The following is a 56,748-nucleotide window of genomic DNA, read 5'->3' as shown; positions in this document are numbered from 1 at the left end:
AGCTTGGCATCCAGGTCGTCCACGTCCACGGTGCCGTCCTCAGCGGTGGCGACCACGACCACCTGCAGCCCGGCCAGCACTGCGGAGGCTGCGTTGGTGCCGTGTGCGCTGGCGGGGATCAGGCAGATATCGCGTGCCGAATCACCGCGGGAGAGGTGGTACTGGCGGATGGCCAGAAGCCCGGCGTACTCGCCCTGTGAGCCGGCATTGGGCTGGATCGAGACCGCAGAATAGCCGGTGATCTCGGCCAGCCGGGCCTCCAGATCCTCAATCAGCTCCCGCCAACCCGCTGTCTGGTGCTCGGGGGCGAAGGGGTGGATCCCGGCCAGCTGTGGCCAGGAGATGGCCTCCATCTCCACGGCGGCATTGAGCTTCATCGTGCAGGAGCCCAGCGGAATCATCGTCCGGTCCAGTGCGAGGTCGCGGTCGGCCAACCGGCGCAGGTAACGCATCATCTGCGTCTCCGAGCGCACCGAATGGAAGATCGGGTGCGTCATGAACTCGCTGCTGCGCACCATAGGCGCCGCGAACGCATAGTCGTCGGCGCCCTGGTCGGCGAGGAGCCGCTCACCGGCGGCCACGTCGGCGCTGATTCCGAAGGCGGTCAGCACTGCTGCCAGCTGTGGGCTTGTGGTCGTCTCATCCACACTGATGCCCACCGTCGTCTCATCGACCCGGCGCAGGTTGATGCCGCTCTCCTCTGCGGAGCTGATCACGTGCTCGGCCTCGGCGGGAAGATCCAGCCGCACCTGCACCGTGTCGAAGAAGGAGTCACTGACCAGCCTGCGGCCGCCGGAGCGCAGCGCAGCAGCCAGGCTGCGAGCGTGGGCGTGGACCCGCTGGCCGATGCGCTTGAGCCCGTCGGGGCCGTGGTAGACCCCGTACATCGAAGCCACCACAGCCAGCAGCGCCTGCGCCGTGCAGATGTTCGAGGTCGCCCGCTCACGGCGGATGTGCTGCTCACGGGTCTGCAGCGCCAGCCGGTAGCCGACCCTGCCCTCAGCGTCCTGCGAGACCCCCACCAGTCGCCCGGGCAGTTGTCGCTGCAGTCCGGAGCGCACCGCCATGTAGGCGGCATGGGGTCCGCCGAAGAACAGCGGCACCCCGAAGCGCTGACTGTTGCCCACCGCAATGTCGGCACCCAGTTCACCCGGGGAGGTCAGCAGCGTCAGCGAGAGCAGGTCAGCCGCCACCGTCACCATGGCCCCGCGCTCCTTGGCCTCAGCGATAACCGCAGAGTGATCCACCACTGCCCCAGAGTCCCCCGGGGTCTGGACGACGACGCCGCAGATCTCCCCGGACGGCAGTCCCTGCCTCAGATCGGCGAACTCCACGGCAATGCCCACCGCCTCAGCCCGGCCGGCCACCACCTGGCGAGTCTGTGGGAACACGTCAGCATCGACCACGACCTTCGCATCGGCGAACTTCTTATTGGACCGGCGCATCAGCAGGATCGCCTCCGCCACGGCAGAAGACTCATCCAGCAGGGAGGCGTTGGCGATGTCCAAACCGGTCAGGTCGGACACCATAGTCTGGAAGTTCAGCAGCGCCTCCAGCCGACCCTGGCTGATCTCGGGCTGATACGGGGTGTAGGCGGTGTACCAGCCCGGGTTCTCCAACACGTTGCGCATGATCACCGAGGGGGTGTGTGTGCCGTAGAAGCCCTGACCGATCATCTGGGTCTTCAGCTCGTTCTTACCGGCGAACTCCCGCAGCGCATCCAGAGCCTGCGGCTCATCCAAGGCAGCCGGCAGGTTCAGCCGCTGCGGCTGGGCGATGCTGGCCGGCAGGGCCGCATCCACCAGCTGCTGCATAGATTCGAAACCCAGCGAGGAAAGCATCGTGTCCGCACTCTCATCGAGTGCGCCGATATGCCGGGCGGAGAACGGCAGCGGTGAGAAGTCGGTATCGGCTGTGGTGGCCATGGGGTCTCCTTCGGTGAGCGGATCAGGCTGAGGCTGAATCGCCGCAGCACCGTGATGCGCCGCAGCGACTGTGACTCCCCCGCTCTGTACTCCTCTGATACTGCAGAACAATGTTTCCGCAGAACACTAAGGACCTGAGAGATTCACCGCCGCGCCGAGGTTCAGCGCACCGGCTTGCACCTTGGGTGAGCAGGACGACGACGCCGCCCCTGCTGCTTTCCAGAGTTGCCACCCCTGGGCGCGGTACCGGGTGCCTGAGAGATTCGTGATGGGGAGAACCTTGCTCCTTCGGCGTCGGCCCATCCGCTTAACGCAGCATGAGCCGATCTCTCCCGCGCAGGGGACGTGGCCGATATTCAGTTGAAATGAGTGACGCAGACCCTATTCTGCCAGAGTTTCGGCGTGGGAACCCGAGAATCTAGTCGATCTGGGCAGACTGGGCGCGACGGTCCAGGCGCCAGTCGATGATGACCAGCACCGCGACGACGGCGAACCCGGCGGCGGCCAGCCCAGCAGCCGTGCCGAAGAGCTCGTCCGGGGCCAGCAGCACTCGGTCCTCGGTCTGCCAGGGCCAGAGCGCACGCAGGGCACCCAGCATCACGCCGGCCAGAACTGTCAGTGTAACCGTGTGGTGGTGGTCCAGCAGCCACTTCAGACCCTTAACGATGGTCACCAGGCCGACCGCCAGGCCGAGGGCGAACACGGCCAGGTATCCCACCTGAAAGTCACTGGCGGCCCGAATCGTCGGCTCGTAGAGCCCGAAGGTCAGCAGCAGAAAAGACCCGGAGAGTCCCGGCAGCAGCAGGGCACAGACAGCCACCGCCGCTGCGGGCAGGATGATCCACCAGTGCGGCTCCGCGTTGTTCGGCGGCAACGAAACCAGCCCGAAGGTGATCACGGCCGCTGCCAGGCCGGCAGTCACGTGCTGACCACGAATCCGGCCGGCCATGCGCAGCGGCACGGCAATGGAGGCCAGGACCATGCCGAAGAAGACTGCTCGGGTCAGCTCGGGGTGATCCTCGATCCAGCCCCCGATGAACTGAACGGCAGTGAACAGGCCGATCGGCATGCCGATGATCACCGGCAGGACCACGCGCCACTCCACATCCGCCAGGTGCTTCTTGGCCCCGGCGCTGCGATCAGGTCCGGTGATCAGGGTGCGCAGCGCCGAGACCACGGATGAGGCTGAGTGAATGAGTTGGCTGTAGATGCCCACCACCAGCGCCACTGTGCCGCCGGATACCCCGGGCACGCTTTCCACTACGCCGATGAGCCCGCCGCGGACCACATTGCCGGCCACTGAAGTTTTTCGACTCACCCGTAGCGACGCAGTGTCAGAATCCGGCTCAGAGGAAGGGGACGGGTGCTCGTTCATCGACCCAAGCATACGTGCTGAGAAGGGCCCCAACGGCCAGCCAATATCAGCCGTTCTTCATTATTTGTTCAGTTGGCACCCATCCTTGGTAATATAAGCGGTTGTATCCACACTGAGGAGACGTTCGGGTTTGAAAACCAATGAGAGCAGCGGTCCGCCCGCCGTCCGTGTTCAGAATGTCTATAAGGCATTCGGCAGGCGGCCGCAGAATATTGTCCAGAAGCTGAAGGACGGCGCCACACGAGACGAACTGAAGTCCCAGGGCACGGCGGCAGTCATCGATGCCAGCTTCGAGGTGCCTGCCGGTGAGATCTTTGTGGTGATGGGGCTCTCTGGTTCCGGAAAATCCACACTGATCCGGACTCTCAACGGGATTCAGCCTCCGACAGCCGGCTCAGTGGAGCTGTCGGGTGAAGACATCACCGCCGTCAGCCCGGCCCGGCTGCGTGCCATCCGGCGGGAACACACCTCCATGGTCTTCCAGCACTTCGCCCTTCTGCCCCACCGCACGGTGGGACAGAACGCCGCCTACGCCCTGGAAGTCCGGGGGGTGAGCCGCAGCGAGCGGGAGCGGCGGGCAGAGGAGGCTCTGAGCATGGTCGGCCTCTCCGGCTATGGCGGATTCCGCCCCGATGAGCTTTCCGGGGGGATGCGTCAGCGGGTGGGGCTTGCCCGTGCGCTAGCCGCCGAGACTGACCTGATGCTGATGGATGAGGCCTTCAGCGCCCTGGATCCGCTGATCCGCAAGGAGATGCAGGATCAGCTGCTGGAGCTGCAGCAGGAGCTGGGAAAGACCATCGTCTTCATCACCCATGATCTCAACGAAGCGATGCGGCTGGGCAACCGGATTGCCATGATGCGCGATGGTCGGATCGTCCAGATCGGCACCACCGAGGAGATCCTCAACGACCCGGCCAATGACTATGTCGCCCAGTTCGTCCAGGACGTTGACCGGACCCGGGTGCTCACCGCCGGAGATGTCATGGAGCCCCCCGTGGCGTTGCTGGGCGCCGAGCAGGGGCCACGTGCTGCCCACCGACTGATGCGTCAGCACCAGACCACCGCACTGTGTGTGGTCGATAAGGGCCGCAAGCTGCAGGGCGTGGTCTATGAGAGTGATGCCGCCGAAGGCGTCTCCAGCGGCAAGGACACCCTGGACGGACTGATCCGGCCGATGCCGGCCACCGCATCCACCACGGTCCTGGCAGAACTGATCAACGCTGCCTCAGAACACCCGGCCGGACTTGCGGTCATCGACCAGGCCGGCAGACTGGACGGCGTCATCCCACGAATCACCCTGCTCAACGCACTTGCCGACCCCACCGCCACCGGGTCAGTCCACGAGATTTCTCAGGAGGTCGGAGCATGATCCGCGCCCAAGAAGAGACCGACAGCGGAATAATCCCCCGGCTGGAGATCGGAAACTGGCTCGAAACGGGGTTCAACTGGATCAACGACACTTTTGGTGCCTTCTTCGACTTTGTCGAGTCCCTGCTGCTCACGCTCACCGATGACTGGTTGGGCGTCTTTCTGAACTGGCCGGATGCACTGTTGATGGCTGTGATATTCGCCCTGATCGGCTGGCTGGTCCGCGACTGGAAGCTCGGGGTGCTCTCCTTAGCGCTGATGGCCTTCGTCATCACCGTGGACATGTGGGAGAACGCCATGGACACCCTGGCCATGGTGCTGGTGGCCGCCTTCTTTGCGCTGGTGATCGCCATACCGGTCGGGATCCTTGCGGCCAAATCGCAGCGCGCCTCCCAGGTGGTCCGGCCGATCATGGACCTGATGCAGACCATGCCGGCCTTCGTCTGGCTTCCCCTGGTGCTGACGCTCTTCGGCCTCAACGTCACCGCCGGAGTGGTCGCCACATTCATCTTCTGCCTGCCTCCAGGGGCGCGCTTCACCGAGCTGGGCATCCGTCAGGTCGACTCCGAAGTGGTCGAAGCAGGCTACGCCTTCGGCAGCACCCCGAGGCAGATCCTGTTCCGGATTCAGCTGCCGCTGGCGGCCAGGACGATCATGGCCGGGGTCGGACAGGTCATCATGCTGGCACTGTCCATGGCCGTGATCGCCGGTTTCGTCGGTGCTGGCGGCCTGGGCGGCGAAGTGACCAGGGCGATCACCACCGTAGACATAGCACTGGGCTTCGAATCCGGACTTTCCGTGGTGATGCTGGCGGTCTTCCTGGACCGCGTCACCGCGGCCATCAGCGGCGGCGAGGGAATCCTGCCCAAGCTGCTTCGCCGTCGACGCAAGACAGCGCCGAAGGACGAGCAGACCGAAGGCGCCAAGGCCACTGCGGCCACGACTGCCTGATAACCGCCCCCAGAATAGAGACTTGCCCGCCTGCGCGACGGGCTGAACGAAGAAATATCGCACACCTGTGACAACCGTAAGGAACTAGGAGAATATGACTACCTCATCGAAATTCGTGAAGTCCACCGCCATCCTCTCGGTGCTCGGACTCGCTCTGACCGCCTGCGGCAACGGCGACGGTAACGGCGACGACACTGAAGAGACCGACGGCGCCGGCACCGAAGAGACCGACACTGCCGAGGGCAACGGCGACGGCGGCGACGCTGAAGCCGGCGGCGAAGGCGGCTCGATCACCCTGGGCATCATCCCCGGCTGGACCGACGGCGTCTCCATGGGCAACGTCTGGCAGCAGCTGCTGGAGAACCAGGGCTACGACGTGGAGCTCCAGGAGGTCGCCGACGCCGGTGCCCTCTACCTCGGCGTGGCCAACGGCGACGTCGACGTCTACCCCTCGGCCTGGCCCGAGGTGACCCACGCCAACTACATGGAGGAGCACGGCGACTCCCTGGAGACCCTCGGGGACTACTACGAGGGAGCGGTGCTGACCCTGGCCGTTCCGGAGTACACCGACATCAACTCCATTGACGAGCTCAACGACAACGCCGAGCAGTTCGACAACCGGGTGGTGGGCATCGAACCCGGTGCCGGTCACATGGACATCACCGCCAACGAGGTCTTCCCCACCTACAATCTGGGCGATAATTTTGAGCTCGTAGAGTCCTCCACTGCCTCGATGCTGACTGAGCTGGACAACGCCTACCAGGAGGAAGAGGACATTGTGGTGACCCTGTGGCGTCCGTTCTGGGCCTACGGCTCCTGGGACATGAAAGACCTGGAGGACCCGGAGGGTGCCCTGGGCGAGGAGGAGCCGCTGAGCTTCGTCGCCAACAGTGAGTTCTCCTCAGAGTTCCCTGACGCCGCGGAGTGGATGAGCAACTTCTCCCTCTCCGATGACGAGTACAACGCGCTCGAGGACATGATCGTCAACGAGTACGAGGGCAACGAGGCCGAAGGTGCCCAGACCTGGTTGGACGAGAATTCCGACATGATCGACGAGATCACCGGCTAGTAACCACAGCTCGGCTGAGGCCGACGTCGCCGAACTGTGCCCCCCGCAGCAGCACTGTTGCCGGGGGCACAGTTATGTCTGCAGCGGAGCGAGCGTCTCAGCGTCCACGGCCACGAACCGAACTTCAGCTTCCGGCGGCAGCTGGGCCGCCAGCCCCAGATCAGCTCGGACCACCACACCGATCACCGGATAGCCGCCGGTGACCGGATGGTCGGCCAACAGCACCACCGGTTCCCCGGAGGGCGGCACCTGCAGCGCCCCGTGGACCATCGGCTCTGAGCGCAGTTCGTCCTCGCGGCTGCGCACCAGGTTCTCCTCCGGGCTCTGTGCTTGGAACCGAATCCCCACCCGGTCGGCATCCTGGCTGACCCACCAGCGGGTCATCTGCAGCTGCTGCAGCCCCGAGGGCCGGCCCTTGGCTGCGGCGAACCAGTCGTGGCGCGGCCCGGGCACAAACCGCAGCACCGTGCTGACTCCGGGTTCGGGAAGTGCGGTGCGGGCAACGTCCGCGATCCCGACGAACCGTGAGGTCGCCCCAATCAGACTGAAGCTCTCCCCCGCTGCCGCCGGGACCGGCCCCAGCCCGGAGAGCGTGTCTGTAGCGGCGCTGCCCAGCACCTGCGGTGCTGCCAACCCCCCGGAGACCGCCACATAGGACCGGATTCCGCGGATGGGTGCGGCCAGTCGAAGCCGTTCTCCGGGGAAGAGCCAGAAGGGGGCGCGGGCGGCCACCTGGCGCGTCTCGTCCGAGACCTGCGGCGCACGCTCGACTCCGGTGCCGGTCACCGCCATATTAGAGGTCTGCTGCGCGGCCGGGCTGGTGACTTCCACGACGGTGTCCGCGCCGGTGACAGCCAGCACCAGGGTTTGATGGGCGGTCAGCTCCAACCCACCGTAGAGGACCTCGAAGACCGGGGCGGCGTCGTCGTTTCCCACCAGCTGATTGGCCTGCCGGGCGGCCGAGCGGTCGGCAGCCCCTGAACGGGTGACTCCCAGATCGCGCATCCCGATGCGACCGGTGTCCTGCACCAGCGTCTGCGCCCCGGGGTGATCGACGCTCAGAGCAGCGTCTGCCGCCGGCGGCCCTGCTCTGCTTGTTCGGCTGGGGCGGTCGGAGACTCTGATGGACTCGGCGGCGGCGACGTAGCGGACCCGGTCGCCGGGGCGGACCAGTGCGGGTTCGCTGCGCTGAGTGTTCCACATTTCAGCGTCGGTGGTGCCGATCAGCTGCCAGCCGCCGGGGCTGCTGCGTGGGTACACCGCGGAGAACTCGCCGGCGATGGCTACCGCACCTGCCGGGACCCGGGTGCGCGGGGCGTCCAAGCGCGGCACCGTTGGGGGGAGCTCGGACCGGCGGGGACGACGGCGACGGGTCAGCTCCGCAGGCACACAGTAGGTGAACCCTGGGGCGAATCCGCCGAAGGCCCCGACCCAGTCGGTGTTCGTGTGCCAGGCGATCAGCGCCTCTTCGCTCATGCCGATCAGCTCTGCGGCTCGAACCAGGTCCGCACCGTCATAGTGGACCGCGATCTCAAGCTGCCGGGCCTCACGGTCCATACCGGACTTGGGCTTGCGACGCCGGACCGTGCGCGATGCCGAAACGGCGTCGCGCCGGGTGCGGAAGCTCAGCAGCACCGTGCGGGCGGCGGGCACTGATTCACGCTGGCCGGTCAGCGGCTTATCGAGGATGTCGCGGTGGAAGGCCATCACCTCAGCCAACGACCCAAACTCCACCAGCAGGGCACGCTCGCCGGCCCAGAGCACGGCGTCGACCATCAGGCGAAGCTCCGAATATCCGCGCCGGCACGTTCCAGCGCCTGGCGCACCGCAGCAGCCATGGCCAGCGCATCCGCAGTATCGGCGTGCAGACAGATGCTCTGCGCCTGAAGCGGCAGGCGGCTGCCGTCAGTGGTGAGGACCACGCCTTCCTCCACGAACCGCTGCGCCGCCTCCACGGCCTCGGCCACGTCGGTGATCACCCCGGCGGGATCGCGGCGTGACACCAGTATGCCGTCGGGGTGGTAGCGACGGTCAGCGAAGACTTCCCAGACTGTTGGGATGCCGGCCTCGGCGGCGCGGCGGTGGCCGGCCTGTCGTTGTTCATCCTCGCTCGACTGCAGCATCAGGGGCACCTGCCGGGAGACCGATGCCGAAAACGCAGCGACCGCTTCGGCCACGGCTCGGGCATGGGGGTCGTAGGTGGCACATGCGTGATAGAGCGCCCCGTGCGGCTTCACATAGGAGACCTGAGTGCCGCAGACTTGGGCAATGCCCTCCAGCGCGGAGAGCTGGTAGAGCACATCGGCGCTCAGCTCCGCTTCAGAGGCGTCGAGGAATCGACGTCCGAATCCCACCAGGTCGTGGTAGGCCACATGGGCTCCGACGACGACGCCGGATGCTGCGGCGGCGGTGGTCGCCGCGCGAAGGGTCACCGGGTCTCCCGCATGAAAGCCGCAGGCGATGTTTGCGCTGGTGACCTGGTTGAGCATGGCCGCGTCGTCCTCCATGCGCGAGCCGCCGAAGCTCTCGCCGAGATCAGCGTTGAGGTCAATGCGAGGTCTCGCCGACACCACTTCTCCCTTACGGCTGCTGCTGGTCACACTCAACGTATCCTAGACTTCCGCGGTGCTCGTGAAACAATCACTGTGTGGATCAGGATACTTCCCCGACGGGTGCAGCGGCAGCAACCAGCTCAGAACGGCTCTTTACCCGGCATTTCATCTTCGCCACCTGCATCAACCTGATCATCACCATCGGCTTCTTCGCGCTGGTCACCGGTATGGCCGTCTACGCGGCCGAGGAGTTCGCCGCCGGGGAGACTGCGGCCGGCTTCGCCGCCAGCGCCTTCATGATCGGCGCAGTGTTCTCCCGCATCTTCGCGGGCAAGTGGGTCAACACCTTGGGACGCAAACCCATTCTGCTCATCTGCATGCTCCTCTATACGGTTGCCGGCCTGGCCTATCTGTGGGTGGACTCCTATCCGCTGCTGATCGGGCTGCGCCTGGTCCACGGCGTGCTGATGGGTTTTTCCCAGACAGCGCTGACGGCCGCAGTGTTCGACATCATCCCCAAGGCCCGCCGCGGCGAGGGCTCCGGCTACTATCTGATGGCCAATGCGTTGGCTCCGGCGGTGGGTCCGCTGGTGGCGATCCAGATTTCACAGCGCTACGGGTACGACGAAATGTTCATCGTCGTCGCCGTCATCTCCGCGCTGGGATTTCTGCTGGCCATTCCGCTGCGAATTCCGGAGGTCAAGCCGGCCAGGGCGACGTGGGCTCAACGGCTGGTGCTGCGCCCACGGGACATCATCGAACCGCGCGCCTTCTCCATCGCGGTGGTGGCCATGCTGATCAGCATCTGCTTCGCCTCGGTCATGGCCTTCCTCAACGGGTTCGCCCAAAGTGCCGGCTTCGTCGAAGCCGCCAGCATCTACTTCCTGGTCTATGCAGGGGTCATGCTGGTCACCCGCATGTTTATGGGACGGGTGCAGGACAGATTCGGCGACAACGCCTTGGTCTACCCCACACTCGCGGTGTTCTTCACCTCGATGGGGCTGCTGGCCTGGGCTCCGGACCAGTGGGCCATCATCGTCTCCGGCGCGCTGGCCGGCTTCGGGTTCGGCGCCATGATGCCGGCCATGCAAGCGATCATCGCCTCCAAGCTGCCCACCCACCGCATCAGCATTGGGCTGTCCACCTTCTTCATCATGATGGACTCCGGATTCGGACTCGCCCCGCTGCTGCTGGGACAGTTCGTCGAAGTGTGGGGATACCAGGTCATGTATGCCGCCTGCGCCGCCGTCATCCTGCTCACCCTCTGCCTCTACTGGGTGCTCCACGGCAAGTACAGCGTCAAACAGGGGATGGCTCGCAAGCGGGCGCACCGGTGGGTCAACGAAGCCACCGGGGTGATGCCCCAGGTGGACCCCAAGACGCCCCGCTGACAGACCCCGCTGACCTACTGGGAGTGCGCCTGCAGAAATCGATAGACCTCGGTGGTGTCCACACCGGGGAAGGCCCCCTGAGGCATAGCTGCCAGCAGGTGGGTGTTGGCCCGGGCCGCCGGCCATGCCTGGCCCTCCCAGACCGCTGACAGCTCTGCCGGGGGAACCCGGCAGCAGGTGGGGTCGTCCGGGCAGCGTGACACGGAGCGGGACGTCGTGTCTTTGCCGCGGAACCATTTGGCATGCTCGAAGGGCACTCCGATGGAGAGCGAGTAGCTGCCCGAGGAGTGGCCCTCCACCCGTGCGGTGCACCAGTAGGTGCCCCCGGGGGTGTCGGTGTACTGGTTGAAGGACCGGAACTTGTCCTCCACATCAAACACTTGGCGTGAGGTCCATTCCCGGCATATGGTCTGGCCTTCAATCGCTCCGGAGTGGTCAGCGGGAAAGTTGACCTCGTCATTCTCATAGGCCTTGTGGATGATCCCCGACTCGTGGACCTTCTGAAAGTGACAGGTGATGCCCAAGTGTTCGGTGGCCAGGTTGGTGAACCGGTGCGCGGCGGACTCGTAGGAGACGGCGAACGCGTCACGCAGGTCCTCGATGGCCAGCTCTTTGCGCTGCTTGGCCTCGGCGAGGAAGTTCACCGCCGTGCGCTGGGGCATCAGCAGCGCAGCGGCGAAGTAGTTGGTATAGACCCGCTGGCTCAGAAAGTCCGAATAGTCCTGGGGCTCGGTGTGGCCCAATACGTGGTGGCCTAAAGCCTGCAGCAGCACCGAGCGGGCGTCCCAGTCCCGTGAGCTGGACTGGGTGAGGTAGATGGTCTTGTTGAGCTGATCGGTCACCGAACGCGTGGAGTTGGGCAGATTGGGCACAAACCGCAGGCTGAAGCCCAGGTGCTCAGCAATGTCGCCGGCGATGTGGTGGCTCAGCGGCCCGGATTCGTGCCCGACGGCGGCGAGGATCTTCTCCGCCTCGGCTTCGATCTCCGGGTAGTAGTTGTTGCGCGCCTTCATCTCTTCGCGCAGCTCGGTGTTGGCCCGGCGGGCCTCCTCGGGGGTGGCCGCCTGCTCCTCCAGGCGCCGCTTGAGCTCACGCTGCAGCGCCACCAGAGATTCCAGCACATCCATCGGCAGCCGGTTGGAGATTCGCACAGAGGGCAGCCCCATGGCCGTGTAGAGCGGGCCGCGCTGGGTCTTCTCCAGTTCGATCTCCAGGGCGGCGCGCTTGGAGGGCGGCTCCGCGCCGAAGAGGTCATCGAGGGTGACTGCGAAGATCTTGGCCAGCTGCTGCAGCTGCGAGAGCCTGGGTTCGCGCTTTCCGTTCTCCAGCAGGGAGAGCTGGGAGGCGGAGGTGCCCAGCTCTGCGGCGAGATCATCCAGGGTCTGACCCTTCTTCTTGCGCAGGTGGCGCACGCGGCGTCCCAGCGCAATCAGGTCCAGGGCGCCGTCGTCGTCTGCGTCCTCCACTGCACGCAGGTGGCTGCGAGCCGTCATTCGTCGCTCCTTCCCGTACCGGGGCAGGCCTCCATGGTACTCCCGTGGGCCGCGGCAGAACTGCGCCCCAGGGAAACCTCGAATCCCCTGGGGCGCAGTCGTCTCATATGCTCTCTGCGGGCCTAAGCCGCTGCCCCGACGTGAGCCAGCGGCGGTGCCGCCGGTTCGGGTGCGGACGGGGTGCGGCTCATCAGCACCGCAGCGCTGCTTGCCTGACCGTCTTCGTCGTCGTCCATCACCGGCTCACCGGCCTGCATGTGGATCGCTCGGATGGAGCAGTCGGGAAGGTCCAGCAGCTGCTCCGAACGGACGAAGATGTCCTTCCACAGCTGCAGCTCCTCCTCACTCTCCATCCCCAGCAGCGACATGAACGGGGCCCGGCCCTCGCTGAGCAGTCTGCGCGCATTGCGGTGAATGTGCAGACCGAAGTCCACGATTCCTGCTGAGACCGCCGTGCCGTCGCAGAGGATCATGTGCTCCTCCACGGCCAGCCGACGCGGGCAGACGAAGGTGCTCGGCGGCTCGGCCAGGTTCTTCTCCACCAGAGCCCTCCAGCGATCGGCCGGATTGGCGGGCTGCCGGGTCACAGCCGCGTTCAGCTCTTCAATCCGGGGGCCGAACTCGCGGTGCAGCTCGGCCAGGAAAGCCAGCGCATCAGCGGTGAACAGTTCGTTCTGCCGCGGAACAGCTGGGCCCATCAGGGAGACTCCGTTGATGCTGCATTCAGGTCTGGTCATCATCTTTCTTCACTCCTTAGCCCGCGATCAGGCGGACCGACAGTTGATTCAGAATTGGCCCTCTTCGGTGGAACCCTTCAGGGCCACCGTGGAGGACTCGGGGTTCAGGGTGGTGGAGATCGCGTCGAAGTAGCCGGTGCCGACTTCGCGCTGGTGCTTGGTGGCGGTGTAGCCCTCAGCCTCAGCGGCGAACTCCTTCTCCTGCAGCTCCACGTAGGCCTTCATCTGAGAGTGCTTGTATCCCTTGGCCAGTTCGAACATCGAGTAGTTCAGGGCGTGGAACCCGGCCAGGGTGATGAACTGGAAGGTGAAGCCCATGGCTCCCAGCTCGCGCTGGAACTTCTCGATCGTGGCGTCGTCGAGGTGCTTCCTCCAGTTGAACGAGGGTGAGCAGTTGTAGGCCAGCATCTGGTCCGGGTGCTCGGCCTTGACCGCCTCGGCGAACTGCCTGGCCACCTCAAGGTCCGGGGTTCCGGTCTCCATCCAGATCAGATCGGAGTAGGGGGCGTAGGCCTTGGCCCGGGCAATGCACGGTTCAATGCCGTTGCGCACTTTGTAGAAGCCCTCAGCGGTACGCTCACCGGTGATGAACTCGGCGTCCCGCTCGTCGATGTCGGAGGTGATCAGAGTTGCCGCCTCCGCATCGGTGCGGGCGACGATGACGCTGGGGGTGCTGCTGACATCGGCTGCCAGGCGGGCGGCCTGCAGGGTGCGGATGTGCTGGCCGGTGGGGACCAGCACCTTGCCGCCTAAGTGTCCGCACTTCTTCTCGGAGGCCAACTGGTCCTCCCAGTGCACGCCGGCGGCGCCGGAGGAGATCATCTGCTTCATCAGCTCGTAGGCGTTCAGCGGGCCGCCGAAGCCTGCTTCAGCGTCTGCGACGATCGGGACCATCCAGTCCTCGACGGTGCGCTTGCCCTCCAGGTACTCGATCTGGTCGGCACGAAGCAGCGCATTGTTGATCCGGCGCACCACTGTGGGCACCGAGTTGACCGGGTAGAGGGACTGATCAGGGTAGGTCTGGCCGGAGATGTTGGCATCGCCTGCGACCTGCCAGCCGGAGAGGTAGATGGCGCGCAGCCCCGCCTTGACCTGCTGGACGGCCTGGTTTCCGGTCAGGGCGCCCAGCGAGTTGGTGTAGGTGCCCTGTGCGTACTCGCTGGTGAGCTGATTCCACAGCTTCTCGGAGCCGCGCTTGGCCAGCGTGTTCTCCTCCTGCACGGTCCCCTGCAGCCGCACTACCTCTTCGGCGGTGTAGTCGCGCTGAATGTGGGACCACCGCGGGTTGGTGTCCCATTCGTGCTGCAGCGCCTGGACCTTCTCTTCGAAGACGTCTCGACCTTCAGGCTGGAAGGCGCCGGCGGTGGTGCCGTTGGTGGTCTGTGCAGTGGCGGTTGTCTCCGTCATGGTGAATCCCCTTCGATCCAATGTCCGCTGTCTCGGGGTCCGCGGTTTTGCGAACAACTCCAGTTTCGAACACCGCACAACCCCATATCCAGCCAATTTCGACAAAAGATTTGCAGTTCTTTCGCAAATGCGAAGAAGTACCACAACTCGACTGACTTCTACATCGTGTAGAAATGGTCTGTAGACTGGACGTGCCCCTCCCCCGACAACGCATTGGAGCACCATGAGCACCGAAAGTCCGTCCAGCCCGATGCCGAAGCTGACCTTCACCACCGGCGGGGTCCTCGTGGTGGTGGGACTCATCGGCTACATCGGTACTGGCTTCGCCTCCGTGACTGCCATGATCCCCGCCTTCATCGGCGTGCTGCTGCTGATCAGCGGATGGATCGCGGTGAAGAAGCTCATGCTCGGCATCCACATCGCTCTGGTGGTCGCGCTGATCGGAGCGCTGGGGATGTTTATGCCTCTGCAGGATCTGGGGGCGCTCTTCGCCGGCGACGCCGACAACCCACCTGCAGTGATCGCGGCCCTGGTGTCGCTGATTGTGCTTCTCGTCTACCTGGTGCTGGGCGTGCGCAGCTTCGTCGCCGCCCGCCGCTGGAAGAACAGCTGAAGTCCTGAAGGCCACAGTGTTCAGCTCTCCACACGCGCTATTTCGCACCTTTGGGATCGCCGAGGTCATCTCCTGGACGCTGCTGATCGGCGGGCTGATCCTGCGCGCAGCAGCCGGATGGGACCTCGCGGTGACCATTGGCGGCGGCATCCACGGGTTTGTGTTCCTGGCCTACGGGACCACGGCCGTGCTGGTGGCCAAGAACCAGCGGTGGCGGCCCTACCCCACCACAGTGGCCATCGTCAGCGCCGTGGTCCCCTATGCCACCATCCCGGTCGACATCTGGCTCACCCGCTCCTCCCGACTGACCGGAGCCTGGCGGCTGAACGCCACGGAGGACCCCCGTGACCAGCTGTGGCACGATCGACTCATGCGGCTGGTCATCCGCCACCCGGCACAGAGCTTAGTCGTGGGTTTCCTCGCCGTCGCGGTAGTGTTCACAGTCCTGGTGGTGCTCGGCCCCCCGGTCTGATAGGCACACCGTTCTGATTCGACGACGATGAGGAGGCTCCATGCGCAACCCCATTCAGAATTACCTGGAGTCGCTGGCCGACCACGGCCACTACGCCGTCGGCAAAGTAGCCAGCTACATCCCCGAACTGGCGGCGGCCGACCCGGACCGCTTCGCGCTGTGCATCGCTACTGTGGACGGTCACCTCTACACCGTCGGTGATGGGCAGTTCCCCTACAGCATCCAGTCGATCTCCAAACCGTTCACCTATGCGCTGGCGCTGCAGGACCAGGGGCCGGCGGCGGTGGCGCAGAAGATCGACGTCGAACCCTCCGGGGACGCCTTCAACGAAATCAGCCTGGATCCGGGGACCAAGCGGCCCAGCAACCCGATGATCAACGCCGGTGCCATCACCGCAGCCTCACTGGTGGCCGGCAAGGACCGGCAGGAACGCTTCGAGAGGGTCCAGCAGTGGTTCTCCGACTTCGCCGGCCGCCAGCTGACCTTCGACCAACAGATGTATGAGTCCGAGCTCAGCGCCGCCCACCGCAACCGCGCCATCGCCCACATGCTGCGCGAGTTCGAAGTCTTAGAATCTGATCCGGAGGACTTCCTGGACCAGTACATCCGCCAGTGTGCGATGACGGTGACCACCCAGGACTTAGCCCGGATGGCCGCCACATTGGCCAACGGCGGAGTGCAGCCCTCCACCGGTGAGCGGGTGGCCGAACCCAGCGTCGTCGAACACGTGCTCAGTGTGATGACCTCCTGCGGGATGTATGACACTGCGGGCGACTGGATCACCTCGGTGGGGGTGCCCGCCAAGAGTGGGGTCAGCGGCGGAATCATCGGCGTGCTGCCCGGTCAGCTGGGCCTGGCGGTCTTTTCCCCACGGTTGGACGCCCACGGGCACAGCGCACGCGGAGTGGCGGTGTTCGAGCACATCTCTGAGGAGATGGAGCTGCACCTGATGCAGGTCACCCGCAGCTCCCGCACCGCAGTGCGCGACACCTACAGCCTGGCGGAGCGGCCCTCGCGGCGTCGTCGTCCCGAACCTCACCAGATCCTGCTGGACACCCTGGGTGAGCAGTGCCGCATCTACGAGCTGCAGGGCGACCTGAACTTCAGCGGCGTGGAATCAGTGGTGCGGCGGATGGTCGACGACTCCCCCGAGTTCGCCGTGCTGGACATGCGCAGAGTCAACGATGTGGCCGAAGTCGCCAGGATGACCCTGCTCTCCATCGGCGATCGGATCCAGGCCGCCGGCGGTGAGGCCGTCCTGGTGGACCCGGAGGACGCGCTGCCCATCCGCGACGAGGACCCCAACGGCATCCGCATCATGGATGACCTGGAAGCTGCGATGCGCTGGTGCGAAGATGAGCTGCTGCGCCGACACGGGGCCGACGACGAAGTGGACCACAAACAGGTGGAGGAGCACCCGCTGCTGCAGCAGATGTCAGCGGCGGCACGGCGCTACATGCGCACGCATTTCGACGTGCTGCACTTCGCCGCCGATGAGATCATCCTCGAAGCCGGTGAGCCCTTCTCCGGGATCCACATTGTCACCGCCGGCGAAGCTGTGGCGGAGTTCGACTACGCCCATACCGACGGCTCCACCCCGGTCACGATGTCGGTGGGAACGTCCTTCGGCGAACTCGCCCTGGCCAGGGATGACCTGCAGGAGGCGCGAGTCCGAGCAGCCACACCGGTGACGCTGCTGAAGTTCTCCGCTGAGGCGCTGGACCACGTCAGCCAGGTGCGTCCCTCGATCGCGGTGGACATTTGGAAAGCGATGACCCGCGACGCCTACCGGGTGGCTGACCGGGCGATGCACGAGGCCGCAGCCTACTGGTGATGTGCGCCGCCGGTCAGACGCCGGATCATCCGGTGGCGCAGTCCAACTCCTGGGAGAAGATGCCGACCTCTTCGGCCTCCGCCGCGTCCCACGCCGCCTCGATCTGTTCCAGGAAACGGCCGTTGGGCGCGTAGTACGCCGGTTCGCCCCACCCTTCGCGGGCCAGCCGCTCGTTGATGAAGACATCGTCGGCGAAGACCCCGGCCAGCAGCCGGTCGTAGCGATCGCGCCTCTGTTCGTCGAACTCCAGCACGACGACGTCGCCGGGCTCCACCAGCTCGCTGACCCGTTCACTGGCCTCAGGCCCGCCGCATTCGACCTCCTGGTTCGGGTGCACCGTCTCCGGGGTGTCGATGTTCAGCAGCCGCACCCGCTCCTCGACGCCTGCGAGCTCCACGACGAGGGTGTCTGCGTCCACCACCCTGACCAGGGTGGCGACCTCGGCGTCCGGCGAATGGCCCTCCGGCAACTGCGGTTCGCGGTTCTGCAGCCAGTTCAGGGCTGCGGCGGCGAGGACCGCCAGCAGCACCACCGCCGCCCACAGCAGCAGCTTCCCCCTGGTGGACATAGGTTCCAGGGTATCCGTGCCGGGCCTATCGGCCCTGCGGGGCGGGGCTGGCCTGTTGGGTGCGGCTCGTCTGCTGGGTGCGCTCGCGTGCGTTCTCCTGGGTGACCATCCACCCGGCCGATGCTCCGGCGGCAGCGCCCATCACTGCACGCGGGAAAGGCACCCGCATCCAGTGCAGAGCGCGCTCGATCTGCTCATCGGCCCAGAAGCTCACTGCTAACGTCACAGACGCGACGGCGCCTGCCGCGGCTCCGGCCGCGGCAACCTTCAGCACAGTGGGGGCATCAGCCTGCTGCGCCGTATCCCCCGCAGGCTCCTGATTCTTCGCGAGCAGGCCCAGGCCGACCGCCCCGGCGAAGGTCGGCGCCCAGATGATGCCCCGGCGCAGCCAGCCGGGATACTTCCGTGCCGGAATCAGCGCCAGTGCCCCGGTCAGCGCACCCTGGACCCACGGGTTACGAAGGAAACTGGTCAGCCCGGACGGGGACACTGCGGCGTCGTCGTTCTGAGTCATGTCCTTAAGCGTAGGTTCCCGGGGCCGGGCGCATCACGCACGCCGATTCACCCACTCCGATTCACCCACGGCGATTCTCCCGGCGCTCCTGGCGATAGTCGATGACCCCCACAACAGCCGAGATCAGGATGATCACCGCAATGGTGGTGAAAGCCGACACTGCGGCGACCGTCCAGCCGAAGACCCCCTGCATCCCGAACAGCAGGGCGGTGATCATGGCGATGCCCACTGCTGTGCCGATCCGCTGGCCGGTCTGCAGCACTCCGGCAGCGGAGCCGGCATAGCTCAGCGGCACCGCTCGCAGCGTCAGCGTCTGATTGGGGCTGACCACGTGGCCCTGCCCCATCCCCACGAATGCCAGGCTCAGCAGCAGCCACCAGATGCTGATGCCCGCGTAGTTGTGCAGCAGGATCACTGCCACGCTGGCTGCGAGGCCCAGCAGCAGCACGCCCATACCGGCCAGCACCAGCCGGCGGCCCACTCGGACCACCCGCCGGCCGGCGACCGCGGCAGAGGCGGCGGAGAAGATCGCCGAGGGCAGGCCCATCAGCCCGGCCTGCAGCGCGGTGTACCCCTGGCCCAGCTGCAGGTAGAGCGCAATGACCACCCACACGCTGGTCATGCCGGTGAAGTAGAGGCCGATCAGCAGCGAACCATTGGCGAAGCTGCGAATCCGGAACAGGGCCGTGTCGACCATGGGAGCGCGTCCGCGCGCCTTGTACCGGGACTCCCACCGCAGCCACAGCAGAACAACGAGCACGCCGGCGCCCACCAGCGTCCAGATCCACCATCCGGCCCCGGACTGCAGGAAGGGCAGCATGATGGCCAGTATCGCGGCACCCAGCAGGATGATTCCCACCGGGTCCAAGTCCGCTCGGGCGCGGCCGGAGCCCCCGTCCCGGGCCTGCGGCAGAGCGCGCCAGGCAGAGGCCGGCAGCCAGAGGACTGCGGTGATGATTGCGGCCGCCGCCGTGGGCACGTTGATCATAAATGAGGTGCGCCATCCCCAGTCGTCTCCCAGCAGCGCGATGAAGCTGCCGCCCAGTACAGGGCCCAGAGCGACTGAGACGCCGACCACGGAGCCGAACATGCCGAAGGCTCGGCCGCGCTGCTCGCCGTCGAAGTACTGCTGGATCAGGCCGATCGACTGCGGGTTCAGCAGTCCGGAGCCGAAGCCCATAAAGACGCGGGCAACGTTGAGCACCACCTCGTCGGGGGCCAGACTCGCCACCAGCGACGCCGTGCCGAACAGCCCGACGCCCAGGACGAAGAGCCGGCCGCGGCCGAAGAGGTCACCAGCGCGGCCTGCCGGGACCAGCAGAACGCCGAAGGCCAGCGCATAGCCGGAAAGCACCCACTGCAGCCCCGATGAGCTGGCGTCGATCCCCGTCTGAATCGCCGGCAGCACCACGTTGACGATCGAGACGCTGACCAGCGACATGAACAGCGGCACCAGCGCCACGACCAGTATCCGCCGCTGGGTCTGACTCAGCGCCCGGTCCTTCAGCAGTCTCCCCGTTCCTTCAGCAGAAGAGCCCCACGCGCACCTGCCAGAGCCCACTTACCCTTGCTACCTTCCGGTCCTGGGGGAGTTCAGCAGGATGACACCACGCGTGGGGCCAGACTCTAGGGTATCGCGCTGGCGCTGCAGTTGGCGAACCAGACTGTTCGCCGCCCGATTAGAATGGACCAATGCCCTCCGCCTCCTCCACACCGAACCACAGCGCCGCCCCGCACGACGTCGATGCGCGCACCCACCCGCTGGGGAACCTTCGTGATCTCGGCGGGATCGCCGTCTCCTCCGGAAAGGTGCGTCCAGGCATGCTGTGGCGGGCCGATGATCCCACGATCTCTCCGCGCAGCGAGCTGCAGACCCTCGCCGGTCAGGGACTGGCTGCCATGCTGGACCTGCGCTCCACACCGGAAGCCTCGGCGTCCCCGCACCGCACGGCCGGCGAACTGGGAATCGCCCACCACCATCTGCCGCTGGCCGAGTCTGCGGTGCACCCGCTGGCGCTGGTTCGAGCCGCACCCACTATGCAGTCACCGGCCGACGTCGGACGCTGGTATGCGGCCCTGGTGCGCAATCACCTGCAGGAAGTCGTCCACGCGCTGCGGATCATCGGCACCGCCGAGGGCGGCGTACTGTTCCACTGTGCCGCCGGCAAGGACCGCACCGGGATCCTCGCCGCCGTGGTCCTGGCACTGCTGGGTGCAGACCGAAATGTCATCGTGGAGGACTATGCGGCCACCGAGCAGAACATGATGGCAGTCATCGGCCGCCTGCGCGCGGCCGCCTATGCGCAGGCCGCCGGCGCCCCTGCAAACGAGACCGCCGAGGATGACAGCGCCCAAGCGGCGGCTGATTTCTTCGCCAGCAACCATCCGCTGCTCGGCGCCGTCTCGGACTCCATGGATTCTATGCTCACCGATTTGGGCGGAGAGCCGGGCCTGATGGATCTGATCTCCCACACCGCTGACCCCGATACGCTGGTGGGCAGACTGCACCAGAAGCTGGTGAACTGATTCGATGTGCATCCACGGGCACGAATCAGCTAAGCTGTAGTCTGCTCATTCCTCGGCATACGATGATCGAGCATCCAGGTGCGGTGTCCGAGCGGCCGAAGGTGCAACGCTGGAATCGTTGTGTAGGGCAACCCCCTACCGTGGGTTCAAATCCCACCCGCACCGCAGACGACGACGGGCTGGGGTCCGGGCATCAGCCCGGGCCTCAGCCCGTTTTCTGCAGCGCTACTAGTGCGAAGGGGCCGAGTTGATCGATCTGAGAGCTGATCGCGGCGTCGTCGTCCTCGGTGACAACACCCAGGTGCTCCCCCAGCTGCCCGACGAGTCCTTTCAACTGATCTACATCGACCCGCCGTTCAACACCGGCATCATTCAGCAGCGGCGCACCCTGCGGAAGAACCCTGACGGCACTGAGGCCCGTGCCGGTTTCCGCGGCACCAGCTACACCGCCCAGGAGACTCGCCGAGTGGGCTACGTGGACGCCTACGACGACTACCTGGGGTTCATCGCGCCCAAGCTGGAGGAGGCTCGCCGACTGCTGAAGCCCTCGGGCACGCTCTATTTTCACATCGACTACCGCGAGGCCCACTACTGCAAAGTCCTGCTGGATGACATCTTCGGCCGGGAGAACTTCCTCAACGAGGTCATTTGGGCCTACGACTACGGCGGCCGAGCCAAAGACCGCTGGCCGGCCAAGCACGAGACCATCCTGGTCTACACCAAGACCCCCAAGGGCCACTACTTCAATCAGGACGCCGTGGACCGGATCCCCTACATGGCCCCAGAACTGGTCAGCGCGCAGAAGGCGGCACGCGGCAAACTGCCCACCGACGTGTGGTGGCATACCATCGTCACCACCAACGGCAGGGAGAAGACCGGATATCCGCACCAGAAGCCTGAGGGCATCCTGCGCCGCATCGTTCAGGCCTCCTCCGCCCCAGACGATTGGGTGCTGGACTTCTTCGCCGGCAGCGGGACTGCCGGGGCGGTCGCGGCGCAGCTGGGCCGGCGGTTCATAATGGTCGATCACAGTCCTGAGGCCCTGGACACTATGCGCCGGCGCCTGGGCACCGACGGGATCCGCTATGTGGAGGCTGACGGAGCGCCCCCGGCACCGTGAGACCGTCCAGGTTCATGCGCCCCATGGCATGCGACCGTTGCCGTTGCCTTGACTGAATCGTTACGCGTTTCTGCGAATAGTTATTCAATGGGCATCAGAACCCCTTGAACGACACTGCTGCACTCCGTAACTTCACCAGCACATACCTATGACGACGGCTTCGGCATGATCGTCGGCACCACACACGGGGAACGATTCACCATGCAGCACCCAGCACGCACTCAGCATCGCACAACGTTCAGCTCTTCCGGCCGCTCAGCGACCGCCTTGGTCTTGGGCAGCTGTTTGGCCGTGGGCGTGCCCGCGGCAGCGGCGGCCAGCACACAGAGCCCCGGGCCCGACGACGCCCCAGCCGCGGAGGACTTCACCGACGAGACGTTCGGTGCCGCTCATCTGGGCGAAGGCGGGGGCACTATCCCCGCCGGTTTCGAGGACATGCGAATATACCTGGAGACTGAGGAGGACTTCACCGGCGAGCAGCTGGACATCTGGGTCTATCCCGCGCAGATGCCGGCAGATGTCGAAGGAACGTGGACCGGCAGCGCCAGCGCGGAGGACGGCCGGCTGGAAACGACCATCAGCCCCTCCGACGTCGCCCTGGATGAGATCAACACGCTGGCGGTCTCCACCGATGATGGCGAACTGGTGGGCTGGACCTACGGAAACGCCGTCGAATACGAGGCACCGGCTGATCCCATAGATCCGCTGGGGCCCACCGGTGATGACCTCACCAGCGAGACGCAGCATCAGATCAGCTTGGGCGAAGGCGGCACCGGCCCGCTGCCGGTGGAGACTGACCTGCTGGTCTACACCGCACTGGGCTCCTATGTTGGCGAGGGCACTTCCGCTGAGCTGTGGCTGGTCCCTGAGTCCGAGCCGAACAGCCCCGTCCACATCGGTGAGACCCAGGGCGTGGAGCACTGGTACGAAGACATCCACAGCTCCGAGCAGGACTACACCAGCCGGATTGTGCTGCCCATCCAGGTGCCGGGCAGCGTCGCCGACGGTTCCTACTCCCTGGCAGCCACCACGGCAGACGAGGTCTTCGGATGGATCGATGTGACTGTTGACAGCACGCTCGAGGTCCCTGGGCAGACCCCCAACACGCAGTTTCCGGGCGATTCGGAGCCGACTTCCTCGCCGACACCCAGCGAGACGGCAACCGGTGAGACTGAGACCAGCGAGACTGAGCCCAGCGAGATTGAGACCACTGAGACTGAGACGGCGGATGAGCAGCAGTCCAGCGACACTGCCTCCCCCGACGCTGCCTCCGCTGAGCAGACCGATGACAGCGAGCTGGCCCAGACGGGCCAGACGTGGACCTTCGTGGCCCTGGGTGCGGCGGCTCTGGGTCTCCTTGCGCTGATTCTCTACTTCGTCCTGCGCTCGCGCCGCGGCAAGGCCTGAGTGCCAGAGAGGTTCACGTCCCACTGTGACGGGAAAGCGCCTCCCCAGCGATGTGCTCAGCAATGGCCAGCGCGCTAGTGGCACCCGGTGAGGGCGCGTTGCGGACGTGGACCACCTTTGAGCCCCCGGAGATCACGAAATCATCAGCCAGGATCCCGTCGGCGTGCATGGCTTGCGCCCGAACGCCGCGGGGACCGGGTGTGACATCTTGGACCTCAATTCCTGGCAGATACTGCTTGGCCTCCTCCACGAACGCGCCTCTGCTCAGTGCAGTGCGAGTCTCACGGGCCATGGCTGGCACATTCTTGGCAGCGAACTTCCAGAACCCGGGGATGGTCGCCACATCCGCGAGGTCTCTGGGATTGAGTCTGCGGCGTCGGTAAATTTCGCGGCCCAACGAGAGGAACGCGTTGGGTCCCAGCATCACCTCACCGTCCCAGCGCGGGGTGATGTGCACCCCCAGGAACGGGTAGCGCGGGTCCGGGACTGGGTAGATCAGACCGTTGACCAGGGCAGCCTTCTCCGGGCTGAGCAGGAGGTAGTCCCCGTAGAACGGAACGACCTTGGGGAACCGTGACTGGCCGGAGGCGCGGGCGAGGCGGTCCGACTGCAGCCCCGCGCAGACCACCACCAGGTCGAATGCTTCCACCTGCTGCGCCTGGCTGGATCCGGCCCGGGTCTTCGATGAGACGTGGGCGACCCGTCCCCCAGTGCCGCCTGGTGCATCCTCACCGACGGCGGTCACTTCCGTGGAGAGCCGAACCTCCGCCCCGGCTGACACGAGGTCCTCCATCAGGGCCTCGGCGATGCCGCGAAAGTCCACGATGGCGGTCTGCGGCGAATGCAGGGCGGCCACACCCTGGGCGTGAGGTTCAATCTCTTCGATCTCTGCGCGACCGATCAGCTGGACGCCTGGCACTCCGTTGGCGGTGGCTTTGTCATAGATTCCGTGGAGGCGCTGGCGTTCACGCTCGTCCTTGGCGACCACGATCTTGCCGCACTCCTGGTAGGTGACGTGCTTCTCCTGCGCGAAGTCGCGCAGCAGTCCCACGCCCCGGCGGCACAGCTTCGCCTTGAGCCCGCCGGGTTCGTAGTAGAGCCCGGCATGCACCACCCCGGAATTGCGCCCGGTCTGGTGGGCCGCGACCCGGGCTTCCTTCTCGAATAGCACGACCTCGGCCCCCGTCCGGCGCTGCATCAGCTCCCGGGCAACCGCCAGGCCGATGATGCCTCCGCCGACCACACCTATTCTCAGTCCCATCAGATGGCGGAGTAGGAGAGGTTGTTGTTCTTTTTGGCCTTGCCCAGCTGGATGGCGAGGACGGCTAGGATGATCGCTGCCCCAAGGCCGACCCACGGGATCTCGAAGGTGTAGACCAGAAGCCCGGCACCGACCAGCAGGATCCTGAAGTACCAGGAGATGGGTTCCATGAAGTGACCCTCCAGGGAGGCTGATATCACCAGGATGGTCACCAGTGCGGCGGCCACGACGGTGACTGCCTCCACGAGTCCGACTCCGCGCAGCAGCAGGTCGGGGTTGTAGACGAAGAGGTAGGGGACCACGAACCCTGCTGCAGCGAGTCGGAAGGCAGCCACTCCGGTGGCCATCGGTTTGGCCCCGCTGACCCCGGCGGCTGCAAAGGCGGCCAGCGCCACCGGTGGGGTGATGTTGGCGAAGAGCCCGAAGTAGAAGACGAACAGGTGCGCCACCAGCGGTTCGACCCCCAGCATGGTCAGTGCCGGGGCGGCCATCGTGGCGGTGATGATGTAGGCCGGGATCGAGGGCAGGCCCATACCCAACACCAGGCAGGCCAGCATGGTCAGCACCAGGGTCCAGAACAGGATCCCGCCGGAGAGCTGGACAATGGCCGAGGCCAGGGTCACACCGAATCCGGAGATGGTCACCACACCGACGATGACGCCCACTGAGGCGCAGGCCACCGCGACGCCCAGGGTGGAGCGGGCCCCCTCTTCCAGGGCGTCGAGGATATCGCGGAAGCTCATTCTGGAGTTTTTGCGCAGCATCGCCACCACGATGGTCACCAGAATAGTCAGCAGAGCCGAGTACAGGATCGTGCGTCCGGAGAAGAACAGCATGTAGACCAAGAACACCAGCGGAAGCAGCAGGTGTCCGCGTTCTTTGATCACCTCCATCACTGCCGGGAGGTTCTCCCGGGAGATGCCCCGCAGCCCCAGTTTGGTCGCCCGCAGGTGGATCTGGACGATGAGGCTGATGTAGAAGAGCAGGGCCGGGACGATAGCTGCCAGGGCCACAGTGGTGTAGGGAACCCCGATGGTCTCGGCCATGATGAAGGCCGCAGCACCCATAATCGGCGGCAGAATCTGTCCGCCCACCGAGGCCGAAGATTCCACTGCCCCGGAGAAGGTGCGGGTGTAGCCGATCTTTTTCATCATCGGGATGGTGAACGCCCCGGTGGAGACCACATTGGCGATGGCTGAGCCGTTGATCGACCCCATGAAACCAGAGGCGATGGTGGCGACCTTCGCCGGGCCGCCGCGGCCCTGCCCGGCGATGGCCATGGCCAAGTCGTTGAACATCTGGCTCATCCCGGATTTGGCCAGGAAGGCGCCGAAGAGGATGAACAGGATGATGTAGCTGGCTGCCACCCCAACTGCGGTGCCGAAGATCCCTTCGGTGCCGGCATAGAACTGGTAGGCCAAGGTGTCCCAGTCGTATCCGCGGTGGCGAAGGAGCCCGGGCATATCGCGGCCGAAGAGCCCGAAGCCGATGAACAGGATCCCCAGGATCGGCAGCGCAATGCCGGTGACCCGCCGGGCCGCTTCCAGCACCAGGACCACCAGCAGTGAGGCGACCACGATGTCGGTGGAGGTGAACCGGCCAGCCTGGAGGACAAACTCCTCATAGTTGAGGGTCATGTAGATAGTCGGCACCAGGGACGCCACCGCCAGGGCACCGTCGGCGATCCGCCAGCCGTTGGACTGGGCACCGCGGGTCGGCGGGTAGACCATAAAGACCAGAAACAGGATCACGCTGACATGCAGCGAACGGTGTATCAGGGTCGGCGGAGTGCCGAAGTACGCCGTATACATGTGATAGAGGGCCAAGATGATGGCCACCGCACTGATCAGCAGACCCACCGGCCGCCAATGCGTCTCGCGCACCCGGGACTCGGAATCATACTTGGCTGCAGCCTCGGCGGCCTCGCGCTGCTGGGCAGCGCGCTCCTCCTCAGGGGCCTCGGAAGACGTCACCGTGTCCTCCCCGGTGGCCGGGGTCCGCTGCTCAATCACGGCGGCCCTGGCCTCGGCACGAGTCTGCGAAGACGGATCGACGTCGTCTCCGGTGTTCTTGTCCCTGGTCATTGTGGCCTCAGCTCTATCGGTTCTCGGTCGGGCAGCACACCGGCTGCGATGAGATCGTCATGGTTATCCAGCCCGATCTGGTAGTCCACCCGGTGGGAGTGGATCCAGCGGATCGCCTCAAAGTCTCGGTCGATGTTCTCAATGATGACCTTGCCGTCTTCCATGCGGACATCCCCCTCATCCAGAGGCATCCCCGCGCCGTACTCTTCGAACTCAGTGCTGGTCAGCGTCAGTGCCTCACCGTCGAACCGGTAGGTGTCGGTCCAACGGCTCAGCTCGATGGAATGGATCCATGAATGGGTGATGATCGAGCCTGTGACGATGTCGAACTCGCCATAGACCTCACCGCTGCGCTGATGCTGACACACCAGCTTGTGCCCACCGGTGCCGCAGCCGGTCAGCCCCAGGGTCCCGGCGGCAGCCGCTGCCCCGGCAAAAGCCAGCAGCTGCCGCCGAGTCATCCCGGGCGTCGGGCCCGGCCGGCTACGCGTTGTCGTCGGCCGTGTCCTCAGTCTCGCCACCGGCATCTTCACCGCCGCCCCCAGTGGGGAGGTCGTTCTCCTCGTAGTAGCGCTGCGCCCCGGGGTGCAGCGGAACCACCAGACCCTCAGTGGCAGTCTCGGCGGTGATGTTCTCTGCCTCAGTGTGCGAGCTGTGGATGCGGTCCAGGTTGTCGAAGATCGCCGAGGTGATGTCATAGACGGCATCCTCGCTCAACTCATCGTTGGCCATCAGGTGGTTGACCACGGCCACAGTTTCGGTGTCCTCATCCTCTTCGTAGGTGTCGGCCGGGATAGTGGCATCCTGGAAGAACTCATACTCATTGAGCAGTGTCTCCCGGCCGTCACCGTCAATAGGAACGGTCACGAAGTCGGTGTTGGTGCCCAGTTCCACCAGAGAAGGGTTCGGCAGCCCGGAGGTGGCGAACAGCGCATCAATGTGCCCGTTGGCCATCTGATCAGTGGCTTCACCGTAGGGGAGATAGTCGGCATTGATGTCGTCGTAGCTCATGTCGTAGGCACCCAGCACCATCTGGGCGTTGAGCTCGACGCCGGAGCCGACGTCACCGACCGCCACGTTGGCACCGGCCAGGTCTTCCACCGACTCGATGCCAGCATCGGCGCGGGCGATCAACTGGACGGTGTTGGGGTACATGGTCATGATCGCCATAAGACCGTCCCGGGCGTCGTCCTCGAAGGGTCCGGTCCCCTCAACGGCCTGGACGGTGGCATCGCCCATGGTGAAGGCAATTTCGGCGTTGTTGTCGGTGAGCAGGTTGATGTTCTCCGCTGAGGCGCCGGTGGACTGCACCGAAGTGTCCGAGTCCATCTCGTCGGCCAGAACATCGGCCAGGGTAGCTCCGATCTGATAGTACACACCGGAGGAACCGCCAGTGGCCACCGTCAGGAACTGGGCGTCCTGGTCGCCGACCTCTTCAGCGCCGCCGGAGGCAGCGTCGCCGCCGTCGTCTCCGCCGCAGGCCGTCAGCAACAGGGCTGATGCCGCCAGGACCGCACCGGAGGTGGTGAAGCGTCCGCGCTTTTCGAACATGGGGTTCCTCTTTTCGTTGGACTGCGAGCCTTCCTCACACTCAGCTGGGCAGCCATTGCCTATGGCTTACATGAGCTGAGCTGTATCGCGCTGGCCAGCATTTCGACACAGATTGAGTATGGTGCACGTCACATGTGTACAACAGTCATTGCCGTCAAGCTTGAGGAACTCTTGAGCTGACGCGAACACGAGCTGGTAGCACTCAACCCATGCCGCAGAGTTATGCTGTGCCGGTGGGCAGTACTGAGAGGATACGGTCACGCCGGAAGCTGACGACGGTTATCGTGCCGCTGCTGGCCCTGGTGCTGGCTGCAGCGGCTGTTCTTTGGGCGAGCACGTATCGATCGGCCCCTCAACAGGAACCGCTGACTTTGGCCACTGGCCTCAACGGCGGGGTGTATTACGAGTTGGGGCAGGCCTTGGAGGGACTGACCCAGGACTCCGAGGTCCCCTTGGCGGCCCAGGAGTCGGCAGCCTCGCAGGTCAATGTGGAGATGATTGTCTCGGGCGAGGTCGACGCCGGCTTCTCCACCTCCGATGTCGCTGCCTTGGCGGCCCGCGGCGAGCCGCCGTTCGACCGTCCGCTGCCGATCCGGGCGGTGGGTCGCATGTATGACCAGCCGCTGCATCTGGTGGTGCTGGCGGATTCCGAGTACCAGCGGCTGACTGATCTGGAGGACACGACCATCTCAGCCGGCGCGGACGGGTCCGGAACCCGAGTGGCGGCCGAGCGGGTGCTCGAGGTGGCCGGGCTGGAGCAGGGCTCGGACCTGGAGGATGTCTCCATGGACCTCGCCGAGTCGGTCGAGGCCCTGGAGGACGGTGACATTGCGGCGTTCTTCTGGTCGGGCGGGCTGCCATCCCAGGCCGTCACGGAGCTGGCCGAGCGCACCCCGATTCGCCTGATCGACCTCTCCGAGTGGGCCGGGCCGTTGGCTGAGCAGGGACAAAGCTTCTATGAAGATGTGCCGGTTCCGGTGGACACCTACCCCGGGGTGCCCGGTGTGCGCAGCATCGGGGTCTCCAGCCTGCTGATCGTCAGCACCGAGCTGCCCGACAGCACCGTGGAGTCGCTGACCGGGGATCTGTTCGGCTCTCGGGCCGATCTGGTGGAAGTCAGTCCGGTGATTCGGCAGCTGCACGAGCGTTCGGCGCTGAACACCCAGCCTGTCGAGCTGCACCCTGGGGCGCTGGAGTATTATCAGCGCGCTAAGCCTGCGCATCGGAGCGCGCAGCGGGGCCATAGAGGTTGATCACCGCACAGATTCCGTGCGGACTGCGTGGCTGCAGACTCAGGGTGCTGTTGTCCAGCTCCAGCAGTGACACCACCGCCGAGAGACCCAGACCGGTCCCATGGGCGGCTGTTGGGACCTCGTGCTCGGCGTCGGTGCGGCGCCAGAAGGGAATGACCGCTTCCTGCAGCATCTGGGCGGGCAGGCCGGGGCCGTCGTCTTCGACGACTATCCGGATGTGATCAGCGTTGCGCCGTTCTCCACGGATCCGCACGGTGACTCCTTCGCCGCCGAATTTCAGCGCATTGTCGATCAGCACGTCCAGGGTCTGCTCCAGCGTGTGCTCCAAGGTGCGCACTGTCAGCTCATCGGGGATCTCCAGGTCGATCCGGGCTCCCAACTGCTCTGCGATGGGAAGCCAGGCGTACTGCCGCCGCGCAGCAATGGCGGCTGCATCAACCTGAACCCGGTCCAGCTCAGCATCCTCAGAAAGGGCTAGGCTGAGCAGCCCCTGACATGTTCGATTCAGCCGGTCGAGCTCTTCGAGGACCGCCTCCTGCTGCGGCTCACCGTCGTGGCCCAGCGACTCCACGCGCAGGCGCACCGCGGCCAGCGGATTGCGGATCTGGTGGCCGGCATAGGCGACGAAGGAGCGCTGCCGGTGCAGGATCTGCCCGATGGTTTCGCTCATCTCGTTGAAGGCCGAGGCCAACTGCCTCAGCTCCCCGGGGCCCTGCACCGCAGAGACTCGGGCGCCCAGGTCCCCACCTCGTACCGCCTCGACCGTTTGGGCCAGCTGGGCCACCGGGCGCAGCACCCACCGGCTGATCGGACGAGCCGCCAGTGCGCCGAGGAGCAGCGTCGCCGCCACTGCCGCAGCGATGACGGCCCACTGGATCCACATCGAGCGTGTCACCGCCGTCGTCGGCGAGGAGGTGACGACCGCACCGATGGTCTCACCGCTGTCGTTGACGGGTTCGGTCACCAGCATCTGCTCGGTGCTCCAGGGCCAGATTCTGCCCTCGGGCTCCTGCCGGACCCCGGCCAAAGCAGCCAATACCTGTTCAGCGGGCTGCTGGGCTGATTCGCCGGAGGCAGCCTGCACCTCGGCCAGGGTCAGCCCCGGGCTGCTGGCTGCCACCACGTCGGCCTCGGCGTCCAGAACCACAGCGGAGATGCCGAAGATCTGGTCGTAGGTTTCAACCTCAGCGGTGATGCCCTGAACCTGGCCGGTGAGCACCGCGTTCTCAGCCAACGAGGACAGCCGAGCCGCATCGGCGGTGCGGTCTAAGAGCATCTGGTGGGATTCCCGGTCCACCACGGCATACGCCAGGGGCAACGCCAGCCCCAGGGTGGCCACCACCAACAGGGCCAGGACAACACCGACCAGCCGTCGATGCATCAGGGTCGCACCAGACGATAGCCGATGCCCCGGACAGTTGTGATGAGCCCGGGGTCCCCCAGTTTGGCCCGCAGCGAGCTGACGTGGACCTCCAGCGCCCGCTCATTGCTGGGCCAGGAGCTCCGCCAGACCTGCATCATCAGGTGATGGCGTGCCACAGTGCGCCCGGGCTGTTGGGCCAACGCCACCAGGAGGTCAAACTCCTTGGCCGTCAGCTCGATCAGCTCGTTGTCCAGGGTCACCTGCCGCGAGGCCAGATCGATGCCGATGGCACCCACACTGACAGCAGAGCTCGGCGGCTGGGAGGCACGCCGGGCCACTGCCTCGATCCGGGCAGTGAGTTCGGCCACGCTGACGGGTTTGACCACGTAATCGTCCGCGCCGGTGCGCAGCCCGGCGATCCGGTCCTTTGTCTGCCCGCGGGCGGTGAGCACTATGATGCCTGCACCGGCGAACTCGTAGCGGCCGCGCAGCTGTTTCAGAACGTCCAGACCGGCCATATCCGGCAGGCCCAGGTCCAGCAGCACGACGTCGGCTGGTTCGGCCGACACCGCGGCACGGCCAGTGGTGACATGCTTGACCGCGAACTGCATGCGCCCAGTGAGCACCTCCCGCAGCGCTGACGCCAGCCGCAGGTCATCTTCAACAAGCAGTACTCGAATCATAGGCGGGCACCCGGCCGGTCCAGCTAACCGTAATGGCGCTCTACAGCGGGGAGACGGTGGTGTCGACCCGTTGGAAGGACTTCAGATCCACGTAGCCGCAGGAGGCCATGGCGTGGCGCAGTCCGCCCATCAGGTTCGACGTCCCATCGGTGTGGTGGCCGGGGCCGATCAGCACCTCCTCCAGCGGTGCCACTGTCCCCACCTGGGTGCGGTGCCCGCGCGGGAAGTTGGGATGGACTGCTTCCAAGCCCCAGTGCCAGCCGGCGCCCGGCGCCTCCTCCGCCCGCGCCAGTGCCGCCCCCAGCATGACCGCGTCGGCACCCATAGCCAGGGTCTTCACGATGTCCCCGGAGGTTCCCAGGCCGCCGTCGGCGATCACGTGGACGTAGCGGCCGCCGGACTCGTCCAGATAGTCCCGCCGCGCAGCAGCGATGTCCGCGATCGCCGTGGCCATCGGCACCCGGATGCCCAACGCCCGATGCGTCGTGGTTGCCGAACCGCCGCCGAAACCGGCCAGCACTGCGGCGGCACCGGTGCGCATCAGGTGCAGCGCGGGAGTGTATCCGGCAGCACCGCCGACGATCACCGGCACATCGAGCTCATAGATGAACTCTTTGAGGTTCAGCGGGTCGATATGTTCGGACACGTGCTCCGCGGAGACTGTGGTGCCGCGGATGACGAACATATCAACTCCGGCGTCCACCACGGTCTGGTAGAACTCCTGGGTGTGCTGCGGAGTCAGCGACCCGGAGACGACGACGCCGGACTCCCGCACCTCCTCCAACCGTTGGGTGATGAGCTCAGCCTTGATGGGTTCGGAATACAGCTGCTGCAGCCGCCGGGTGTTGGACGGAGAGATCTCTCTGTTCTCCAGGTGCGCGATCTCCTCCAGCACCGGTTCAGGATTTTCATACCGAGTCCAGAGGCCCTCCAGGTTCAGAACCCCCAAGCCTCCCAGCCGGCCCAGAGCGATCGCCGTCTGCGGTGACATCACCGAGTCCATGGGCGCGCCGATCACTGGCATGGAGAACGTATAGGCGTCGATCCGCCAATCCAGGCTGACATCCTGCGGCGACCGTGTGCGACGGTTGGGGACAATGTTGATGTCGTCCAGCGCCCAGGCCCGGCGCCCGGTCTTGGCCATCCCGATAGAGATCTCGTTCACGTCTTCTGCTGCCTACTTTCCGCGGTAGTTCGGGGCTTCGACCGTCATCATCACATCGTGCGGGTGCGATTCCTTCAGGCCCGCCGAGGTGATTCGCACGAATTGGCCTTTGGACTTCAGCTCGGCGATGGTGTGGGCGCCGACGTAGAACATGGTCTGGCGAAGACCGCCGGTGAGCTGGTGCAGCACCGCCGTCAGGGGCCCGCGGTAGGGAACCTGGCCCTCGATGCCTTCAGGGATGAGCTTCTCATCATCAGGCACATCGGCTTGGAAGTATCGGTCCTTGGAGTAGCTGGTGTTCTTCCCCCGGGTCTGCATCGCTCCCAGCGAGCCCATCCCCCGGTAGGCCTTGAACTGTTTGCCCTGGTAGAAGACCAGGTCGCCGGGCGATTCAGCCGCACCGGCCAGCAGCGAGCCCAGCATCACCGAGTCAGCACCGGCCACCAGCGCTTTGCCGATGTCTCCGGGGTGCTGCAGTCCGCCGTCGGCGATCAGCGGAACCCCGGCAGGCATCGCTGCCTTGGAGGTTTCGTAGATCGCGGTGATCTGCGGGACGCCCACTCCGGCGACCACCCGGGTGGTGCAGATCGAACCGGGCCCGACGCCGACTTTGATCGCGTCCGCACCAGCATCGATCAGCGCCTGGGCGCCGACGGTGGTGGCAGCCTGTCCGCCGATGATGTCCACCCCGGAGGCAGCCGGCTCGGCCTTCAGCGTGGCGATCATGTCCAGCACGCCTCGGGTGTGGCCATTGGCGGTGTCGACCACCAGGGCGTCCACACCGGCATCAATCAGCGCCATGGCACGGTCGAAGCCCTCACCGAAGAACCCGACGGCGGCCCCGACGCGCAGCCGGCCTTCGTCGTCCTTGGTGGCCTGGGGGAACTTATCGGCCTTGTCGAAGTCCTTGATGGTGATCAGTCCGCTCAGCCTGCCGGCGTCGTCGACCAGCGGCAGCTTCTCCACCCGGTGCTCACTGAAGATCCGCAGTACCTCAGAGTTGGGGATGCCCATCTTGGCGGTCACCAGCGGCTGCCGGGTCATCTTCTCCTCCACCCGGGTGCTTCCGTACTCCTCAGTGGGGATGAAGCGGATGTCACGGTTGGTGATGATGCCCACCAGCGTGCCCTCCGAGTCGACCACCGGCAGCCCGGAGATGTGGTAGTGGGCGCAGATGTCATCGAGATAGGCCAGGCTGGCCTCGGGGGAGATGGTCACCGGGTCAGTGATCATCCCGGACTCGGAGCGCTTGACCCGGTCCACCTGTTTGGCCTGGTCCTCGACGGAGAGGTTGCGGTGGATGATGCCCATCCCGCCCAGCCGTGCCAGAGCGATGGCCATAGGCGCCTCAGTGACCGTGTCCATCGCCGCAGAGGCCACCGGTGAGTTGACCCATATGTTGCGGGTCAGCCGCGTGGCCGTATCGGCCTCGGAGGGGATGACGTCGGTCTCGCCGGGGAGCAGCAGAACATCGTCGTAGGTCAGTCCGAGCAGAGCAAAGGGATCGTGCCCCTCGGGGTGGGTGTGGCTCACAGGCGGCGCCTCTCGCAGATCGTTCACGGCAGTCAATGCACAGCGGCAACCAGTCTACGTCGCGCGCTGGTGCTCGGGACAACTGTTCCGCAGCTACAAGGCGCTCATCCCGAAGGCCTGCAGCACCAGCGGGAAACCGAGGAAGGCGACGGCGTCGAGCAGGAAGTGGGCGATCACCAGCGGCATCACCCGGCCGTACTTGAGGTAGATCCAGCCGAAGATGACGCCCATGATCGCGTTGCCCACGCCCGGCCCGAATCCCTGGTAGAGGTGATACACCCCCCGCAGCCCGGCGGATGCGGCGATGATCACCCAGAAGGTGCCGCCGCTGCCCAGCTGGGGCCAGATGCGCCGGGCGCGGTCGAAGAGGTAGGCGATCATAATCACCTCCTCCAGCAGCGAGTGGCGCAGAGCCGAAAGCAGCAGCACCGGTGCGCTCCACCAGTAATCGGTGACGTCGGCCGGGATGATCTGCGCTGTCACCCCCAGGCTGCGGCCGAGGAAGTAGATGCCCATAGTGCCCAGCCCGATGAGGACGAACAGCCCGGTCCCGAGCGCCCAGTCGGTGCCTCCACGCCTGAAGTCCAAACCCCAGCGTCGGAAGGGGTTGCCGCCGTGGAGGCAGACCAGGTAGATCACCAGGGCCACGGGGGCCAGGGCGAAGAGTGCGTCCAGGACCTGGAAGGTGACGTCGAAGAGCTCGCTGCGGGACTGGGAACGCTGCACGGTGGCGGTCTGGTCCGCCAGCGGGGCGATGCTCAGCGCCTCGGCCAGCTGCAGCACCGCATAGACTGCCGAACGCCCCAGCGAGAGCGCCAGCACGATGCCGACTTCCCATGCGTAGAAGCGCCGTGACTCAGTCACCGGAGGAATCCGCTGCGTGGGCCTCCAGCAGTTCCCGGTCCTCGTCACTGATCGGCACCGGTCTGCCGGTCTCGGGGTCAACCTCGACCATGACTGCTTCGATCAGTGCGCACCGGTGGCCCTGCTGCCACAGGTCATGGACCAGGGTGAAGGAGGTGCGTCCGATGCGAGCCACCCAGACCGAGGCGTAGAGCGAAGGCCCGTAGCGAATGGGCGCCTCGAAGTCTATTCGCTGGGTGCGCACCACGCGGGAACCGACCTTCGCCGCGTCGTCGAACCACGCCGTATCCGCCCGCACCCGTGCCTCTTCGGCCAAGGTGACGGTCCGGGCATTGTTGACGTGACCTAGCAGGTCCTGGTCGCTCCACCGCAGCTGCAGTTCGCAGCGGAACGCATACTGCGGGGCATCAGCACTGTAGTTCATCCTTCTCCTTCTGAGGTGGGGCGGCGGTTGGGGTCTGCGTCTCATCCTCGCATCCCACAATCCTCGCATCCCCACACTGGCCGCCCAGAAATGGCTGAGGCCCCGACTCGTAGGAGCCGGGGCCTCAGTGCGGGAACTGACTGATCAGGGTCAGTCGTCGTCCTCGTTTTCCTGCTTCTCCACCACCAGAGTTTCGGTGGTCAGGACAAGGGCGGCGATGGATGCCGCGTTCTGCAGAGCAGAGCGGGTCACCTTCACCGGGTCGACGACGCCGGCGGCGATCAGATCGCCGTACTCGCCGGTCTTGGCGTTGTAGCCGTGGTTCGGCTCCAGCTCCGCGACCTTGGCGGCGACGACGAAGCCGTCTTCGCCTGCGTTCTGTGCGATCCAGCGCAGCGGCTGAACCAGAGCACGCTTGACGATGCCGACCGCTGCCGCGGCGTCACCGCTGAGGCTGGTGATCTGCTCGTCCTGGTCCAGAGTGGACAGGGCGTTGATCAGGGCGGTGCCGCCTCCGGCGACGATGCCCTCCTCCAGCGCGGCGCGGGTGGAGGAGACGGCGTCCTCGATGCGGGCCTTGCGCTCCTTCAGCTCCACCTCGGTGGCTGCGCCGACCTTGATGACGCCGATGCCGCCGGCCAGTTTGGCCAGCCGCTCCTGGAGCTTCTCACGGTCCCACTCGGAGTCCGAAGCATCCGCCTGCGCCTTGATCTGTGCGGCGCGAGCCTCGACGTCGGCCTTGGTTCCTGCGCCGTCGACGATGGTGGTCTCGTCCTTGGTGACCGTCACCCGGCGGGCGGTTCCCAGATCTTCCATGCCGACCTGGTCCAGCTTCAGACCAAGGTCCTGGGTGATGACGGTGCCGCCGGTGAGGGTGGCGATGTCTTCCAGCATGGCCTTGCGGCGGTCGCCGAAGCCCGGGGCCTTGACCGCGGCCACCTGCAGAGTGCCGCGCAGCTTGTTCACCACCAGGGTGGACAGGGCCTCGCCCTCGACGTCCTCGGCGATGATGAACAGCGGCTTCTTGGCCTGCATGACCTTCTCCAGCACCGGGAGGAACTCCTGCATATTGGAGATCTTGCCCTGGTGGATCAGGATCAGCGGGTCCTCCAGCACAGCTTCCTGACGCTCGGCGTCAGTGACGAAGTGCGGCGAGAGGAAGCCCTTGTCGAACTGCATGCCCTCGGTGATGTCCAGCTCCGTGGATGTGGTGGAGCCTTCTTCAATAGTGATGACACCGTCGGTTCCGACGGCGTCGAAGGCGCTGGCCAGCAGCTCTCCGACCTCATCGTCCTGCGCGGAGATCGCACCGACATAGGCGACCTCCCGCTGACCGGAGATTTCGCGGGCGTTCTCACGCAGACGGCGGGTGACCGCGTCCACCACGACCTCGATGCCGTGCTTGATCTCGCCCGGGGCAGCCCCGGCGGCTACGTTGCGCAGGCCCTCTTTGACCAGAGCCTGCGCAAGCACAGTTGCGGTGGTGGTTCCGTCGCCGGCGACGTCGTTGGTCTTGGTGGCGACTTCCTTAGCCAGCTGGGCGCCGAGGTTCTCGTAGGGATCCTCGATCTCCACCTCGCGGGCGATGGTCACACCATCATTGGTGATGGTGGGCGCACCCCAGGACTTGTCGAGCACCACATTGCGGCCCTTGGGGCCCAGGGTGACCTTGACGGTGTCGGCGAGCTTGTTGATGCCGTCCTCAAGTGCTTTGCGGGCGGCGTCGTCGTACAGCAGCTCTTTTGCCATAGGTTGTACTCCTTAGAAAAGTCGAGTGGAAGAGGTTTACTTCTCGACCTTGGCGAGGACGTCGCGGGCGTTGAGCACCAGGTACTCTTCGCCGCCGACCTTGACCTCAGTGCCGCCGAACTTGGAGTAGATCACCACATCGCCTGTGGTCACATCAACAGGGATGCGGTTTCCGGAATCATCGAACTTGCCCGGGCCGACGGCGACAACTTCGCCCTCCTGGGGCTTTTCCTGGGCGGTGTCCGGGATAACCAGGCCGGAAGCGGTGGTCTGCTCGGCCTCCAGGGGGCGGACAACAATGCGATCCTCGAGGGGCTTGATGGAGACTGACACGTCAGTTCTCTCCTTTGCTTGGAGTCGAAATCTTTCCTTGACTGTTGCTCGCCTTGGGAGTGAACCAACCGTCGTCGCGGGTGCCGGTGGCGCGTCCTTCAGGCTTGATCTCCTACTGGGCTGACGACCCCGCAGGAGTTAGCACTCAGGTGTGCTGAGTGCTAATAGAAACTATATGACTGGATTAGCACTCAATCAAGCGGAGTGCTAGTTTCCCAGCTTCAGCGTACGGCTCAGCGCTTCGATCGGCTCGCGTATTTGGCGGAAAGACTCGTCGAAGACGCTCTCCGGAAGCATGTAGGGGTCAACGACCTCATCCTCCTCGCCGGGCTGGGTCTGCTCGCGGCGGGCCTGCGCCACCATCGGGACCAGTGCGGCGAGCCGGTCGATCACCGGGGTGCTCGGATCGGCGACCTCGGCCGCCTCATCGGCGCTGAGGTGCTGCAGCAGGCGTCCGAACTGAGGCAGCGTGAAGCTGCGCTCACCGGCGGCCGGGACCTCGGCGAGCATATCGTCCAGATGCACCTGGGTCGCTGCGAGTATCAGCTCGGAGCCTTCGATCATTTCGACAGTGGCCTGTTCGGCCACAAAGTCGTTCACATCGGATCCATAGTCGGCGATGCGCCGCTTCATCTGCGGCTGCATGTCCTCACCGACATGCGCATAGGTGCCGGCCGAGATGACAGTAACCTCGGGCTCGGCGCTGAAGGTCTGTGCCAGCAGCCGCTCCATGGCCGGTGAGCGGCAGATGTTGCCGGTGCACACTGCCATGATCGTAAATCTTCCTGGCACCTGTGCCTCACGTCCTTTCGATGGGGGTGAGCCGGCGGGACTGCGCTCGGCTCGATCGGACTTCTCTGCAGAAGAACGGAAACCTCCCCGTCGTCTCCGGGGTGATCAGCACGAAGTCGCGGCTGGGGTCCGGGCTGAATCCCTCGGAGCCGTACAGCCGGTGGGCGGCGGTCATGCTGGCCAGGCTGCACAGCGTCACTGCGCTGATCTCGGGACGGGCTTGCGCCGCGGCGATGACGTGCCGAACCAGATGGCGGGCCACGCCCGAGCCCTGCAGCTCTGGGGCGGTGGCCAGCATGCGGAACTCCATCTCCCCGGGGCGGGCGACCTCGGCATAGTCGCCGTCGTAGTCGGTGACGGTGACCGAGGCGGCCACCACGCCCTCGACCTCGGCCACCAGCAGCTGGGCACGCTCGGCTCGATCCGCTACCTGCCTCAGGTGCTGCAGGTAGCCGGCGCTGGGACTCATGTGACCGCCGTTCACATACGCGGCGACGGTGAGGTCGGCGATGCGCTGATAGTCCTGCGCTCGTGCCTCACGGACGTCGACGACGGCGGCTGGGCTCATGAATCGGTGGTGCCGCCTGAGACCCTGCGCCGACGACGACGCCGGGGCCGCCGCGAGGAGCCGCCTTCGCCCGGCTGGGCGGAACCGGCGCTGGCACTGTCCTTCGGCGCCTCTGACGCGGTGCTGCGACTTCGGTTTCGGGATCGCCCTGATCGTCCCGTCTTGGAGCCTGCACCTGATCCGCTGCGGCCGGAGCTGCGACTGTTCCGCGAATCCGGACCGCCGAGATCCTCGATCTCTTCGGCGGCGAGGCCCTCCTTGAAACGCTTGTGCCGGGGCAGGCGGCCTTTGGTGCCGGCCGGGATGTCCAGGTCCTCGAACAGGTGCGGCGACGAGGAGTAGGTCTCCACCGGCTCGGGCACGCCCAGACCGATCGCACTGTTGATCAGCTTCCAGCGGCCCATGTCTTCCCAGTCCACGAAGGTCACCGCAGTGCCCTTCTGACCGGCGCGGCCGGTGCGACCGATCCGGTGCAGGTACATGGAGTCATCTTCGGGGCAGACCAGGTTGATCACATGGGTGACATCGGTGACGTCGATGCCGCGGGCGGCCACATCGGTGGCCACCAGGACGTCGACCTTGTTGTTCCTGAAGGCCCGCAGCGCCTGCTCTCGAGCGCCCTGACCAAGATCGCCGTGGATCGCGCCGGCGGCGAACCCGCGGCTGATCAGCTCTTGGGCGAGCTTATCGGCCTGGCGCTTCGTGCGGGTGAAGATGATGGTGCGACCACGGCCATCCGCCTGCAGGATCCGGGCGATCATCTCGTCCTTGTCCAGCTGGTGGGCGCGGTAGACGACCTGGCGGATGTCTTTCTTCGTCACGCCTTCGTCGAACGGGTCGGCTGCGCTGATGTGGGTGGGCCGGGACATGAACCGCCGTGCCATCGAGACCACGGGTCCGGGCATTGTGGCGGAGAAGAGCATGGTCTGGCGCACAGTGGGCACGAAGGAGAGCAGCTTCTCCACATCGGGCAGGAACCCGAGGTCGAGCATCTCGTCAGCCTCGTCCAGCACCACGATGCGGATGTGCTTCAGGTTCAGGTGCTTCTGCCGGTGCAGGTCGATGAGCCGGCCCGGAGTGCCGACAACGATCTCCACCCCGCGGTCCAGCTCCTCGATCTGGGGCTCATAGGCGCGGCCGCCGTAGATGGTGGCCACCCGTACGCCCAGCTTCGAGCCGGCGTCCCGGATGTCCTGAGACACCTGGACGGCGAGTTCGCGGGTCGGGGCGACGATGAGCGCCTGCGGTGCCCCCGGGGTCTGGAGCTGCTCGTAGGCCTCATCGCCGGGTGCAGTGACCCGCTGCAGGGCCGGAATGCCGAACCCCAGCGTCTTTCCGGTGCCGGTCTTGGCCTGGCCGATGATGTCGTTGCCCGGCAGGGCGATGGGCAGCGTCTCTTCCTGCACAGGAAAGGGACTGGTGATGCCCTTCTCGGCGAGGCTGTCCACGATTTCGCTGCGGACGTTGAAGTCAGCGAAGGTCAGCGTCGGCTGGTGCGCAGACGGTTCATGGGCCTCACCCGAGGCGGTGGGTTGGTCATTGGGTGTTTCAGTCTCAGCAGTCATTCATACTTTCAGTCGGCGACGGCGGCAAAGCCGACCGTCTTTTTGATGTCGGAGCCGATCTCCACGTATCCGAGGGAGGCCACCGGCACCACGATCTTCTTCTCGCGGCGGTCGGTGAGGCTGAACAGCGGCTTGGCCTTCTCGATCGCCTCGGCGACAGTCTTTTCGACGTCCTCCGCGCTTGCGTCGGTCTCGACGACGATCTCGCGGGCAACGTTCTGGACTCCGATGCGTACTTCCATGCCACTCCTCAAAGTTGGGCCCCGGCCGTGAGGGTGCACGGCTCGGAGAAAATGTCAGATACTCCTGCTGCAAAAGTGTACCGGCCGCTACGCGGTGCTCTCTTTGGGGAAGCCGGATATTCCTCTCCAGGCCAAACGTGCGGTCAGCTGGGCGGAGGTGTCCAAATCGGGGCGTTCGGAGAGCCTGCTCCAGTGTCTGGCGGCCGAGGTGGCCATGCCGATCAGTCCGTGACCAAGCATAGTGGCCGCGGCCATGGGTTGGCCGGTGTCATCGGCGATCACCTCAGCAATCGCCGTGGCCATCGCATCGTGAAAGCGGTCCAGCCGGTCGGAGACTTCCTCATCATGGTCCATACCGGCGGCAAAGATGAGTCGGTAGGCCTTGTCCTCGCGTGCGATGAACTCGTAGAAAGCCCTCACCGTGCCGGCCACCCGGTCCTTGTTGGTGTCCGTGCTCGACAGCGCTGCGGTGAGCTCATCGCGCAGGTAGCCCAGATGGGTGTCCAACAGGTCTAAGAAGAGTTCGTGCTTGCCCGGAAAGTGCTGATAGAGCACCGGTTTCGAGACAGCGGCGGCCTCGGCGATATCGTCCATGGAGGCAGCGTGGAAGCCTTTGGCCACAAAGATCTGCAGGGCGCAGCTGAGCAGCTGCTGACGACGCTTCTCGCGGGGCAGGCGCTTGGTGCGCCCCTGGCCTGCGCTCTCAGAGGGAACCGGTGAACTCATCGTGTGCCATTGTATGCCCGCGCACCGGTGCCCAGCTCCAGGATGCGCTGAAGCTGCTGTCGGTCGGTGCAGTTCTCCCCCAGCCGGTTCGGTTTGCCGGATAACCCGTGGTAGTCGGAGGACCCGGTGACGATCAGATCATGCCGGGCAGCCAGATCCAGAAGAAGCTGTCTTCCCTCAGCGGTGTTGTCCCGATGGTGGACCTCCACTCCGCACATGCCGGCTTCGACCAGCTCCTCCAGCTCGGTCATGCTGAGCGTGCCGCCGCGGGTGGCGGCCATGGCATGGGCGATGACTGGCACCCCGCCGGCGGCACGGACGGTGCTGATCACTTCCACCGGATGCGGGCTGTCCTGGCCGACGTAGTACTTGCTGCCCTTGTGCAGGTATCTGTGGAAGGCCGTGCCACGATCAGGGACTGCTCCGACGGCCACCAGCGCATCAGCCAAATGGGGCCTGCCGATGGTCGCATCCTCGCCCACGTGCTCCAGCACTGAGTCCCAGGTGATGGGGAAGTCTTCGGCCAGGCGCTCACAGATCCGTTTGGCGCGCTCCACCCTGCCCCCACGTGCGGTGGCGTTGAGCTCCACCATCCCCACATCCTTCGGGTCGTGGAGATAGCTGAGCATATGCACGCTGGTGCCCTGAGACTTGGAGGTGATCTCACTGCCGGGGATGAACCGCAGGCCATGGCTCTCAGCGGCGGCTCGAGCCTCGTCCCACCCGGCGGTGGAGTCGTGGTCGGTCAGCGCCAGACCCGCAAGCCCCGCCCGGGCAGCCTCACTGACCACATGGGCCGGTGACTCAGTTCCGTCAGAGACCGTGGAATGGGTATGCAGGTCAAAGCTCATCTCAACATGACAGACTATCTGCTATGACTGAAACGCAGAGCGAGCAGGGTCGGCAGGACCTCCAGGACCGCGTCAACAACCGTTCCCAGCGCCCCACGTCCCGGGCATTCAAGGATTTTATGGCCTCCCACTGGGCCCCAGCCGCAGGCACTGAGCACACCCGCGACGCCGTGGCCGAGCACAGCCTCGGGCGTCGTCGTGCGGTCTCGGAGAAGTTCTCCGGGGAACGGCTGGTCATCCCGGCCGGAGCGCTGAAAGTCCGCTCCAACGACACTGACTACCGCTTCCGTCCGCACTCGGCGTTCGCGCACCTGAGCGGGCTGGGGGTGGACCATGAGCCCAATGCGGTTCTGGTCTTCGAACCGGTCGAACCCGGTGAGGGCGACGACGGCTCCGATCACGAGGTCACGCTGTACTTCAAGCCGATGGCCGGCCGCGACACCGAAGAGTTCTACGCCGACGCACGCTACGGCGAATTTTGGATCGGGCCGCGCCCGGACCTCAACGAGTTCCAGGTGCGTCTGGGCATTCGCACTAAAGACCTCGACGAGTTGGAGGTCGCAGTCACCAAGAACGCCGGGGCCGTGGAGGTCGGCGGCACACGCATCCGCCTGCTGCGTGAGGCTGACCTCAACGTCGACGCCCTGGTGGACACCTCGCGGGTGAACACCGGGGTAGATCTGGAGGCCTCCGACGCGTTGGACGCCGACCTGACCGAGGCGCTCTCCGAGCTGCGGCTGACCAAGGATGAGTGGGAGATCGCCCAGCTTCGCGACTCCGTGGCCTCGACCATCGCCGGGTTCGACGACGTGGTGCGGGCGCTTCCGCAGGCGGTGGGCCACCAGCGCGGCGAACGCGTGGTGGAGGGCGCCTTCTTCGCCCGGGCCCGGCTGGAGGGCAATGACCTGGGCTATGACACCATCGCCGCCTCCGGCAACAACGCCACCATTCTGCACTGGATCCGCAACCATGACCGGATCGAGCCGGGCGAGCTGCTGCTGCTGGACGCCGGGGTGGAGGCCGATTCGCTCTACACCGCAGACATCACCCGGACCATCCCCGTCTCCGGCACCTACTCTGGGGTCCAGCGGAAGGTGTATGAGGCCGTGCTGGCGGCCGCCGATGCGGCCTTCGAGATTGTCCGCCCCGGCATCAAATTCCGTGACATCCACCAGCGGGCGGTGACCGTGCTGGCCGAGCATCTCGACGCCTGGGGGCTGCTGCCGGTCTCGCTGGAGGAGTCGCTCTCGCCCCAGGGCCAGCATCACCGTCGCTGGATGCCCCACGGCACCAGCCACCATTTGGGCCTGGACGTCCACGACTGCGCTCAGGCGAAGCGGGACCTCTACCTGGACGGGGTGCTGGAGCCGGGCATGGTGTTCACCATCGAGCCCGGGCTGTACTTCAAGAACGAGGACCTAGCCGTACCTGAGGAGTACCGCGGCATCGGCGTGCGGATCGAAGATGACGTGCTGGTCACTGAGACCGGGGTGGAGAACCTGTCGGCGGCGCTGCCGCGCACCCCCGACGACGTCGAAGCCTGGATCGCACGCCTACAGTCCTGAGAGGGGCTGATGCAAATCGGGGTGACAGGTGGGGTTTGTTGTTCAGGCTGCTAGTCCCACGGCCTGGGACAGTAGGGTCTGTTCGAACGCGACTGGGGTCAGTCTGCCGAGTTCTTTCTGTTTCCTCCTTCGGTGGTAGGTGGCCTCGATCCAGGTCACGATTGCTTGTCGCAGCTGTTGGCGGGTGCGCCAGGGGCCAGTGTCGAGGACGTTGTTCTGCAGCAGCGAGAAGAAGCTCTCGATGGCTGCGTTATCGCCAGCGGCGCCCACGCGGCCCATGGACCCGACCAAGGCGGTGGTCCTGAAGGGCGCGGAGGAACTTCTTCGACCGGAATTGGCTACCGCGATCGCTATGTACCACGCACCCGGCCACCTCAGCGCCGGCGCGGTGTCGGTTGGCTACCGCGTTGGTCAGCGCCCGCACCGCCAAGGAGGCTTTCATCCGGGCATCGATGGCGTAGCCGACGATCCGGCGGGAGCAGGCGTCCTTGATCGCGCAGCAGTAGAGCTTGCCCTGGCTGGTGTGGTGCTCGGTGATGTCGGTGAACCACACGGTATTGACCTCGGTGACGCTGCTGAACTGGCGCTGGACCAGATCGTCATGGACCGGTGGGCCCGGGCGGGTTCCGTTGCCCTTTTTCCGTGTTGAGATCGAGGAGGACAACCCCTGGGTGCTGCACAGCCGCCAGGCGGTCCTGGTTGCCATCGGCACCCCGGCATCGGCGGCCTCATCGGCCAGGTAGCGGTACCCGAACTCCGGGTCATCGTGGTGGGCATCGATCAGCGCGTTGAGGCGGTAGGCCTCCACAAGTTCGGCCTCGGTGATGGGGTGGGCCAGCCATCGGTAGTAGGGCTGGCGTGCGATCTCTAAGACCCGGCACGTCACCGCCACAGGGATACCTGAAGCGGCCAGATCGCTGACGAGCGGGTATTTCATTTTGACGGGAGCTGGGCTTGGCCGAAGTAGGCAGCAGCCCGACGCATCACCTCCAGCTCTTGCTCCAGGGTGCGGTTACGGCGGCGCAGTTCACGCAGCTCAGACTTCTCATCAGTAGTGGGACCAGGTGCACGGCCGGTGGGATTACCAGCATCGAGATCTGCTTGGCGCAGCCATTTGCGCAGGGTGTCTTCGTGCAGACCGAAGTCCTTAGCGACTTGGCCCATAGTGGTGTGCTCATCCCGGTTCTGGGCCACACCGACGACGTCCTCGCGGAACTCTTTCGGATACGGCTTAGGCATAGTGACTATCCTTCCAGGCCCACAGTCAGCGGGCCAGATCAACTGTCACTCCCCATTGCATCAGCCCCACCCATCTGATTGACTCGATCGAAAGGCCCACCGCTCGCCTTCCGGTCAGCTGCGACGCCCAAGGAGGATCGATCCCTCCTCGCGCACCGCGGCTCAGAGGAGGCATCGTGCGGTGGACGGCCGGCCGTCGATCACGTTCCGGCACGGACACTCGCGGAGGTGAGACATGGGAAGGAACTGGGACCACATGGGTGGGTGGGGCATGGTCTGGGGCTGGTTCTTCCTGGCCCTGATGGTCGTGGGCCTCGTCGTGCTCGTCCTTGTCCTGGTCCGGCTGCTCAGCGGCCGCGGTCAGCGGCCCAACGGCGCGAGCCACCCGGGTCGTAGTCGGGCCCGGGAGGTGCTCGATGAGCGGTACGCCCGCGGGGAGATCGATGACACCGAGTACGACGAGCGTCGCCGGCGCCTGGACAACGGCGCAGGACCTGAGGCGTGATGCCCATCACCCGGCGTCAAGCGCTCCAGCTCGGAATGCTTGGCGGGCTCGGGGTCGTGGTCGGTGGGGTGGGGCTCTCGCAGACCGGCCTGCCCTGGCTCGCCCCGTCCACCAGTTCGGCTGGGGCCGGCGGCGAATCCCTGGTGGAACCGGAGGTCGTGCGCAGCCGGGACGGGGTGCTGCGGGTGGAACTGGTCGCCACCCGTCGGGAGACGACCATCGCTGGGCAGCGGGCACGGGTGCTGACCTACAACGGCACGGTGCCGGGTCAGACCTGGCGGGTACAGCCGGGAGACCGAATCGAGGTGCGGCTGCGTAACGAACTCGACACCCCGACCAACTTGCACACCCATGGGCTGGCCGTCTCCCCGCGGGATAACGGAGACAACCCGTTCGTGTCCATCGACCCTGGCCAGGTCTTCGACTACCGCTTTGATCTTCCCGAGGACCACCCGCCAGGGGTGTCCTGGTATCACCCCCACCGGCACGGCACGGTCGCCGATCAGTTGTTCGGCGGCTTGTACGGTGCCTTGATCGTCGAGGGCGATCGGGTGCCGGTCAGCCGGGAGCGGGTGCTGGTCGTCTCGGACATCTCGCTGACCGGCGACGGGCAGATCGTCCCCGTCGCCGCTCCGGAGGTGATGATGGGCCGAGAGGGAAACCTGGTTCTGGTCAACGGTCAACACCGGCCGCAATTATCTGCGCGTCCCGGGCAGCGGGAACGCTGGCGGGTGATCAATGCGTGCACCTCGCGGTACCTGCGCTTGGCGCTGCCCGGACAGCACTTGGAGCTGCTCGGTATCGACACCGGCCGCGAATTAACGCCTCGGGAGGTGCAGGAGGTGCTGCTGGCGCCGGGCAATCGCGCCGATCTGCTGGTGAGCATGCGCGCCGGTTCCAGCGAGTTGCGCACACTCGGTTACGACCGCGGTGGGATGGGGATGATGGGCGGTGGTGGCCTGTCCGGGCCAGGCACCTTGGCGACGTTGGCTGTCACCGGCGCCGAGGCCGCCGCCCCGGGCCCGGTGCCGGACCGTCTGGCGGTTCCGGATCTGCGGGAGAAGTCCGTCGCCGGGCGGCGGGAGATCGCGTTCACCATGACCATGGGATCGATGATGGGTCCCGGCCGGGGGATGATGGATCCCGGGTTCGATGGCCGCGCCTTCGACGCCGACCGGATCGATCAGCGGGTGAGCGTCGGCGGGGTGGAAGAGTGGCTGATCACCAACCCGACCCCGATGGACCATCCCTTCCACCTGCACGTGTGGCCCATGCAGCTCGTCGAGACTGGCGGACAACCGGTCCGCGAGGTGACCAGGCGCGACGTCGTCAATGTGCCCGCCCGGGGCCGGGTGCGGGTCCTGGTCGACTTCGCGCGCCACCCGGGGCGCAGCGTCTACCACTGCCACATTCTCGATCACGAGGATGCCGGGATGATGGCCAGCGTCGAGGTCGGCTGACCGCGCCCAACCCCCGACGAGGAGGAGAACCCCTTGAGTCTCGACCACGCCTCAGGTGGGCACGTCCCGGCCCACGGAGATCGCCGCGCACTGCGGATCTCCGGGGCATTGACCGGGGTGTATTTCGTCATCGAGTTGGTCGTGGGTCTGTGGTCCGGGTCGGTGGCCGTGCTCTCCGACGCGTTCCACACCTTCTCCGCTGTCGGTGGGGTCATGATCGCCCTGGTCGCCCAACGCCTCAGCCAGCGTCCGGCCACCGGCAGGGAGACCTTCGGATGGGGGCGCGCGGAGATCCTCGGAGCCCTGTTCAACGGGGTCTTCCTGGTCGTCATGGCCGGGTACGTCTTCTGGATGGGGGCGATGCGGCTGGCCGACCCGGTCGAGCTGCCCACTACGGTCATGCTCTGGGTCGCCGCCGGCGGCATCCTCACCGAAGTCATCGCTTTCTGGTTGCTCTACCAGCGGCAGAAGTCAAACCTCAACCTCAAGGGCGCGTTCTGGCACATTCTGCAGACCTTCGTCGGCAGCCTCATCATCATCGTCTCCGCGGTGGTGATCCGGCTGACCGAGTTTCTGGCGATCGACCCGCTGCTCGGTATGGCGTTCGGGCTGGTACTGCTGTGGGCATCGTGGACCATCCTGCGCTCGGCGATGCGTATCTTGCTCCAAGGCACCCCTGAGCATCTCGACGTGCGTGAGGCGACGGCACTGCTGCGGGGCATCGACGGAGTGGCCGACGTCCATCACATCCACGCATGGACCATCACCTCCGGACGCACCGTGTTCTCCGCCCATCTGCGCGTGTCCAATCTGCCCGAGGCTGGCGACCGTGTCCTGCACCAGGCCACCGACCTGCTCCAGGATCGCTTCGGCGTGTACTTCTCCACCCTCCAGCTCGAACAGACCTGCCCGGACGAAGAGCGCGCCGCAGACATCGACATCACCAGATAGCCCACCACCACGCCTGGTCGGTGAGAGTGGTGTCGGTGTCGCGCGACAACCACGGCGACATCGACTGAAAGCTCCCGCAAGACTCGGCCATCCCCGGCACCAAGAGTCCATCCCGCAACCTCACCGGGCCGGGAGGCGCCGTTTGGGAGAAGGGGCTGATGCAAATCGGGGTGACAGGTGGGGTTTGTTGTTCAGGCTGTTAGTCCCACGGCCTGGGACAGTAGGGTCTGTTCGAACGCGACTGGGGTCAGTCTGCCGAGTTCTTTCTGTTTCCTCCTTCGGTGGTAGGTGGCCTCGATCCAGGTCACGATTGCTTGTCGCAGCTGTTGGCGGGTGCGCCAGGGGCCAGTGTCGAGGACGTTGTTCTGCAGCAGCGAGAAGAAGCTCTCGATGGCTGCGTTATCGCCAGCGGCGCCCACGCGGCCCATGGACCCGACCAAGGCGGTGGTCCTGAAGGGCGCGGAGGAACTTCTTCGACCGGAATTGGCTACCGCGATCGCTATGTACCACGCACCCGGCCACCTCAGCGCCGGCGCGGTGTCGGTTGGCTACCGCGTTGGTCAGCGCCCGCACCGCCAAGGAGGCTTTCATCCGGGCATCGATGGCGTAGCCGACGATCCGGCGGGAGCAGGCGTCCTTGATCGCGCAGCAGTAGAGCTTGCCCTGGCTGGTGTGGTGCTCGGTGATGTCGGTGAACCACACGGTATTGACCTCGGTGACGCTGCTGAACTGGCGCTGGACCAGATCGTCATGGACCGGTGGGCCCGGGCGGGTTCCGTTGCCCTTTTTCCGTGTTGAGATCGAGGAGGACAACCCCTGGGTGCTGCACAGCCGCCAGGCGGTCCTGGTTGCCATCGGCACCCCGGCATCGGCGGCCTCATCGGCCAGGTAGCGGTACCCGAACTCCGGGTCATCGTGGTGGGCATCGATCAGCGCGTTGAGGCGGTAGGCCTCCACAAGTTCGGCCTCGGTGATGGGGTGGGCCAGCCATCGGTAGTAGGGCTGGCGTGCGATCTCTAAGACCCGGCACGTCACCGCCACAGGGATACCTGAAGCGGCCAGATCGCTGACGAGCGGGTATTTCATTTTGACGGGAGCTGGGCTTGGCCGAAGTAGGCAGCAGCCCGACGCATCACCTCCAGCTCTTGCTCCAGGGTGCGGTTACGGCGGCGCAGTTCACGCAGCTCAGACTTCTCATCAGTAGTGGGACCAGGTGCACGGCCGGTGGGATTACCAGCATCGAGATCTGCTTGGCGCAGCCATTTGCGCAGGGTGTCTTCGTGCAGACCGAAGTCCTTAGCGACTTGGCCCATAGTGGTGTGCTCATCCCGGTTCTGGGCCACACCGACGACGTCCTCGCGGAACTCTTTCGGATACGGCTTAGGCATAGTGACTATCCTTCCAGGCCCACAGTCAGCGGGCCAGATCAACTGTCACTCCCCATTGCATCAGCCCCAGACGACCCGCCGAATGCTTGTTCCCCGCGATATTCGCGCTTCCCAGCGGTATAACACGGGGAAGCGCGAATATCATGGGGATCTGAGGCTCGGCAGAAGGAAGGCGCTCACACAATGCAGCACATCGTGCTCCTGGGATTCGGAGCCATCGGCCGAGACATTGCCCAGCAGCTCGCACCCGAGATTGCCGCCGGCGAAATCACCCTGACAGCAGTGGTGCGCAGTCTGGCCGGACATGCCGGCCGCGATGACCTGGGCGCAGCGGTGCGAACCGCAGACGATGCGCAGTGGGACCAGCTGATCGGAACGGCCGACGTGGTGGTGGAGTGCGCGTCGGTGGCCGCCGCCGTCGACCTCGCTCCGGCGGTGATCAGCGCCGGAGCCGATCTGGTGCTGACCTCAGTGGGCGCTCTGGCCGATGATTCTGCCCGGGCTTCGCTGCTGGGTGGGCCGGGCCGGCTGTGGGTGACAAACGGGGCTATCGGTGGATTCGACGTCCTGGGTGCCGCAGCCGATGCGCACGGCTTGGATTCCATATCGATCCGGACCGCAAAGCTGGCCGGCTCACTGGTGCAGCCCTGGATGTCTGAGAGTCAGGCGAGGCGCCTGACCCAGCTGCGCCGTGGTGACGATCCCATCACGGTCTTCCAGGGTGATCCGATCAGCGCGATCAGAAAGTTCCCGGCCAACGTCAATGTGTCGGCCGCACTGGCCTGGGCCACCCGCGGTCTGCCGCAGTCGGGGGCCACCAGTGATCTGCAGCTGATGGCCTCCTCCCTGCAGCGGGTCCAGGTCTGCCTCCTCGCAGATCCGGACGCCGAACTCAGCCGCCACGAGGTCTTGGCCCACGGCCCGGCCGGACGCTTTGAGTTCACGTTCGAGTCCGCGCCGAGTCCGAACAACCCGAAAACCTCGGGGCTGACTGCCCTGTCGGTGGTGCGCAGTCTGCGCGCAGCACTGCAGGCGCCTCCCCTGCGGTGAGGAGCGTCTCAGGGTTCCTGGTTGGGCCGGACCCGCTGGTCCTGCGCATCATCGAAGGACGTGGAGTCCTCAGGTGGTGCCTCCGGCTGCTGCGGCGCGGAGGACGGCTCCTGCGGTGTGGAAGAACTGGCCGCCGAGTCTGGGGCGTCGCCGTCGGGCTTCTGCTTCTCCTCGATCCGCACCCCGTAGCGCGGGGTCCCGTCGGGCAGGTCAGTGTGCGCCGGCCGCTGCTCGGGACCAGCGGGTTCGGCGGGCTTCGCCGACGCCGCCGGAGGCGCCAGGCTGGAGGCTGAGCCGGTGGGATCGTTCCACGCGTTGAGGCTGATCACGCCGGACTGGCTGACCAGCTGCCGGGCTTTGCCGGCCACGCTGAAGTCACAGACCACGTCAAAGGTGGTGGCTACCAACTGCGAGGATGAGGAGAAGTCCCTCCTGCCGCGGCGAACGGCGTAGCTGATGACGCCGATCAGCATCCAGATGCACATACCCAGCACCACCGAGAGCAGCAGGTTGACCACCGGTGCTTCTGGGGCGAAGAGCCACATCAGCAGGCCGATGAAGAAGCCGAACATCGCACCCTGGGCCGCACCGGCCCCAGCCACCCGGGGGTAGGACAGCCGCGAGCGGATGTGCTCCACCGAACGCAGGTCATTGCCGACGATGGTGATGGTCTTGATGTCGAAGCCCTCGGCGGCGGCCAGGTGATCCACCACCCGCTGGGCGTCGTCGTAGGTGCGGTAGCGGCCCAGCAGCTCGCCTTTGGGGAGGCCGCCGGTGTTGAACTGCGCAGCATTGCTCATGGCTACCATTCTGCCAGCGTTGGAGCGGACCGGCCGCATCACCTCAGTGTTCAGGGTGGGCGCCTAGACTGGCCCCGTGTCTGAGCAGAGTTCCCCGCAATCTTCGGCCGTCGACCGCGTGCACCGCCGTTTGGACGAGGTGCTGGACCCGGAGCTGCGCGTGCCGATCACCCAGATCGGCATGGTCGGTGAGGTCAGCGTAGACAGCGACGGTGCCGCCGACATCACCATTAAGCTCACCACTGATGCCTGCCCCATGCGCAGCCGCATCGTCGACGACGTCACAGCGGCCTCAGTGCGTGCGGAGGGCGTGCGCACCGCTCAGGTGCGCCTGGATGTGATGTCCCCTGAAGAGCGCGCGGCGCTGAAGGAGCAGCTGCGCGGCGGCGACGGCGGCAAGGTCAACCCCTTCGCTCAGCCCGACTCGCTCACCAAGGTCTACGCCGTGGCCTCCGGCAAGGGCGGGGTGGGCAAGTCCACGGTCACGGTGAACTTGGCCTGCTCGCTGGCCGATCAGGGGCTGAAGGTCGGCATCATCGACGCCGATGTGCACGGCTTCTCCGTTCCGGACCTGATGGGGATCACCGATTCGCCCACGCGGCTGGATGAGATGATTCTGCCGCCGGTGACCCATGAGGTGAAGACCATCTCGATCGGCATGTTCGTCGAACCCGGCAAGGCGGTGGCCTGGCGCGGTCCCATGCTGCACCGGGCGGTGGAGCAGTTCCTCACCGATGTGCACTTCGGTGACCTCGATGTGCTGCTGCTGGATCTGCCCCCGGGCACCGGGGACATCGCCATCTCGGTGGCCCAGCTGCTGCCCGGCTCGGAGCTGCTGGTGGTCACCACCCCGCAGGCCGCGGCCGCCTCAGTCGCCGAGCGCGCCGGAGCACTGAGCGCCCAGACCAACCAGAAGGTGGCCGGGGTGGTGGAGAACATGGCACCGATGACCCTGCCCGACGGCACAGTCATGGATCTCTTCGGCTCCGGCGGGGGGCAGCTGGTCGCAGACCGGCTGAGCTCACAGCTCGACGTCGACGTGCCGCTGCTGGGGTCGGTGCCGCTGGACCACACGCTGCGCCAATCCGGCGACGACGGCGCACCCGCCGTGCTCTCCGCCCCGGACTCCCCCGCCGGCTCCGCGCTGCGCAGCATTGCGACCCAGCTGGCCCACCAGCCGCGCGGCATTTCGGGCAAGCGTCTGCCGGTGCACCCCGGCTGAGGCCCCGGTCGTTCGCGCAGCGGGCAGTGGGGGTGGCTTGTCCCCGCGATTGATGCGTGGGACTCATCTGCCGAGCACAGATTCGGTCTTACTGTGCGCCCTCGGCCGCGAGTGCCGACAAACTGGGGGTATGAATTCACATACCGAGGCAGTCGCCGCACAGTCCACCGGCCCGCTTGAGGGCGTCGTCGTCGTTGATCTCTCCCGGGTGCTCGCCGGCCCCTATGCCACGATGCTGCTTGCTGACCTGGGAGCGACGGTCATCAAAGTGGAGTCTCCCCAGGGCGATGAGACGCGGACCTGGAGACCGCCGGAGCGAGACGGTGAGTCGACCTACTTTCAGTCTGTGAACCGCAATAAGCGTTCCATCGCCTTAGATCTGGGGGATGCGGCGGACAGGGACGTGGTGGACAAGCTGCTGAGTCGCGCCGACGTCCTGGTGGAGAACTTCAAACCCGGTGGGCTGGCCCGCTTCGGATTGGACTACGAATCGGTCCATGCTCGTTTTCCACAGCTGGTGTACGCCTCACTGTCCGGGTTCGGCTTCGAGGGCCCCGGAGCTGCGCTGCCTGGCTACGACGTCCTGGTCCAGGGCGCCTCAGGCCTGATGCACGTCACCGGCGAAGCCGACGGCCGACCGATGAAGGCCGGGGTGGCAGTCGCTGATGTGATCGCTGGACTCCACCTGCAGTCAGCCATTCTGGCCGCCCTGCACGAACGCAGCCGGTCCGGCCACGGTCAGCAGGTGCGGGCCAACCTGATGTCCTCGATGCTCTCGGGGCTGGTCAACCAGACCTCAGCGGCGGTGAACACCGGGGTCTCACCCCGACGAATGGGCAATGAGCACCCCAGCCTGTTCCCCTACGGCCCGTTCGCGACCGCCGAAGGCCAGATCATGATCGCCTGCGGCAACAGTGCGCAGTTCATTCGGCTCTGCCACGCCGTGGGCTGCCCTGAGGCCGCTGATGACCCTCGCTGGGGAAGCATGTCCGGACGCAACGCGAATCGGGGCGAACTGCGTGAGGTGCTGGAGCAGCAGCTGCGGCAGCAAGGGCCTCAGCATTGGAGTGCCGTGCTGCGGGAGGCCGGTGTCCCGTGCGCCCCCATCAACGACGTCGTCGACAGCCTGGACTTCGCCGAAGGCCTGGGACTGCGGCCGCGGGTCACCGTGGAACGTGAGGACGGCACCGCCTCATCCTCCATCGCCCACCCGGTGCAGTGGTCGCGGTCCTCCGTGGCGTACCACACCGCTCCCCCACGCATCGATGAGCACCGGCAGTGGGTGTTGAACTGGCTGGAGGCACAGAGCTGAGCCAGTCGGCTCAGGTGGCGTCCCGGTCGAACGGCGCCGGCATCTGCTGTGGCTCACCCGGGTCGACGTCGTCGGAGGCATCGGTGAGCGCAGCCGAGCCGGCAACACCGGCGGCCATCGCGCTACCCGTCTGAGCCGGCGAACTGCTGGGGGCGAAGAGCTGCCTGGGATTCACACTCTCGGTGATGGTGCGCACTTCGGAGCGGACCGGCTCGTAGTCCTCAGCGAGAGCGTCACGGATAATGCGGCGCGGGTCGTACTGCCGCGGGTCATACTTCTGCCAATCAACATCGTTGAGATCGGTGCCGGTCTCTTCCTTGAAACGAACTTTGGCGTCTTCGGCGGCGGAGCGAGCCTTACGCACCCAACGCGCCAAGTTCTGCGCATACTGCGGCAGCCGCTCCGGCCCCAGCAGGACCAGGGCCAACACAATGATGATGAAGAACTCGTAGAAGTTGATGCCTGGCACAGGCCTCACTCTACCGCGAGGGTGTGGGGGTCAGCGGCTCTGCGATCCGGAGTCGAAGATGTCGAACAGCTCGTCGAAGCCACGCTCCAACCGGTCTGCTGTCCCCGGGGACGAGGGCAGCATCTGAACGCGGGAACGGTCGGTGACCAGCACCCAGGAGGAAATCTCGGCGGCCACATCGGCGGGCATATCGGAGGTGATGACGTACTGGACTGCGGAGTTCTCCACCGCCGCCGTCCACGTGGGCCCCTCTTCAGCAACGTAGAGGTTCGCCTCATGCCCGGTGGACAGTTCCACCGTCTCGGAGACCACCCTGTCGAGGTTCACCATCTCATGCAGCTTCTCGCTCAGGGGCCGCAGCTCCGCGGCGGAGCCTTCAGCGCGAGTTTCGGCGACATTGATGTATTGCTCACCGTTGGTCAGCCGCGCCTGAACAGTGCGCACCCCGTCCAACACCGTGGTTTCGGCGTACTCATGGTCGAACCCGCTCCGGCTCAGATAGGGCACGGCCCATCCCATACTCTTCAGCGCGGAGATGCTCTCCACCGGAATCTGCCTGATGTTCGAGCCTTGCCGCGCTCCGGGAAGGACGAGGGCACTCTCATCGGTGACGTACTCCTCACCGACTCCCGCCGGTGGCTGCAGTCCTGAGGTCATGGTGACAGCCTCACCGGACTGGGCCGCGCCCTGCCGGGGCTCGTGCGGCAGAAGCTCTTGAACAGTCGGGTCCGTCGAGGGCACCCGGCCGCCGACGACCCAGGCCGCAGCCACGATGATGGTGACGACCAGAACCAAGGAGGAGAGGAAAATGCCAACTATCCAGCCGAGGCGGACTCCGCCCGCTTCAGTGACATGACCGTGGCGCGAAGCTGTGGTTTCCAGAGTGGACAGATGCCAGGACATTGTCACCAGCATGCCTATCGAATCTGAGCACAGCCTTATATTTCACTGGGAATTTCTCATTCACGGTCGGCTCCGCTGATCAGCCGGATATAGGATGAGGCGTCGCCCCAAACCCTTCAGGATGTGAATGATGAGCCAGACCGCCAAGCACTCCAGCTGGGCCTACAGCGAAGATCATGATTCCCAGGACCCGCTGTTCGCCGCAGCACGGGTTCGCGAGGCCCACCTGGGATCGCAGCAGGTCAGTGCCGGCACCGCCTCGGCGCTGAGCGTCTTGGCGGCTGCCTCACAGGCTCGGGCCCTGGTGGAGATCGGCACCGGAGTCGGCATCTCGGGTGTCGCACTGCTGCGCGGCGCCCCTCAGGCGGCGGTGCTCACCAGCATCGATTCCGAAGCGGACCATACCTCCGCGGCCGCCGAGACTTTCCGGGCGGCGGGGGTCGCTGCCTCTAAGACCCGGCTGATCACCGGCGGGGCCGATCAGGTGCTCCCACGGCTGACAGCCGGCGGATACGATCTGGTGTTCATCAACTCCGAGGCTCAGCAGGTTGGTGCCTACGCGGACGAGGGGCTGCGCCTGCTCCGGGCCGGCGGACTGCTGGTCGTCAATGATGCCCTCGACAGCGACCGGGTCCCCAAACCTGCCGTGCGTGAGGCCTCCACTCAAGCTATGCGGGCACTGGAGCGTTCGGTGCTTGAGGATGACCGCCTGGTCAGCGCCCTGCTGCCCACCGGCACCGGGCTGCTCGTCGCCGTCAGGCGCTGAGCCTGTCAGCTACTCCCCCACCGCCTCGATGAGGCACTGCTTCAGCGACTGTGCTTCGTCATTGTTGATCTCCAGCACCAGACGCCCTCCACCGTCGATCGGCACGCGCATGATGAGGCTGCGCCCCTCCTGGGTGACTTCCATCGGGCCGTCGCCGGTACGCGGTTTCATAGCAGCCATCGAGAAAATCCTACTTCCATTGTCGTGCCGTTGAGGACGATTGCCCCTCTATTGTCTCTCACCCGCTATTATCTCTCACCCAGAGCGGATGTCACCTTTATCAGATGTTGTGCGCAGCTGCGATGCCAGTGCCTCGACGAGCTTATCCACCTGATCCATGCGGTAGCCCCGCAGCGCAGAGTCGAACTGCACCGCATCCAGATGCTGGGCCGTCAGCCCCTCGGCGCCTGACTCCCGCAGCAGCTGGTCGACAGGGTCGTCAGCAGTGGCCGGAGACTCCTCCCCGGGGGCAGCCGCGCCGTCCCATTTTCCCATGAGCACGACGACGATGGCCCCGATGATCACCAGCGCCAGCAGGTACAACCACGTCATAGCTCTACCTTAGTAGGATTCGGCCCGGAACTGCGGCAGCTGCCAAGCACGGATCACCTGCTGGCCTGCACCATCTGCGCAAGCAGCGTCCCGGAGGGGCCGCGCAGCGAGTAGTCCATGACCTCGGTGAGCTCTGTGGGCTCCGGGTTGACCTCCACCAAGGGGGTTCGGCGTTCCATGGCAAGCAGCGGCAACGACGCCGCGGGCTGGACGATGCCCGATGTTCCCACCACCACA

At 65.7% G+C, this 56,748-nt stretch carries 52 protein-coding genes, 1 tRNA gene, 1 other RNA gene, 3 pseudogenes and 1 riboswitch (1 of these 58 only partly in view); of the genes and pseudogenes, 20 read left to right on the top strand and 37 right to left on the bottom strand.

Annotated elements, in window-relative coordinates:
- Both gcvP and FHX47_RS07885 read right to left on the bottom strand, forming a co-directional pair.
- On the bottom strand, positions 1-1,925 hold the 5' portion of the coding sequence (gene gcvP / locus FHX47_RS07890) for an aminomethyl-transferring glycine dehydrogenase (RefSeq protein ID WP_183358384.1). The gene continues 961 nt to the left of window position 1, outside the view; the window shows 1,925 of its 2,886 coding nt (coding positions 1-1,925); the start codon lies at positions 1,923-1,925; the stop codon falls past the left edge of the window.
- A 231-nt stretch (positions 1,926-2,156) separates the two neighbouring features.
- Positions 2,157-2,270: riboswitch (glycine riboswitch) on the bottom strand.
- Between the two features lie 73 nt (positions 2,271-2,343).
- On the bottom strand, positions 2,344-3,243 hold the full coding sequence (locus FHX47_RS07885) for a DUF368 domain-containing protein (protein ID WP_343064342.1): 900 nt from the start codon (positions 3,241-3,243) through the stop codon (positions 2,344-2,346).
- Between the two features lie 187 nt (positions 3,244-3,430).
- On the opposite strand from FHX47_RS07885, the gene FHX47_RS07880 reads away from it, so the two are divergent.
- The 3 genes from FHX47_RS07880 to FHX47_RS07870 all read left to right on the top strand — a co-directional run bounded on the left by FHX47_RS07880 (position 3,431) and on the right by FHX47_RS07870 (position 6,688).
- Positions 3,431-4,669, top strand: coding sequence for a quaternary amine ABC transporter ATP-binding protein (locus FHX47_RS07880; RefSeq protein WP_183358382.1), 1,239 nt, complete (start codon positions 3,431-3,433; stop codon positions 4,667-4,669).
- A complete protein-coding gene (locus FHX47_RS07875) occupies positions 4,666-5,619 on the top strand; it encodes an ABC transporter permease (RefSeq protein WP_183358381.1) in 954 nt (317 codons plus the stop codon). Before FHX47_RS07880 ends, FHX47_RS07875 begins: the two co-directional genes overlap by 4 nt.
- Positions 5,620-5,713: 94 nt before the next feature.
- Entirely contained in the window at positions 5,714-6,688 is a 975-nt protein-coding gene (locus FHX47_RS07870; RefSeq protein ID WP_183358380.1) for a glycine betaine ABC transporter substrate-binding protein, read from the top strand.
- Positions 6,689-6,760: 72 nt separating this feature from the next.
- Here the strand turns inward: FHX47_RS07870 and FHX47_RS07865 are convergent, their stop codons facing one another.
- The gene (locus FHX47_RS07865) at positions 6,761-8,464 is read right to left on the bottom strand and encodes a 5-oxoprolinase subunit B/C family protein (protein WP_183358379.1); all 1,704 of its coding nucleotides are present in this window, start codon (positions 8,462-8,464) and stop codon (positions 6,761-6,763) included.
- Complete coding sequence (locus FHX47_RS07860) at positions 8,464-9,258, bottom strand: 5-oxoprolinase subunit PxpA (RefSeq protein ID WP_183358378.1); 795 nt, start codon at positions 9,256-9,258, stop codon at positions 8,464-8,466. Before FHX47_RS07860 ends, FHX47_RS07865 begins: the two co-directional genes overlap by 1 nt.
- A 77-nt stretch (positions 9,259-9,335) precedes the next feature.
- Here FHX47_RS07860 and FHX47_RS07855 point away from each other — a divergent pair, with 77 nt between their 5' ends.
- Entirely contained in the window at positions 9,336-10,631 is a 1,296-nt protein-coding gene (locus FHX47_RS07855; protein WP_183358377.1) for an MFS transporter, read from the top strand.
- 14 nt (positions 10,632-10,645) lie between these two features.
- Here the strand turns inward: FHX47_RS07855 and FHX47_RS07850 are convergent, their stop codons facing one another.
- The 3 genes from FHX47_RS07850 to aceA form a co-directional block, all read right to left on the bottom strand.
- Entirely contained in the window at positions 10,646-12,124 is a 1,479-nt protein-coding gene (locus tag FHX47_RS07850) for a helix-turn-helix domain-containing protein (RefSeq protein WP_183358376.1), read from the bottom strand.
- A 122-nt stretch (positions 12,125-12,246) separates the two neighbouring features.
- A complete protein-coding gene (locus FHX47_RS07845; RefSeq protein ID WP_183358375.1) occupies positions 12,247-12,861 on the bottom strand; it encodes an aldolase/citrate lyase/malate synthase family protein in 615 nt (204 codons plus the stop codon).
- Between the two features lie 48 nt (positions 12,862-12,909).
- Positions 12,910-14,268, bottom strand: coding sequence for an isocitrate lyase (gene aceA, locus FHX47_RS07840; protein WP_183358374.1), 1,359 nt, complete (start codon positions 14,266-14,268; stop codon positions 12,910-12,912).
- A 223-nt stretch (positions 14,269-14,491) separates the two neighbouring features.
- Here aceA and FHX47_RS07835 point away from each other — a divergent pair, with 223 nt between their 5' ends.
- From FHX47_RS07835 to glsA, 3 genes are read left to right on the top strand one after another with little or no spacing between them, the layout of a single operon-like run.
- Positions 14,492-14,881, top strand: coding sequence for a hypothetical protein (locus tag FHX47_RS07835; protein ID WP_246328104.1), 390 nt, complete (start codon positions 14,492-14,494; stop codon positions 14,879-14,881).
- Positions 14,882-14,897: 16 nt separating this feature from the next.
- A complete protein-coding gene (locus FHX47_RS07830) occupies positions 14,898-15,353 on the top strand; it encodes a DUF3817 domain-containing protein (protein WP_183358373.1) in 456 nt (151 codons plus the stop codon).
- A 40-nt stretch (positions 15,354-15,393) separates the two neighbouring features.
- On the top strand, positions 15,394-17,187 hold the full coding sequence (glsA, locus tag FHX47_RS07825) for a glutaminase A (RefSeq protein WP_183358372.1): 1,794 nt from the start codon (positions 15,394-15,396) through the stop codon (positions 17,185-17,187).
- A 25-nt stretch (positions 17,188-17,212) separates the two neighbouring features.
- Here glsA and FHX47_RS07820 read toward each other — a convergent pair whose 3' ends face one another.
- The 4 genes from FHX47_RS07820 to ffs form a co-directional block, all read right to left on the bottom strand.
- On the bottom strand, positions 17,213-17,755 hold the full coding sequence (locus tag FHX47_RS07820; RefSeq protein ID WP_183358371.1) for a thermonuclease family protein: 543 nt from the start codon (positions 17,753-17,755) through the stop codon (positions 17,213-17,215).
- 25 nt (positions 17,756-17,780) lie between these two features.
- Positions 17,781-18,269 (bottom strand): hypothetical protein, encoded by a 489-nt coding sequence (locus FHX47_RS07815; protein WP_183358370.1) that lies wholly within the window; start codon positions 18,267-18,269, stop codon positions 17,781-17,783.
- 61 nt (positions 18,270-18,330) lie between these two features.
- Positions 18,331-19,731, bottom strand: coding sequence for an MFS transporter (locus FHX47_RS07810; RefSeq protein ID WP_343064341.1), 1,401 nt, complete (start codon positions 19,729-19,731; stop codon positions 18,331-18,333).
- Between the two features lie 65 nt (positions 19,732-19,796).
- An RNA gene (gene ffs, locus FHX47_RS07805) (signal recognition particle sRNA small type) lies at positions 19,797-19,893 on the bottom strand.
- A gap of 68 nt (positions 19,894-19,961) precedes the next feature.
- Here ffs and FHX47_RS07800 point away from each other — a divergent pair.
- The 4 genes from FHX47_RS07800 (at position 19,962) to FHX47_RS07785 (ending at position 23,322) form a co-directional block, all read left to right on the top strand.
- Positions 19,962-20,795: a tyrosine-protein phosphatase gene (locus tag FHX47_RS07800; protein ID WP_183358369.1), complete on the top strand. Its 834-nt coding sequence runs from the start codon at positions 19,962-19,964 to the stop codon at positions 20,793-20,795.
- Between the two features lie 77 nt (positions 20,796-20,872).
- Positions 20,873-20,960 (top strand) — tRNA-Ser (locus tag FHX47_RS07795).
- 82 nt (positions 20,961-21,042) lie between these two features.
- On the top strand, positions 21,043-21,915 hold the full coding sequence (locus FHX47_RS07790; RefSeq protein ID WP_183358368.1) for a DNA-methyltransferase: 873 nt from the start codon (positions 21,043-21,045) through the stop codon (positions 21,913-21,915).
- A 291-nt stretch (positions 21,916-22,206) separates the two neighbouring features.
- On the top strand, positions 22,207-23,322 hold the full coding sequence (locus FHX47_RS07785) for a hypothetical protein (RefSeq protein WP_183358367.1): 1,116 nt from the start codon (positions 22,207-22,209) through the stop codon (positions 23,320-23,322).
- A 13-nt stretch (positions 23,323-23,335) separates the two neighbouring features.
- Here the strand turns inward: FHX47_RS07785 and lhgO are convergent, their stop codons facing one another.
- Genes lhgO through FHX47_RS07765 form a run of 4 tightly spaced genes read right to left on the bottom strand, consistent with a single transcriptional unit; the run spans position 23,336 to position 28,218 of the window.
- The gene (gene lhgO, locus FHX47_RS07780; RefSeq protein ID WP_221206239.1) at positions 23,336-24,583 is read right to left on the bottom strand and encodes an L-2-hydroxyglutarate oxidase; all 1,248 of its coding nucleotides are present in this window, start codon (positions 24,581-24,583) and stop codon (positions 23,336-23,338) included.
- Positions 24,583-26,667, bottom strand: coding sequence for a TRAP transporter permease (locus FHX47_RS07775; protein ID WP_183358366.1), 2,085 nt, complete (start codon positions 26,665-26,667; stop codon positions 24,583-24,585). Before FHX47_RS07775 ends, lhgO begins: the two co-directional genes overlap by 1 nt.
- Positions 26,664-27,128 (bottom strand): DUF1850 domain-containing protein, encoded by a 465-nt coding sequence (locus FHX47_RS07770; RefSeq protein WP_183358365.1) that lies wholly within the window; start codon positions 27,126-27,128, stop codon positions 26,664-26,666. The genes FHX47_RS07775 and FHX47_RS07770 overlap by 4 nt, the downstream gene beginning before the upstream one ends.
- Positions 27,129-27,150: 22 nt before the next feature.
- Positions 27,151-28,218: a TAXI family TRAP transporter solute-binding subunit gene (locus FHX47_RS07765; RefSeq protein WP_183358364.1), complete on the bottom strand. Its 1,068-nt coding sequence runs from the start codon at positions 28,216-28,218 to the stop codon at positions 27,151-27,153.
- A gap of 209 nt (positions 28,219-28,427) precedes the next feature.
- On the opposite strand from FHX47_RS07765, the gene FHX47_RS07760 reads away from it, so the two are divergent.
- Positions 28,428-29,471, top strand: a complete 1,044-nt coding sequence (locus FHX47_RS07760; protein ID WP_183358363.1) for a TAXI family TRAP transporter solute-binding subunit — start codon at positions 28,428-28,430, stop codon at positions 29,469-29,471.
- Here FHX47_RS07760 and FHX47_RS07755 read toward each other — a convergent pair.
- The 14 genes from FHX47_RS07755 to FHX47_RS07690 all read right to left on the bottom strand — a co-directional run bounded on the left by FHX47_RS07755 (position 29,428) and on the right by FHX47_RS07690 (position 42,329).
- The gene (locus tag FHX47_RS07755) at positions 29,428-30,852 is read right to left on the bottom strand and encodes a sensor histidine kinase (protein ID WP_183358362.1); all 1,425 of its coding nucleotides are present in this window, start codon (positions 30,850-30,852) and stop codon (positions 29,428-29,430) included. The two genes, FHX47_RS07760 and FHX47_RS07755, sit on opposite strands and share 44 nt — an antisense overlap.
- A complete protein-coding gene (locus tag FHX47_RS07750) occupies positions 30,852-31,517 on the bottom strand; it encodes a response regulator transcription factor (protein ID WP_183358361.1) in 666 nt (221 codons plus the stop codon). The genes FHX47_RS07755 and FHX47_RS07750 overlap by 1 nt, the downstream gene beginning before the upstream one ends.
- 40 nt (positions 31,518-31,557) lie before the next feature.
- Positions 31,558-32,661, bottom strand: a complete 1,104-nt coding sequence (locus tag FHX47_RS07745; RefSeq protein WP_183358409.1) for a GuaB3 family IMP dehydrogenase-related protein — start codon at positions 32,659-32,661, stop codon at positions 31,558-31,560.
- Between the two features lie 33 nt (positions 32,662-32,694).
- Complete coding sequence (gene guaB / locus FHX47_RS07740) at positions 32,695-34,215, bottom strand: IMP dehydrogenase (RefSeq protein ID WP_183358360.1); 1,521 nt, start codon at positions 34,213-34,215, stop codon at positions 32,695-32,697.
- Positions 34,216-34,308: 93 nt separating this feature from the next.
- A complete protein-coding gene (locus FHX47_RS07735; RefSeq protein ID WP_183358359.1) occupies positions 34,309-35,079 on the bottom strand; it encodes a CPBP family glutamic-type intramembrane protease in 771 nt (256 codons plus the stop codon).
- Positions 35,072-35,503 (bottom strand): acyl-CoA thioesterase, encoded by a 432-nt coding sequence (locus FHX47_RS07730; RefSeq protein WP_183358358.1) that lies wholly within the window; start codon positions 35,501-35,503, stop codon positions 35,072-35,074. The genes FHX47_RS07735 and FHX47_RS07730 overlap by 8 nt, the downstream gene beginning before the upstream one ends.
- A 150-nt stretch (positions 35,504-35,653) precedes the next feature.
- A complete protein-coding gene (gene groL, locus FHX47_RS07725; RefSeq protein WP_183358357.1) occupies positions 35,654-37,252 on the bottom strand; it encodes a chaperonin GroEL in 1,599 nt (532 codons plus the stop codon).
- Between the two features lie 36 nt (positions 37,253-37,288).
- Positions 37,289-37,585 (bottom strand): co-chaperone GroES, encoded by a 297-nt coding sequence (groES, locus tag FHX47_RS10860; RefSeq protein ID WP_183358356.1) that lies wholly within the window; start codon positions 37,583-37,585, stop codon positions 37,289-37,291.
- A 207-nt stretch (positions 37,586-37,792) separates the two neighbouring features.
- Positions 37,793-38,356, bottom strand: coding sequence for an arsenate reductase/protein-tyrosine-phosphatase family protein (locus FHX47_RS07715; RefSeq protein ID WP_183358355.1), 564 nt, complete (start codon positions 38,354-38,356; stop codon positions 37,793-37,795).
- Between the two features lie 28 nt (positions 38,357-38,384).
- A complete protein-coding gene (locus FHX47_RS07710) occupies positions 38,385-38,945 on the bottom strand; it encodes a GNAT family N-acetyltransferase (protein ID WP_183358354.1) in 561 nt (186 codons plus the stop codon).
- Entirely contained in the window at positions 38,942-40,510 is a 1,569-nt protein-coding gene (locus FHX47_RS07705; RefSeq protein WP_183358353.1) for a DEAD/DEAH box helicase, read from the bottom strand. Before FHX47_RS07705 ends, FHX47_RS07710 begins: the two co-directional genes overlap by 4 nt.
- 8 nt (positions 40,511-40,518) lie before the next feature.
- Entirely contained in the window at positions 40,519-40,752 is a 234-nt protein-coding gene (locus FHX47_RS07700) for a DUF3107 domain-containing protein (RefSeq protein ID WP_183358352.1), read from the bottom strand.
- An 87-nt stretch (positions 40,753-40,839) separates the two neighbouring features.
- Complete coding sequence (locus FHX47_RS07695; protein ID WP_183358351.1) at positions 40,840-41,478, bottom strand: TetR/AcrR family transcriptional regulator; 639 nt, start codon at positions 41,476-41,478, stop codon at positions 40,840-40,842.
- Positions 41,475-42,329: a PHP domain-containing protein gene (locus tag FHX47_RS07690; protein ID WP_183358350.1), complete on the bottom strand. Its 855-nt coding sequence runs from the start codon at positions 42,327-42,329 to the stop codon at positions 41,475-41,477. The genes FHX47_RS07695 and FHX47_RS07690 overlap by 4 nt, the downstream gene beginning before the upstream one ends.
- Before the next feature lie 23 nt (positions 42,330-42,352).
- On the opposite strand from FHX47_RS07690, the gene FHX47_RS07685 reads away from it, so the two are divergent.
- Positions 42,353-43,894, top strand: coding sequence for an aminopeptidase P family protein (locus FHX47_RS07685; RefSeq protein ID WP_183358349.1), 1,542 nt, complete (start codon positions 42,353-42,355; stop codon positions 43,892-43,894).
- Positions 43,895-43,936: 42 nt separating this feature from the next.
- Here FHX47_RS07685 and FHX47_RS07680 read toward each other — a convergent pair.
- Positions 43,937-45,133, bottom strand: a pseudogene (locus FHX47_RS07680) (IS3 family transposase).
- Between the two features lie 235 nt (positions 45,134-45,368).
- Between FHX47_RS07680 and FHX47_RS07675 the strand changes: the two are divergent.
- From FHX47_RS07675 to FHX47_RS07665, 3 genes are read left to right on the top strand one after another with little or no spacing between them, the layout of a single operon-like run.
- The gene (locus FHX47_RS07675) at positions 45,369-45,638 is read left to right on the top strand and encodes an SHOCT domain-containing protein (RefSeq protein WP_027286374.1); all 270 of its coding nucleotides are present in this window, start codon (positions 45,369-45,371) and stop codon (positions 45,636-45,638) included.
- Positions 45,638-47,098, top strand: a complete 1,461-nt coding sequence (locus FHX47_RS07670; protein ID WP_221206254.1) for a multicopper oxidase family protein — start codon at positions 45,638-45,640, stop codon at positions 47,096-47,098. The genes FHX47_RS07675 and FHX47_RS07670 overlap by 1 nt, the downstream gene beginning before the upstream one ends.
- A gap of 33 nt (positions 47,099-47,131) precedes the next feature.
- Complete coding sequence (locus tag FHX47_RS07665; protein WP_183358347.1) at positions 47,132-48,049, top strand: cation diffusion facilitator family transporter; 918 nt, start codon at positions 47,132-47,134, stop codon at positions 48,047-48,049.
- Positions 48,050-48,240: 191 nt separating this feature from the next.
- On the opposite strand, the pseudogene FHX47_RS07660 reads toward FHX47_RS07665, so the two are convergent.
- Positions 48,241-49,437 (bottom strand): annotated as a pseudogene (locus FHX47_RS07660) (IS3 family transposase).
- A 183-nt stretch (positions 49,438-49,620) separates the two neighbouring features.
- On the opposite strand from FHX47_RS07660, the gene FHX47_RS07655 reads away from it, so the two are divergent.
- Complete coding sequence (locus FHX47_RS07655; RefSeq protein WP_183358346.1) at positions 49,621-50,487, top strand: aspartate dehydrogenase domain-containing protein; 867 nt, start codon at positions 49,621-49,623, stop codon at positions 50,485-50,487.
- A gap of 8 nt (positions 50,488-50,495) precedes the next feature.
- Here the strand turns inward: FHX47_RS07655 and FHX47_RS07650 are convergent, their stop codons facing one another.
- Entirely contained in the window at positions 50,496-51,287 is a 792-nt protein-coding gene (locus FHX47_RS07650) for a YflT domain-containing protein (protein WP_183358345.1), read from the bottom strand.
- A 76-nt stretch (positions 51,288-51,363) separates the two neighbouring features.
- On the opposite strand from FHX47_RS07650, the gene FHX47_RS07645 reads away from it, so the two are divergent.
- Together FHX47_RS07645 and FHX47_RS07640 are read left to right on the top strand one after the other, a co-directional pair.
- Positions 51,364-52,509 carry an Mrp/NBP35 family ATP-binding protein gene (locus FHX47_RS07645; protein ID WP_343064340.1) on the top strand — a complete coding sequence of 382 codons (1,146 nt, stop codon included), beginning with the start codon at positions 51,364-51,366 and terminating at the stop codon, positions 52,507-52,509.
- A 130-nt stretch (positions 52,510-52,639) separates the two neighbouring features.
- Entirely contained in the window at positions 52,640-53,821 is a 1,182-nt protein-coding gene (locus FHX47_RS07640) for a CaiB/BaiF CoA transferase family protein (RefSeq protein WP_183358344.1), read from the top strand.
- Positions 53,822-53,831: 10 nt separating this feature from the next.
- Here FHX47_RS07640 and FHX47_RS07635 read toward each other — a convergent pair whose 3' ends face one another.
- Together FHX47_RS07635 and FHX47_RS07630 are read right to left on the bottom strand one after the other, a co-directional pair.
- Positions 53,832-54,290: a twin-arginine translocase TatA/TatE family subunit gene (locus FHX47_RS07635; RefSeq protein ID WP_183358343.1), complete on the bottom strand. Its 459-nt coding sequence runs from the start codon at positions 54,288-54,290 to the stop codon at positions 53,832-53,834.
- Between the two features lie 30 nt (positions 54,291-54,320).
- Positions 54,321-55,193: a hypothetical protein gene (locus tag FHX47_RS07630; protein ID WP_221206235.1), complete on the bottom strand. Its 873-nt coding sequence runs from the start codon at positions 55,191-55,193 to the stop codon at positions 54,321-54,323.
- Positions 55,194-55,323: 130 nt separating this feature from the next.
- Between FHX47_RS07630 and FHX47_RS07625 the strand changes: the two genes are divergently transcribed.
- Positions 55,324-55,959, top strand: a complete 636-nt coding sequence (locus tag FHX47_RS07625; protein WP_183358341.1) for an O-methyltransferase — start codon at positions 55,324-55,326, stop codon at positions 55,957-55,959.
- Positions 55,960-55,968: 9 nt separating this feature from the next.
- Here the strand turns inward: FHX47_RS07625 and FHX47_RS07620 are convergent, their stop codons facing one another.
- The 3 genes and pseudogenes from FHX47_RS07620 to FHX47_RS10970 all read right to left on the bottom strand — a co-directional run.
- A complete protein-coding gene (locus tag FHX47_RS07620) occupies positions 55,969-56,139 on the bottom strand; it encodes a DUF3117 domain-containing protein (RefSeq protein ID WP_183358340.1) in 171 nt (56 codons plus the stop codon).
- A gap of 75 nt (positions 56,140-56,214) precedes the next feature.
- Positions 56,215-56,511 (bottom strand): DivIVA domain-containing protein, encoded by a 297-nt coding sequence (locus tag FHX47_RS07615; protein ID WP_183358339.1) that lies wholly within the window; start codon positions 56,509-56,511, stop codon positions 56,215-56,217.
- A 53-nt stretch (positions 56,512-56,564) separates the two neighbouring features.
- Positions 56,565-56,748, bottom strand: a pseudogene (locus tag FHX47_RS10970) (NAD-dependent deacylase); the annotation flags it as partial.

Source organism: Garicola koreensis, assembly GCF_014195445.1.
Classification (GTDB): Bacteria; Actinomycetota; Actinomycetes; order Actinomycetales; family Micrococcaceae; genus Nesterenkonia; species Nesterenkonia koreensis.
This window is presented reverse-complemented; position numbering and strand designations above follow the sequence as displayed.

Excerpts from the sequence above, each read along its gene's own strand:
- FHX47_RS07875 (WP_183358381.1), top strand. The coding sequence starts at position 4,666 with ATGATCCGCGCCCAAGAAGAGACCGACAGCGGAATAATCCCCCGGCTG.
- FHX47_RS07870 (WP_183358380.1), top strand. The coding sequence starts at position 5,714 with ATGACTACCTCATCGAAATTCGTGAAGTCCACCGCCATCCTCTCGGTG.
- FHX47_RS07865 (WP_183358379.1), bottom strand. The coding sequence starts at position 8,464 with ATGGTCGACGCCGTGCTCTGGGCCGGCGAGCGTGCCCTGCTGGTGGAG.
- FHX47_RS07850 (WP_183358376.1), bottom strand. The coding sequence starts at position 12,124 with ATGACGGCTCGCAGCCACCTGCGTGCAGTGGAGGACGCAGACGACGAC.
- FHX47_RS07845 (WP_183358375.1), bottom strand. The coding sequence starts at position 12,861 with ATGACCAGACCTGAATGCAGCATCAACGGAGTCTCCCTGATGGGCCCA.
- aceA (WP_183358374.1), bottom strand. The coding sequence starts at position 14,268 with ATGACGGAGACAACCGCCACTGCACAGACCACCAACGGCACCACCGCC.
- FHX47_RS07835 (WP_246328104.1), top strand. The coding sequence starts at position 14,492 with ATGAGCACCGAAAGTCCGTCCAGCCCGATGCCGAAGCTGACCTTCACC.
- glsA (WP_183358372.1), top strand. The coding sequence starts at position 15,394 with ATGCGCAACCCCATTCAGAATTACCTGGAGTCGCTGGCCGACCACGGC.
- FHX47_RS07820 (WP_183358371.1), bottom strand. The coding sequence starts at position 17,755 with ATGTCCACCAGGGGGAAGCTGCTGCTGTGGGCGGCGGTGGTGCTGCTG.
- FHX47_RS07815 (WP_183358370.1), bottom strand. The coding sequence starts at position 18,269 with ATGACTCAGAACGACGACGCCGCAGTGTCCCCGTCCGGGCTGACCAGT.
- FHX47_RS07800 (WP_183358369.1), top strand. The coding sequence starts at position 19,962 with ATGCCCTCCGCCTCCTCCACACCGAACCACAGCGCCGCCCCGCACGAC.
- lhgO (WP_221206239.1), bottom strand. The coding sequence starts at position 24,583 with ATGGGACTGAGAATAGGTGTGGTCGGCGGAGGCATCATCGGCCTGGCG.
- FHX47_RS07775 (WP_183358366.1), bottom strand. The coding sequence starts at position 26,667 with ATGACCAGGGACAAGAACACCGGAGACGACGTCGATCCGTCTTCGCAG.
- FHX47_RS07770 (WP_183358365.1), bottom strand. The coding sequence starts at position 27,128 with ATGACTCGGCGGCAGCTGCTGGCTTTTGCCGGGGCAGCGGCTGCCGCC.
- FHX47_RS07765 (WP_183358364.1), bottom strand. The coding sequence starts at position 28,218 with ATGTTCGAAAAGCGCGGACGCTTCACCACCTCCGGTGCGGTCCTGGCG.
- FHX47_RS07760 (WP_183358363.1), top strand. The coding sequence starts at position 28,428 with ATGCCGCAGAGTTATGCTGTGCCGGTGGGCAGTACTGAGAGGATACGG.
- FHX47_RS07755 (WP_183358362.1), bottom strand. The coding sequence starts at position 30,852 with ATGCATCGACGGCTGGTCGGTGTTGTCCTGGCCCTGTTGGTGGTGGCC.
- FHX47_RS07750 (WP_183358361.1), bottom strand. The coding sequence starts at position 31,517 with ATGATTCGAGTACTGCTTGTTGAAGATGACCTGCGGCTGGCGTCAGCG.
- FHX47_RS07745 (WP_183358409.1), bottom strand. The coding sequence starts at position 32,661 with ATGGCCAAGACCGGGCGCCGGGCCTGGGCGCTGGACGACATCAACATT.
- FHX47_RS07730 (WP_183358358.1), bottom strand. The coding sequence starts at position 35,503 with ATGAACTACAGTGCTGATGCCCCGCAGTATGCGTTCCGCTGCGAACTG.
- groL (WP_183358357.1), bottom strand. The coding sequence starts at position 37,252 with ATGGCAAAAGAGCTGCTGTACGACGACGCCGCCCGCAAAGCACTTGAG.
- FHX47_RS07715 (WP_183358355.1), bottom strand. The coding sequence starts at position 38,356 with ATGGCAGTGTGCACCGGCAACATCTGCCGCTCACCGGCCATGGAGCGG.
- FHX47_RS07710 (WP_183358354.1), bottom strand. The coding sequence starts at position 38,945 with ATGAGCCCAGCCGCCGTCGTCGACGTCCGTGAGGCACGAGCGCAGGAC.
- FHX47_RS07705 (WP_183358353.1), bottom strand. The coding sequence starts at position 40,510 with ATGACTGCTGAGACTGAAACACCCAATGACCAACCCACCGCCTCGGGT.
- FHX47_RS07700 (WP_183358352.1), bottom strand. The coding sequence starts at position 40,752 with ATGGAAGTACGCATCGGAGTCCAGAACGTTGCCCGCGAGATCGTCGTC.
- FHX47_RS07695 (WP_183358351.1), bottom strand. The coding sequence starts at position 41,478 with ATGAGTTCACCGGTTCCCTCTGAGAGCGCAGGCCAGGGGCGCACCAAG.
- FHX47_RS07690 (WP_183358350.1), bottom strand. The coding sequence starts at position 42,329 with ATGAGCTTTGACCTGCATACCCATTCCACGGTCTCTGACGGAACTGAG.
- FHX47_RS07685 (WP_183358349.1), top strand. The coding sequence starts at position 42,353 with ATGACTGAAACGCAGAGCGAGCAGGGTCGGCAGGACCTCCAGGACCGC.
- FHX47_RS07675 (WP_027286374.1), top strand. The coding sequence starts at position 45,369 with ATGGGAAGGAACTGGGACCACATGGGTGGGTGGGGCATGGTCTGGGGC.
- FHX47_RS07670 (WP_221206254.1), top strand. The coding sequence starts at position 45,638 with ATGCCCATCACCCGGCGTCAAGCGCTCCAGCTCGGAATGCTTGGCGGG.
- FHX47_RS07655 (WP_183358346.1), top strand. The coding sequence starts at position 49,621 with ATGCAGCACATCGTGCTCCTGGGATTCGGAGCCATCGGCCGAGACATT.
- FHX47_RS07650 (WP_183358345.1), bottom strand. The coding sequence starts at position 51,287 with ATGAGCAATGCTGCGCAGTTCAACACCGGCGGCCTCCCCAAAGGCGAG.
- FHX47_RS07640 (WP_183358344.1), top strand. The coding sequence starts at position 52,640 with ATGAATTCACATACCGAGGCAGTCGCCGCACAGTCCACCGGCCCGCTT.
- FHX47_RS07630 (WP_221206235.1), bottom strand. The coding sequence starts at position 55,193 with ATGTCCTGGCATCTGTCCACTCTGGAAACCACAGCTTCGCGCCACGGT.
- FHX47_RS07625 (WP_183358341.1), top strand. The coding sequence starts at position 55,324 with ATGAGCCAGACCGCCAAGCACTCCAGCTGGGCCTACAGCGAAGATCAT.
- FHX47_RS07620 (WP_183358340.1), bottom strand. The coding sequence starts at position 56,139 with ATGGCTGCTATGAAACCGCGTACCGGCGACGGCCCGATGGAAGTCACC.
- FHX47_RS07615 (WP_183358339.1), bottom strand. The coding sequence starts at position 56,511 with ATGACGTGGTTGTACCTGCTGGCGCTGGTGATCATCGGGGCCATCGTC.